The sequence below is a fragment of the Pseudomonas sp. MT92 genome, from assembly GCF_058792515.1.
Window position 1 is genome coordinate 236145 of sequence record NZ_JBXAFA010000007.1, and the last position, 55450, is coordinate 291594.

57 protein-coding genes and 2 pseudogenes (2 of these 59 only partly in view) are annotated in these 55450 nt (G+C 55.9%); 25 read left to right on the forward strand and 34 right to left on the reverse strand.

The features are described from left to right. The 4 genes from AC1Q6D_RS15510 to AC1Q6D_RS15525 form a co-directional block, all read left to right on the forward strand. Window positions 1-1377, forward strand: partial view of a tyrosine-type recombinase/integrase gene (locus AC1Q6D_RS15510; protein ID WP_256590392.1) — the 3' portion only. Its footprint begins 795 nt before the window's first position; the window shows 1377 of its 2172 coding nt (coding positions 796-2172); its start codon lies beyond the left edge, outside the window; the stop codon is at window positions 1375-1377. Next, the gene (locus tag AC1Q6D_RS15515) at window positions 1374-2363 is read left to right on the forward strand and encodes a hypothetical protein (RefSeq protein ID WP_103406425.1); all 990 of its coding nucleotides are present in this window, start codon (window positions 1374-1376) and stop codon (window positions 2361-2363) included. Before AC1Q6D_RS15510 ends, AC1Q6D_RS15515 begins: the two co-directional genes overlap by 4 nt. Window positions 2364-2371: 8 nt before the next feature. Then, the gene (locus AC1Q6D_RS15520) at window positions 2372-3646 is read left to right on the forward strand and encodes a tyrosine-type recombinase/integrase (protein WP_103406424.1); all 1275 of its coding nucleotides are present in this window, start codon (window positions 2372-2374) and stop codon (window positions 3644-3646) included. Window positions 3647-4582: 936 nt separating this feature from the next. Continuing rightward, window positions 4583-5032, forward strand: a complete 450-nt coding sequence (locus AC1Q6D_RS15525) for an Xre family toxin-antitoxin system antitoxin (RefSeq protein WP_103406423.1) — start codon at window positions 4583-4585, stop codon at window positions 5030-5032. A 49-nt stretch (window positions 5033-5081) separates the two neighbouring features. Here AC1Q6D_RS15525 and AC1Q6D_RS15530 read toward each other — a convergent pair whose 3' ends face one another. Further along, entirely contained in the window at window positions 5082-5348 is a 267-nt protein-coding gene (locus AC1Q6D_RS15530) for a hypothetical protein (RefSeq protein ID WP_146041534.1), read from the reverse strand. A gap of 130 nt (window positions 5349-5478) precedes the next feature. After that, the gene (locus AC1Q6D_RS15535) at window positions 5479-5799 is read right to left on the reverse strand and encodes a helix-turn-helix transcriptional regulator (protein ID WP_103406422.1); all 321 of its coding nucleotides are present in this window, start codon (window positions 5797-5799) and stop codon (window positions 5479-5481) included. A gap of 320 nt (window positions 5800-6119) precedes the next feature. On the opposite strand from AC1Q6D_RS15535, the gene AC1Q6D_RS15540 reads away from it, so the two are divergent. Then, window positions 6120-6494, forward strand: coding sequence for a hypothetical protein (locus tag AC1Q6D_RS15540; RefSeq protein ID WP_103406421.1), 375 nt, complete (start codon window positions 6120-6122; stop codon window positions 6492-6494). Window positions 6495-7027: 533 nt separating this feature from the next. Beyond that, the gene (locus AC1Q6D_RS15545; RefSeq protein WP_492618476.1) at window positions 7028-7249 is read left to right on the forward strand and encodes a hypothetical protein; all 222 of its coding nucleotides are present in this window, start codon (window positions 7028-7030) and stop codon (window positions 7247-7249) included. Window positions 7250-7456: 207 nt separating this feature from the next. On the opposite strand, the gene copD is transcribed toward AC1Q6D_RS15545, so the two are convergent. The 6 genes from copD to AC1Q6D_RS15575 all read right to left on the reverse strand — a co-directional run bounded on the left by copD (window position 7457) and on the right by AC1Q6D_RS15575 (window position 13642). Beyond that, window positions 7457-8395 (reverse strand): copper homeostasis membrane protein CopD, encoded by a 939-nt coding sequence (gene copD / locus AC1Q6D_RS15550; protein ID WP_103406420.1) that lies wholly within the window; start codon window positions 8393-8395, stop codon window positions 7457-7459. A gap of 3 nt (window positions 8396-8398) precedes the next feature. After that, window positions 8399-8782 (reverse strand): copper homeostasis periplasmic binding protein CopC, encoded by a 384-nt coding sequence (gene copC, locus AC1Q6D_RS15555; RefSeq protein WP_103406419.1) that lies wholly within the window; start codon window positions 8780-8782, stop codon window positions 8399-8401. Between the two features lie 573 nt (window positions 8783-9355). Beyond that, on the reverse strand, window positions 9356-10855 hold the full coding sequence (locus AC1Q6D_RS15560; RefSeq protein ID WP_207291604.1) for a multicopper oxidase family protein: 1500 nt from the start codon (window positions 10853-10855) through the stop codon (window positions 9356-9358). Beyond that, window positions 10852-11262: a hypothetical protein gene (locus AC1Q6D_RS15565; protein WP_103406418.1), complete on the reverse strand. Its 411-nt coding sequence runs from the start codon at window positions 11260-11262 to the stop codon at window positions 10852-10854. The genes AC1Q6D_RS15560 and AC1Q6D_RS15565 overlap by 4 nt, the downstream gene beginning before the upstream one ends. A 305-nt stretch (window positions 11263-11567) precedes the next feature. Further along, window positions 11568-12956, reverse strand: coding sequence for a heavy metal sensor histidine kinase (locus tag AC1Q6D_RS15570; RefSeq protein ID WP_103406417.1), 1389 nt, complete (start codon window positions 12954-12956; stop codon window positions 11568-11570). Then, window positions 12953-13642, reverse strand: a complete 690-nt coding sequence (locus AC1Q6D_RS15575; RefSeq protein ID WP_103406416.1) for a heavy metal response regulator transcription factor — start codon at window positions 13640-13642, stop codon at window positions 12953-12955. Before AC1Q6D_RS15575 ends, AC1Q6D_RS15570 begins: the two co-directional genes overlap by 4 nt. A gap of 376 nt (window positions 13643-14018) precedes the next feature. Here AC1Q6D_RS15575 and AC1Q6D_RS15580 point away from each other — a divergent pair, with 376 nt between their 5' ends. The 8 genes from AC1Q6D_RS15580 to AC1Q6D_RS15615 all read left to right on the forward strand — a co-directional run bounded on the left by AC1Q6D_RS15580 (window position 14019) and on the right by AC1Q6D_RS15615 (window position 21299). Then, window positions 14019-14273, forward strand: coding sequence for a DUF2933 domain-containing protein (locus AC1Q6D_RS15580; RefSeq protein WP_146041532.1), 255 nt, complete (start codon window positions 14019-14021; stop codon window positions 14271-14273). A 2-nt stretch (window positions 14274-14275) separates the two neighbouring features. Further along, window positions 14276-16630: a heavy metal translocating P-type ATPase gene (locus tag AC1Q6D_RS15585; protein ID WP_103406414.1), complete on the forward strand. Its 2355-nt coding sequence runs from the start codon at window positions 14276-14278 to the stop codon at window positions 16628-16630. 112 nt (window positions 16631-16742) lie between these two features. Continuing rightward, window positions 16743-16943, forward strand: coding sequence for a heavy-metal-associated domain-containing protein (locus tag AC1Q6D_RS15590; protein ID WP_103406413.1), 201 nt, complete (start codon window positions 16743-16745; stop codon window positions 16941-16943). A 334-nt stretch (window positions 16944-17277) separates the two neighbouring features. Beyond that, window positions 17278-17484, forward strand: a complete 207-nt coding sequence (locus AC1Q6D_RS15595) for a co-regulatory protein PtrA N-terminal domain-containing protein (protein WP_103406412.1) — start codon at window positions 17278-17280, stop codon at window positions 17482-17484. 220 nt (window positions 17485-17704) lie between these two features. Next, window positions 17705-19645, forward strand: coding sequence for a copper resistance system multicopper oxidase (locus AC1Q6D_RS15600; protein WP_103406411.1), 1941 nt, complete (start codon window positions 17705-17707; stop codon window positions 19643-19645). Window positions 19646-19657: 12 nt separating this feature from the next. Then, window positions 19658-19783, forward strand: a complete 126-nt coding sequence (locus AC1Q6D_RS15605; protein ID WP_256590391.1) for a hypothetical protein — start codon at window positions 19658-19660, stop codon at window positions 19781-19783. Next, window positions 19755-20735 (forward strand): copper resistance protein B, encoded by a 981-nt coding sequence (locus AC1Q6D_RS15610; protein WP_103406410.1) that lies wholly within the window; start codon window positions 19755-19757, stop codon window positions 20733-20735. The genes AC1Q6D_RS15605 and AC1Q6D_RS15610 overlap by 29 nt, the downstream gene beginning before the upstream one ends. A gap of 102 nt (window positions 20736-20837) precedes the next feature. Then, a complete protein-coding gene (locus AC1Q6D_RS15615; RefSeq protein WP_103406409.1) occupies window positions 20838-21299 on the forward strand; it encodes a DUF411 domain-containing protein in 462 nt (153 codons plus the stop codon). A gap of 301 nt (window positions 21300-21600) precedes the next feature. Here AC1Q6D_RS15615 and AC1Q6D_RS15620 read toward each other — a convergent pair whose 3' ends face one another. Beyond that, window positions 21601-21870, reverse strand: coding sequence for a heavy-metal-associated domain-containing protein (locus AC1Q6D_RS15620; protein WP_103406438.1), 270 nt, complete (start codon window positions 21868-21870; stop codon window positions 21601-21603). Between the two features lie 945 nt (window positions 21871-22815). Between AC1Q6D_RS15620 and AC1Q6D_RS15625 the strand changes: the two genes are divergently transcribed. The 8 genes from AC1Q6D_RS15625 to AC1Q6D_RS15660 all read left to right on the forward strand — a co-directional run bounded on the left by AC1Q6D_RS15625 (window position 22816) and on the right by AC1Q6D_RS15660 (window position 28516). Continuing rightward, window positions 22816-23502, forward strand: a complete 687-nt coding sequence (locus tag AC1Q6D_RS15625) for a methyltransferase family protein (RefSeq protein WP_103406406.1) — start codon at window positions 22816-22818, stop codon at window positions 23500-23502. Next, window positions 23499-23771 carry a DUF5676 family membrane protein gene (locus AC1Q6D_RS15630; RefSeq protein ID WP_103406405.1) on the forward strand — a complete coding sequence of 91 codons (273 nt, stop codon included), beginning with the start codon at window positions 23499-23501 and terminating at the stop codon, window positions 23769-23771. Before AC1Q6D_RS15625 ends, AC1Q6D_RS15630 begins: the two co-directional genes overlap by 4 nt. Before the next feature lie 22 nt (window positions 23772-23793). Next, entirely contained in the window at window positions 23794-25977 is a 2184-nt protein-coding gene (locus AC1Q6D_RS15635; RefSeq protein ID WP_103406404.1) for a heavy metal translocating P-type ATPase, read from the forward strand. Continuing rightward, entirely contained in the window at window positions 25974-26192 is a 219-nt protein-coding gene (locus tag AC1Q6D_RS15640; RefSeq protein ID WP_103406403.1) for a hypothetical protein, read from the forward strand. The genes AC1Q6D_RS15635 and AC1Q6D_RS15640 overlap by 4 nt, the downstream gene beginning before the upstream one ends. Before the next feature lie 243 nt (window positions 26193-26435). Then, complete coding sequence (locus AC1Q6D_RS15645) at window positions 26436-26519, forward strand: hypothetical protein (RefSeq protein WP_219739217.1); 84 nt, start codon at window positions 26436-26438, stop codon at window positions 26517-26519. A 25-nt stretch (window positions 26520-26544) separates the two neighbouring features. Continuing rightward, complete coding sequence (locus AC1Q6D_RS15650) at window positions 26545-27177, forward strand: LemA family protein (protein WP_103406402.1); 633 nt, start codon at window positions 26545-26547, stop codon at window positions 27175-27177. Continuing rightward, window positions 27177-28016 (forward strand): TPM domain-containing protein, encoded by an 840-nt coding sequence (locus AC1Q6D_RS15655; protein ID WP_492618479.1) that lies wholly within the window; start codon window positions 27177-27179, stop codon window positions 28014-28016. The genes AC1Q6D_RS15650 and AC1Q6D_RS15655 overlap by 1 nt, the downstream gene beginning before the upstream one ends. A gap of 2 nt (window positions 28017-28018) precedes the next feature. Continuing rightward, complete coding sequence (locus tag AC1Q6D_RS15660; RefSeq protein WP_103406467.1) at window positions 28019-28516, forward strand: TPM domain-containing protein; 498 nt, start codon at window positions 28019-28021, stop codon at window positions 28514-28516. 40 nt (window positions 28517-28556) lie between these two features. On the opposite strand, the gene AC1Q6D_RS15665 is transcribed toward AC1Q6D_RS15660, so the two are convergent. Both AC1Q6D_RS15665 and AC1Q6D_RS15670 read right to left on the reverse strand, forming a co-directional pair. Then, window positions 28557-29021 carry a hypothetical protein gene (locus AC1Q6D_RS15665; RefSeq protein ID WP_103406442.1) on the reverse strand — a complete coding sequence of 155 codons (465 nt, stop codon included), beginning with the start codon at window positions 29019-29021 and terminating at the stop codon, window positions 28557-28559. Between the two features lie 372 nt (window positions 29022-29393). Continuing rightward, complete coding sequence (locus AC1Q6D_RS15670) at window positions 29394-29879, reverse strand: glycine zipper domain-containing protein (protein WP_103406443.1); 486 nt, start codon at window positions 29877-29879, stop codon at window positions 29394-29396. A gap of 553 nt (window positions 29880-30432) precedes the next feature. Here AC1Q6D_RS15670 and AC1Q6D_RS15675 point away from each other — a divergent pair. Further along, window positions 30433-30804, forward strand: a pseudogene (locus AC1Q6D_RS15675) (transposase); the annotation flags it as partial. 173 nt (window positions 30805-30977) lie between these two features. On the opposite strand, the gene AC1Q6D_RS15680 reads toward AC1Q6D_RS15675, so the two are convergent. The 11 genes and pseudogenes from AC1Q6D_RS15680 to AC1Q6D_RS15730 form a co-directional block, all read right to left on the reverse strand. Continuing rightward, window positions 30978-31502: an ImmA/IrrE family metallo-endopeptidase gene (locus AC1Q6D_RS15680; RefSeq protein WP_146041535.1), complete on the reverse strand. Its 525-nt coding sequence runs from the start codon at window positions 31500-31502 to the stop codon at window positions 30978-30980. A gap of 926 nt (window positions 31503-32428) precedes the next feature. Continuing rightward, a pseudogene (tmk, locus tag AC1Q6D_RS15685) lies at window positions 32429-32725 on the reverse strand (dTMP kinase); the annotation flags it as partial. Between the two features lie 19 nt (window positions 32726-32744). Then, window positions 32745-33950: an endolytic transglycosylase MltG gene (gene mltG, locus AC1Q6D_RS15690; RefSeq protein ID WP_103406444.1), complete on the reverse strand. Its 1206-nt coding sequence runs from the start codon at window positions 33948-33950 to the stop codon at window positions 32745-32747. A 3-nt stretch (window positions 33951-33953) separates the two neighbouring features. After that, entirely contained in the window at window positions 33954-34769 is an 816-nt protein-coding gene (gene pabC / locus AC1Q6D_RS15695; RefSeq protein WP_103406445.1) for an aminodeoxychorismate lyase, read from the reverse strand. After that, complete coding sequence (gene fabF / locus AC1Q6D_RS15700; RefSeq protein ID WP_047526983.1) at window positions 34769-36013, reverse strand: beta-ketoacyl-ACP synthase II; 1245 nt, start codon at window positions 36011-36013, stop codon at window positions 34769-34771. The genes pabC and fabF overlap by 1 nt, the downstream gene beginning before the upstream one ends. A gap of 109 nt (window positions 36014-36122) precedes the next feature. Then, window positions 36123-36359: an acyl carrier protein gene (gene acpP, locus AC1Q6D_RS15705; RefSeq protein ID WP_024076962.1), complete on the reverse strand. Its 237-nt coding sequence runs from the start codon at window positions 36357-36359 to the stop codon at window positions 36123-36125. 191 nt (window positions 36360-36550) lie between these two features. Then, the gene (gene fabG, locus AC1Q6D_RS15710; protein WP_047526979.1) at window positions 36551-37294 is read right to left on the reverse strand and encodes a 3-oxoacyl-ACP reductase FabG; all 744 of its coding nucleotides are present in this window, start codon (window positions 37292-37294) and stop codon (window positions 36551-36553) included. A 16-nt stretch (window positions 37295-37310) separates the two neighbouring features. Then, a complete protein-coding gene (fabD, locus tag AC1Q6D_RS15715; RefSeq protein ID WP_047526978.1) occupies window positions 37311-38249 on the reverse strand; it encodes an ACP S-malonyltransferase in 939 nt (312 codons plus the stop codon). 125 nt (window positions 38250-38374) lie between these two features. Next, window positions 38375-39385, reverse strand: coding sequence for a phosphate acyltransferase PlsX (plsX, locus tag AC1Q6D_RS15720; protein WP_090467772.1), 1011 nt, complete (start codon window positions 39383-39385; stop codon window positions 38375-38377). 4 nt (window positions 39386-39389) lie between these two features. After that, complete coding sequence (gene rpmF / locus AC1Q6D_RS15725; RefSeq protein WP_003179396.1) at window positions 39390-39572, reverse strand: 50S ribosomal protein L32; 183 nt, start codon at window positions 39570-39572, stop codon at window positions 39390-39392. 13 nt (window positions 39573-39585) lie between these two features. Beyond that, complete coding sequence (locus tag AC1Q6D_RS15730; RefSeq protein ID WP_007942001.1) at window positions 39586-40113, reverse strand: YceD family protein; 528 nt, start codon at window positions 40111-40113, stop codon at window positions 39586-39588. 105 nt (window positions 40114-40218) lie between these two features. Between AC1Q6D_RS15730 and AC1Q6D_RS15735 the strand changes: the two genes are divergently transcribed. Then, window positions 40219-40797: a Maf family protein gene (locus AC1Q6D_RS15735; protein WP_103406446.1), complete on the forward strand. Its 579-nt coding sequence runs from the start codon at window positions 40219-40221 to the stop codon at window positions 40795-40797. 49 nt (window positions 40798-40846) lie between these two features. Here the strand turns inward: AC1Q6D_RS15735 and AC1Q6D_RS15740 are convergent, their stop codons facing one another. Genes AC1Q6D_RS15740 through rluC form a run of 3 tightly spaced genes read right to left on the reverse strand, consistent with a single transcriptional unit; the run spans window position 40847 to window position 43472 of the window. Continuing rightward, window positions 40847-41836, reverse strand: a complete 990-nt coding sequence (locus tag AC1Q6D_RS15740) for a S49 family peptidase (protein ID WP_047526972.1) — start codon at window positions 41834-41836, stop codon at window positions 40847-40849. 24 nt (window positions 41837-41860) lie between these two features. Beyond that, the gene (locus AC1Q6D_RS15745) at window positions 41861-42523 is read right to left on the reverse strand and encodes an HAD-IA family hydrolase (protein WP_103406447.1); all 663 of its coding nucleotides are present in this window, start codon (window positions 42521-42523) and stop codon (window positions 41861-41863) included. Continuing rightward, window positions 42510-43472 (reverse strand): 23S rRNA pseudouridine(955/2504/2580) synthase RluC, encoded by a 963-nt coding sequence (gene rluC, locus AC1Q6D_RS15750; RefSeq protein WP_103406448.1) that lies wholly within the window; start codon window positions 43470-43472, stop codon window positions 42510-42512. The genes AC1Q6D_RS15745 and rluC overlap by 14 nt, the downstream gene beginning before the upstream one ends. A 700-nt stretch (window positions 43473-44172) precedes the next feature. Here rluC and rne point away from each other — a divergent pair. Next, window positions 44173-47367, forward strand: a complete 3195-nt coding sequence (gene rne, locus AC1Q6D_RS15755; RefSeq protein WP_103406449.1) for a ribonuclease E — start codon at window positions 44173-44175, stop codon at window positions 47365-47367. 109 nt (window positions 47368-47476) lie between these two features. On the opposite strand, the gene AC1Q6D_RS15760 is transcribed toward rne, so the two are convergent. The 9 genes from AC1Q6D_RS15760 to lpxK all read right to left on the reverse strand — a co-directional run. Beyond that, complete coding sequence (locus AC1Q6D_RS15760) at window positions 47477-48067, reverse strand: nucleotidyltransferase family protein (protein WP_103406450.1); 591 nt, start codon at window positions 48065-48067, stop codon at window positions 47477-47479. Further along, window positions 48064-49047, reverse strand: coding sequence for an XdhC family protein (locus AC1Q6D_RS15765; protein WP_103406451.1), 984 nt, complete (start codon window positions 49045-49047; stop codon window positions 48064-48066). The genes AC1Q6D_RS15760 and AC1Q6D_RS15765 overlap by 4 nt, the downstream gene beginning before the upstream one ends. Continuing rightward, window positions 49047-51368: a xanthine dehydrogenase family protein molybdopterin-binding subunit gene (locus AC1Q6D_RS15770; protein ID WP_103406452.1), complete on the reverse strand. Its 2322-nt coding sequence runs from the start codon at window positions 51366-51368 to the stop codon at window positions 49047-49049. Before AC1Q6D_RS15770 ends, AC1Q6D_RS15765 begins: the two co-directional genes overlap by 1 nt. Further along, window positions 51365-51835 carry a (2Fe-2S)-binding protein gene (locus AC1Q6D_RS15775; RefSeq protein WP_103406468.1) on the reverse strand — a complete coding sequence of 157 codons (471 nt, stop codon included), beginning with the start codon at window positions 51833-51835 and terminating at the stop codon, window positions 51365-51367. The genes AC1Q6D_RS15770 and AC1Q6D_RS15775 overlap by 4 nt, the downstream gene beginning before the upstream one ends. Window positions 51836-52079: 244 nt before the next feature. Beyond that, window positions 52080-53099 carry a UDP-N-acetylmuramate dehydrogenase gene (gene murB / locus AC1Q6D_RS15780; protein WP_103406453.1) on the reverse strand — a complete coding sequence of 340 codons (1020 nt, stop codon included), beginning with the start codon at window positions 53097-53099 and terminating at the stop codon, window positions 52080-52082. Continuing rightward, complete coding sequence (locus AC1Q6D_RS15785; RefSeq protein WP_047526959.1) at window positions 53096-53560, reverse strand: low molecular weight protein-tyrosine-phosphatase; 465 nt, start codon at window positions 53558-53560, stop codon at window positions 53096-53098. Before AC1Q6D_RS15785 ends, murB begins: the two co-directional genes overlap by 4 nt. Further along, window positions 53560-54324, reverse strand: a complete 765-nt coding sequence (gene kdsB / locus AC1Q6D_RS15790) for a 3-deoxy-manno-octulosonate cytidylyltransferase (RefSeq protein WP_103406454.1) — start codon at window positions 54322-54324, stop codon at window positions 53560-53562. The genes AC1Q6D_RS15785 and kdsB overlap by 1 nt, the downstream gene beginning before the upstream one ends. Further along, entirely contained in the window at window positions 54321-54506 is a 186-nt protein-coding gene (locus tag AC1Q6D_RS15795; RefSeq protein WP_007945752.1) for a Trm112 family protein, read from the reverse strand. Before AC1Q6D_RS15795 ends, kdsB begins: the two co-directional genes overlap by 4 nt. 23 nt (window positions 54507-54529) lie before the next feature. Further along, a protein-coding gene (lpxK, locus tag AC1Q6D_RS15800) for a tetraacyldisaccharide 4'-kinase (protein ID WP_103406455.1) crosses the window boundary here: on the reverse strand, window positions 54530-55450 show its 3' portion. Its footprint extends 90 nt past the window's final position; 921 of the gene's 1011 nt are visible here — the last part of the coding sequence; its start codon lies beyond the right edge, outside the window — the gene reads right to left on this strand; its stop codon occupies window positions 54530-54532.

A 55450-nucleotide genomic window follows, 5' to 3' on the forward strand; every position in this document is an offset into this window, starting at 1 on the left:
AGCACCTGGCAACCGTACTCCGAAGAAAACCTCGGAGAGTTGGTGGACTACGCTCTTTTTTGGACAGAAAAAGCAGCACCACGGCTTTTAGAAGTCGTTTCCTACGTTAAAGAGCAACAGCTCGAACAGTCCACAAAACCTGGGATTACTCGATATTTTGTGGACGAAGATATTGAGGAAAATCTCAACGTCGAAGTCGATGGAAAAACGCTTGTTAAAGCTACCCGGATAGACCAAGGGTACGAGTATGCGACAGGAGAAAAGTATATCTATAGCTGGTTGCGTTCCTATACAGTCAGCGTCGACAAGGTGCGCAACAGCGTATATATCCTGCTTGCTCTGATCACTGGCTTACGTGTCAGCGAGCTTCTCAGCCTGAAATTCGACGATCTCATCAAGCAGCTTGATGGCGATTACGTTCTTCGCGTCATCCGCTATAAAACTGCCGACGATCCGAACGTCAATGGTGAAATTGACTATCTCCCGATACCAAAATTCATCGGTCAAAAAATTGAAGAGCTTAAACAGCTGCGGTCTATCTATAAGCTGGCCGCACAAGGTTTTATTTTTCAGGCTTCGAAGGGGCGCAAGGCACTAAACAAGCCTTCTACCGCAATCATCAGGAAAATCTGCGGGGAAATCTCAAAAGACACCAACGTCGATAGGATCCATTCGCACCGGTTTCGTAAAACGATCGCGGAGATCCTAATTAACCGTAACGAAAGGAACATCGATCTCATCAGACACCTGTTCGGGCATAAGAGCTACGACATGACGCTAAGGTACATCGGACGCAACCCTTACCTCGTGCGCAGCGTGGCCCAGGCCATCGAGCAGAATTACACGGCTGAATTCACGGAGCTGGTCAGCGCCGTTAAGAACGGTGCCTCGTCTGGCCCCAATGCCCAGAGGTTGCTGGACCGCATCAAAGCTCGTCCGGACGCGTTCAGCGGTAAGCAGCTGAAGGTGACGATCTTTGTTTACATCTCACACCTGCTGTCCTCTGGTGAGCCTCTGTTCATCCACCGCACTGCGATGGGCAGCTACTGCGTCAGCACCGAAACATACTCGTCACCGGACCTGCCACCGTGCCTGGAGCACATGACCGGCACCGTGACCAGCATGTTGCCGAACCCGACGCGCTGCGACATCAGTTGCAAACATGCCGTCGTGGTGGAGAAGGCAAAGCATGCGATCCAGGACAACGTAAAGTTCTACAACAACATGCTGGAAAAAGCAGCGGACACCCTGAGTGAGCGGGCAAAAAGGATGATCCTTAAGAAGATCACCAGCAACAACGAGCACCTGAACAACCTTGAGACCAACAAGCCCGAAAACATTGACCAACGAATCCCAGTCAAGCAGGTCTCTGTATGACGAAACAGGAAACACGCGACCACCTAATCAAGTTGATCAAGGAGCATCAACTCGAACACGGGCTTACCAAGCTTGCGATTGGCAAAATCTCCGAGATGGCGGGAATCTCTCGCCAGACTTTTTTCCGCTCCTACGCCGACCTGAAGCCCTACTGCCTCGGCCAGTCCATCACGAGTTTGCTTGGCGACGATGCCGAGTCGACTCGGGATTTCCTGGCTAAACGCGAGGAAGAAGTGGCGGCCTTGCAAAGCCAAATCGAGGCATTGAAGAAGAAGCACAAGAAGGAGTTAGAGCAGGCGATCACCAATCGCGTCACCTCGCTGATGAACAGCGACATTCTCGCGTTTGAAGCTAACGAGGTGAACTCATTATTGATTAACCAGAGTCAAAACAATGAAATGCTCAAACGTAAGCTCACGGAGATGGAGCTGAAACAAACACGTTCGCAGATGGCATCGGCGGCGGCGGACCTGTCATTTGGGAACGAAGATGCGCACATCAAAAAGAACGCCAAAAATTTCGTAGCCTTCGCGCTGGACATGACAAAGGCCAACCTGGCGTACAAGAAAGATCAAAACTTCGACAATTATGAAAACGCTAAGGATATGGCGATCCAATCGATAGTAGTCAATGTAAAAAAATTTCCTGACCCATCAAATATTGAAGTCCATCTATTTCAAGAACGCTATATTTCCGCCTTTGACGATTTCGTTGAAGACCTGCCCGCAAAGCCGAACAAAATTATCATAGCGATCCAACTGCCGGTATTTTCGCAAGAAGAGTTGGGGCAGCTACTTTCTCAATTGAAACTCATCAGCAAGGTAGCAATTCACATACCATTCAATGCCTCAGGAGCAATCGTTGCAGCCAACAAAGTATTTCTCTTCAGGGACGTCCCCGAGGAAGAATTCATTGACGCCGCCAAGGCCAAAATCCCGCAAATAACTTGGGGCTTCGATGAAATCAGACTATTTGGAACGAGGTAGGAGAAATTATGCTAAATATCGAACTAAAAAGCATCTCCTACGTATCAACTGCACTAGAATCGAAAGTAGAGCACTATTCACTAATTGCCAACTATAAACAAAAACATGTATTACTTTCGGTACCCAACCTATATCTCTACGAGCGCACTCGCTCGTCGCTGCAAACATCTAGAAGGTACGCGACAATCATTTCGATGTTCTACCGCTATATTGAAACTCAAACAAAATATAAAGATGTCGATCCAGGCGATTATCACGCGGTTGTAACGAACCGAGACATTCGGAGATGGCAGGTCACACGACAGGTAACCAGGGTAAAAGCCAATTCAATCAGCCCTACATCGGAAACGATTTTCCGTGATGCCAAAGTTCTTCAGATGTTCTTCGCTTGGCTTGCAAAATCCGGGTTCACCACTAATGTCAGAATTGACCTAGTGGATTGGGTCGCTGATTTCAAAAGCAACACTATGCTCAATTACATCAAAAAAGCAGCTGAAATTAGAGTTGACTCTGACCCTATCAGGGTATTAGACCGGGAAGCGAGCCAGAAAAGACCTCACCAATTGATCTTCAATCAGGAGATAAGGACACTTCTGAGCGTTTTCCCAGACAAGGTTTACTCCGTGATTTTTCTTTTTGCGCTGGCGACGGCTATGCGTCCGATGGAGCTTTGCAAGTTCCCACTGTACGGTGAAGGAAAGAACAGGCATATTTTCAACTACTCCTCCATGCCACAGGATCAGACGAAATTCACATATAACGTATTTGGAAAAGGCAACAAATTTCGCGACATCGTAATCCCTGCGTATGCACTGAAGGATCTGGAGGATAATTATACAAAAACGGAATACCCTGCACGAAAAAAGAAATACAAAGATAGATATGGAAAAGCCTGTCCTCCTTCGATTTTATTTTTAAACTCGGAAGGCGAGCCGGTTACGGAGAAAATGATTTCTAACGCTTGCGGTTATGCATGCAAGTTGGCGCATAAAAAAGATCCAGAATTCCGAGTCAACAACAACTTCTATCAGTCCCGTCATTGGTGGCCGACGATGATGATGATCCAGCACAGAGGGGCCCAGTTGCTATCGCCCGCAGCGGATGTTCTTGATGCGGCATTTGCGCAGGTACTCACGAATCAGCTCGGGCATTCAAGTATTACCACAACCTACAAGCATTACTTGGACTTGGCTCGAGTGCTCATCCTGGCGAAGGACGGGCGCGTGAATGATATTATTACCGAGGATTTCAACATTCACGCCCAGATTGCGGAGTATGGGTGAGTTTTCTGACGGGGCTGTGCTTTTCCCCTTGATCGGATGTGATTTCTTATGCCCTGCTTCTCAGCTTTCAAGGCTTGGTTGGTGGTGAAGGCTGGTACCGCGACATGGGTCGCGCATCTGACCATGGGTTGGTGGCGGGCATACACCTGTAATTGTTCGACGATGCTGAAGCGTGGTAGCGTAATTTCGACGGTAAATGCCGAAGGCGAAAATCTATGGGCAAGAATGATCAATCGCCACAAGAGCAAAGCTTCTTGCAAGCGCTTGAGGAAAAATCTCGCGCTCGTAACCAACAGATAGCAGCAGTTTATGCTGCATCAGCGGCAGACCTAGAGCGAGCGGCGGATGCTATAAAGTCGGCACTGCGCGGGACTCGCCCAATAGCCCGCCCCCGTAGATACAGCTCACTCCAAGATTGATGCGAAGAAGGCATGGTAGGTGTTCCCTTTGGAGTGTTGCTGTTGGTAAAAAGCTCCAGTCCAACAAGATTTATTGATGGTATGCACCCCCCATTCCAAGAATGGACTGACGATAAACGTTGGACATTACCAGCGCCAATGCACCCAGCTCTACTTACCAATCCGTTCCGTCACTGGGGCATTGCATCCGTCCTTTTGCCACTCGTCCGCGCCTTGGAAACGCTCACGCTGCTCTCCGAAGGTCCAACGCGATCTGCTTTCCTGCTTACACCATATAAGCGTCCGCCGCTGGGTTAGGGTTGGCGAAGGCGGCGCTGATATTGATGCATATACAGCCTTTCTTTCTGGGGTGCATATTGAGCCTCAGCACCAAATCTAATCACAATGCGCTGCCTTTGTGTGGGAATGGAAAATCGATACCGTTCTTGGGCTTTTTTGGGGGTTGAAGCATACGATCTAACCAAGTGGCCTACCCCTCTTGCGGCCTTCATGAGTTTTTTTTGGACGGGACATAGCCATGAACAAAGCCACTGAAACCGCTTCACCTGCCCACAGTCCCTCAACACGCTTTTTCGATGCCCTAGCACTACGGAAGGATCCGCATGCCTGCGCAGCACTTCTTCGTAACCAGCTTGACGTGAGTTTCTACCACGACCTGGCACTGCTCGTGGGCATGCCTATTAAAGAGCTTTTTTCAATGCTCGGCGTTTCCCCCGCGGTCCAACGTCGCTGGAAAAAAACTCAGAAGCTCACCATCAGCGAAAGCGATTACGCCTTTCACTATGCGCTGCTCATTCAAGATGCCCTGGGGTTGTTCGAGGGAAACAGAGAGTCAACGGTCGAATGGTTGAACCGCCCAACCATTGCACTGGGCAACGTCACGCCTGCGAGCTTGTTGTCCACATTCGTTGGAATCAAGCTCGTTGAATCGTTGATTTGGAGGATTGAGAATGGGGTGCTTGGGTAATCGATGATTCAAAACATTCCTGCGTGGCTCAGCGCCATTTTCGACGCGTTCATTTCACTCGTGAATCAGGTTCCATTGAATTTTCGGATATGGGCAAAGGACGCAATGTCTGACGCATCATATGACCGTCCTCAACGCCTCGCATGATATTCCTTAATTCGTCCTTGGATGTGTTGCAGGTAATCTCGATTTCTACATCGGGGAAGACTTTGTCAGCAAATGCCCGCACTACCATTTCAACTTCGGGGGTCTTTGCTGCCGCGATGAATGCATCAACATCATCCTGACACTCTGCTCGACACGAAAATACTGTCACTTAGTTCTCCAGCTGTGATGGTTCGTGGGCTACCGGTGCGGATTGAGCGCACCAGGATATTCATGACGGATCCTTGGTCATTCCACTTTTGCCCTAGAACCCACCCGACTCTTGAGGTGTCGACCTCTGCTTACTCAGACACCTGCTCGGAATCCGCGGCCGCGACAGGCTCAAAATATTCGAACGTCAGATCCAGTTTGATTTTCGCTAAAAGGCCGTCGAGATCCATTTCTGGATTTTTTTTCAGATAACACTCAACGACCATGCTTGCAGGGTGCACATCCATAACTGCGGCTAAATCCTCGATCTTCGCAAGCCCTGGGCATCGGCGACCTTGCTCCAGATGCGTCATGTAAGCCCGGCTCGTAGTGCCGAAAAATCTCTGCTGTGGCATATGGCGAACCAACCGCATACCCCTCAATGCCAGCGCGAAAGCATCGTTCAGCTCCATCGATCACCCCTTGCAAAGGGAATGATAAAGCCATAAAGTCAGCCTTTTAGCGCCCTACAATTGTAGGGTTTTGTAAAAAACATCGCAGATAATAATGCAAAAATTATCGCGGAATTCAACGAAGACAGATGGCCCGATATGCTTTCGTAGAAAGCTGAAAAAGTGGTCACGGAACAAACTTCGTCGTTGATAGGCAATGGACCAGTAACGCCAATCAACACCGAAGCCGGGCATTGGTCATCAATGAGCATTTACTTTATGAATGAAAGCCGAATGAAGGTACTGAGTAGTATCTCCAATCCAGGCGTTAGGAGGTTCCCATGAGTCCCGAGCGCGAAGAGATGCTTTGCAAGCCAAATCTCAACATATTCCCTGATGCGACGATTGTGAACGGAAGGTACTTCTGGGGATTCGAATGTCAGGATGGTTGGTATGACCTACTCAACAATGCTCTCTCCCTTGTTTCGGCTCGGTGTGACATCGCGCCAGATTGCGAGCGAGTCACAGTCCTCGAGGTGAAAGAAAAATTCGGTGGCTTGCGAATTTACTACCGTGGTGGCGACGAATACGTGAACGGTGTCTTCAATCTCGCAGAAGCAATGTCGGTGAATATCTGCTCGATCTGTGGCTCACCTGTTCGCTACAGGAGCATGCACTATCACTACCCCCGGTGCGATTTGCATTACGAGAATTGACCATGAAATTAGCCATGGTGAATTAACCTGGATTACTAGATGAGGCCGCAAATAGAGCGGGTGGACGACTACCCACACAACGACAAAGGCGTCATAAAACTCCAGGTTGGGCCTTCAATCCCGGCTCGCTTGACGAATACCAGACGAGACTTGCCGTGGCGCTTTTCTACACAAGATTGCAGCCCATATACAGCGCCCAGAATCGTTAGCGTGCTGAATGGCATTCTTGAAGACGTCGGCTTTTTTCGTGGACCGTGAACATTACTTAAGATCTCCTGCGTAGGGTAACGCGGGAATGGCCTGAAGCTCCGACCGTTAGAAGAATGACCCAGTAATTTACGCCGACAGGATGGCCCCCTTGGTGCCCTTCCTTCGATAGAAGGGAGATGACCGCTTACGCGAACACATCCATGGGGGTGGGGCGGTGGTTGGGAGCGCCGGTGCGATTCTCGACGATACGGGTGGCGCGCGGTAGAAAAAACACTACCCATTCCGATGCACCTGAAGAAGACCGATACGGCTGCGAGCAAATGATGAAAATCAAAGCGTTGGGAAGTGAGCGCCTGTCGTTGCATAGAGCGACATCACGAGCTGCGTATGAAGCATTGAGACCAGAGGAAAAAATCTCCTTGATGAGAAATTTCGAGACGCCGCCGGGAATTGCGCTCCAGCAACAACAGCGGTTCCAACAGCCATTCCACCGCCGCCAGCAGCGACAGCGCCGCCACCAATTGCCGCGAGCGAAGCGTTTGTGAAAGCGGCCCCGCACCATGTTCAGCTGAAATGCTTAAACATTTGCTCCCCGCCTGCCCACCACGGCATCGATAAAAGAATGACGCCGAAACGAAACCAGATACCGCCCTACCCTTCTCAACTAACAAACACAGGGAAGCTCGGCGTAGAGCTGGTGATAGATAAAAGAATTATGGAACACTTCGGCATGAACATTTAAACTACTAACTCTAGACAGCCCCCACATCCATCTCTGGACTCAAGGTTCCTAGCCAAGCGACTAGGCACACTATGATTATTGCCACTGAGAACTCCAGAGCCATACTGCGCCGCAAAGCATTAACGGCACCAGTGTATTCTCCACTCTGGATCGATCGCTCTAAAAGAGGACTCAAGTGAAAACGGTTCATCGTGGCTAATACGAGCATCGCTGCAAATAGTAAAATTTTCAAACAAAGCAGTGAACCATAAGTGCTAAACACCACACCATCTAGTGTTGGGCCTACCACGAACAGATAATTCACTACGCCGGTAATACCTAGGCTAACTACGATCAATGCACCTGCTGACTCAAACCCGGTAAGCACTCTGGAGAGAATTCGCACCTCTTGTTCGCCATTGAGTATCTTCGTACGCAGCAATAAAGCGAATGCCGCCAGAGCCCCCAGCCAGCCTCCTGCCGCCAACAGGTGGAAGATGTCGCTGGCGAAATGTATGTAACGCCGATCGCCTTCATCCATAGCGCCATGCCCAGTCCAGGCGAGGGTGGCTAGTGCGACGGCACCGCACAAGGTAACCACCCACAGGCTGAGAGTCGGAAAGCGTTTGTTCAACGTCAAGCCTATCCCCGCTAGAATCAGGGCAGCTATTCGGATCATCCACATGAGCCCGACGTCGGTCCCCGTAAGCACCATTTCGAAGATATGGCGATGAAGCTCCATAAACTCGGAAACGCCACTCATTGCCTTGGCAAGTAACAACATGGCCGCGAGAGACAGAAGTATACCAACAACGACCGTGCCGAAAATTAGCGACTCAAAGTTCAAGACAGCGCCGGACACTCGCTCTTTTCCCCTGAGGCTGTACAAACCAAAAACGGCTAATCCAAACAGCAGCATGAGGTCCATATAAAGAACGAAGCGAACAGCAATGTTGATTGAGTCGCTCATGGATCATTTCACTTTAAAAACAAGGTTACCAGTAACGGGATGAGTGTCGGAAGAGACTGCACGCCATTCAACCTTATAAGTACCAGTGGTCAGAGGAGCAGCAGGCGTGATAACCATCATTTTGGGATCGTCACCACCTGAGACGCTAGCCTTAACCCCCATGGGCGAATTCGGCATGCCCGGCATGTCGGTCATGATTAGTTTGGCACCAGAGAATTGAGTCGTCAGGTTCTCAGAGAAGTGCAGCTCAATTTTTGAAGGTGCTGCGGAAGTCGAACCTTCCGAAGGAGTAGAAGAAACCAGTTTTGGATGCGCTTGTGCGACAGCACTCAAGAGTAACCCTGCGGTAAGTGCAACCATCACGGTGGTAGTTTTAAAAATTGACATGCAAGACTCCTCACAACATAAGCTGTAGGTTCGAGATTTGGCGGGGAAGATCTAGTTTTATACTTATTGGTCCGGCTAAAACCACATGCGACAACCAAACGTATGCCGAGTTATGGAACCAAAGTAATTGATCAAAGATTTTTGTGTCTATGACCTGAGTCACGATGCCACATCACGGCCGACCGGTCGATTACAATTCAGTAAGCTTGGTACCTGCTCTCTACCTCAGCATTGTGGCTACAATCGACTCTGACAGCCCCAACCGGGACAAACGGCAATGCCTGAGATGAGATATTTCGCGTTATCTGCCACCTCATCGGTTGGCTACAGTGAAGCCAATGCCACTAGACAGGTATCCATCGAAAGGCTCGTGGTTTGTCTCCAAACCGATGGAACTGGGATCGCAGTTATGGTGAGTGCCATGATGACAGCTTGAAAGCTATTCATTTTTTTGGGATAGGTAGCGAACGCAGAAGTCGATCAGGACCGGCTCCCTCTCTCCCAACCCGAGCAACTCTTCAGCTTGTTCGAGTCAGGAGAGCATGCGGCCTAGGGCGACATTGCCGCTCTTGTTCAAACCACCTTGAGCTGCCCCATCATGCCCATCGCTTCGTGCTCAAGGATATGGCAGTGAAACATGCGCAGGCCGGGCCAGCGTTGTACCGTTTTAATTCGTACGATTTCACTTGAGCGCAGGTTGACCGTGTCTTGCCAGGCACGGAAAGATACTGGCGTGGCTACTCCGTCAAATTCCCGCTCAACCACTTGGAACTGAGTGCCGTGCAGGTGGAAGGGATGGTCCATGTCAGAATGATTGACGATTTCCCATATCTCCACCTCGTTGACTCGGCTAACCAGATCGATACGTTGCATGTCGTATTCCTGGTCGTTGACCAGAAACTGCACGCTATGGCGACCATTGGCCATGCTCATTTTTTCGCTGAACACCACCTGTTTGCGTACCGCAGCCGCACCAAGGTCGGGCACTGAGCCGAGCTTAAGCGGCAGTGCTGCCTGCTCTCTGGCTGTGACCGTCGTAAAGTCAACCGTCAGCAGAGGTATGACGTGATCAGGCGCCACATCGCCCATTTTGCCGCGCGCGTAAATATTGGCGCTCAGCTCTGTACGGTCGCGACGGCTGCCTGCGTCTATTATCAGTTCGACCCGCTGGCCCGGTGCCAACAGGTATTCGGACAGCCCGGCCTGTGGAACTTCGAGCAGACCACCGTCGGTGCCGACCAATGTCAATGTGCTACCGGGCAGCGTGAGTTGCAGGTAGCGGGCACTACAGGCGTTCCAAATGCGCCAACGTTCACGACCTCCAGAGGCGAATGGCAATACGGGTTGTCGCTGGGCGTTGACCAAGGCGAACTGGCCTTCGCGGCCGTTCATCCAGTCGTTGGCTTCGTTCGGTGCGATGGAGGCGTAACGGTCGAGTTTGAGATCTGAGACCACCAGCAATCGCTCTGGTAACCCGGCCAGGGGGTCATGCCGCGACCTTACCAGCAGTGGGCCAGCCAAACCTCGGAACGCTTGTTCCGCCGTGTTTTGGTGAGGATGTGGGTGATACCAGTAGGTGCCGGCACTTCCCTCGGGCAAGTTGAAACTGTAAGTACGGCGTCCGCCTGGTGGTACCGGGTCATGCGGATTGCCATCTTGCTCTGGCGGTATCGGTAGGCCGTGCCAGTGGATGGTAGACGGCTGTTTGAGATTGTTGACGAAGGTGATCACCACCGTGTCGCCCTCAAACAGTTCGATCAGGGGGCCGGGCAGGCCGCCGTTATACGCCCAGAATTCGGTTGTGGGTTGTCCGGGGATAAAAGGTACCGCCAGCGGAGCAGCGGTCAGGGTCGCCTGAAAATGGCCAGGGATGCTGCTAGCGTTGGCAAGCTTGGGGATTTCGCGAAGTGTACTGCCAGCTGGTAGCGCCTCTGATGCCAGCAATGGCAATCCAAGAGGTGTTGACGTAGAGGTCATGGTTTCTGCCGACCACGCTTGCAACCAGGGGCCTGCCAGACCTGTCAACGCCAACCCTCCAAGGAAGGTACGCCGTTGCATCAGGTAAGCCTTCATTTGGACATCTGCATGTTCATCATGCTCGACTGCTGATCCATCATCTTCATCATCATGTCCATCATTCCCGTGCCGCCATTTTCTGAGCCAGACATGCCCATGTCTTTACAGCCCTTGCCTGCATGCATATCACGCATCATCGCCATGGAGCCCTTCATGGTCTGCATGCCCTCCTGCATCGCCGCTTGGCGCTCGGCTGGGGTCTTGGCGGCGGCCATCTTGTCTCGGGCGGCTTGCATCTTTTGCATTTGCTGTGTCATGGCTTGATTGTCGGCAGGCTGGGCCCGACTGCTTGTCTCGGCGGAGGGTGGCGTGGCGTCATCCGGATGATGAGCATCAGTGGCATTCGCGAGTAAGGCAGTGCTCGTGAGTAGAGCGACTAAAACCAGCTTCAGTGGTGCTTGCATAACGATCTCCAGAGGATAAGGGGAAAGCTCACGCGGGTGCATTGCGCCGAATCGGTAAGCATCCGAGGAATTTGGTAATGGTGGACACCGCAACCACACTCCAAAGGCAAACCGCGACTGCGCTTGCAAGTGATTAGGGCACTAGAACCTGGGGGACTTCAGTTAATTAGCCACCCTGCTAGTTGTAATAGTAGCGCTCGCCTTAATGAGGTCGTTGACATAGGTCAATCCCCCCCTGTCACTACTATTGGTCTTGCTAGATTTGGCCCTTGGGCTCAGTGTGGATTCGAGAAACGTCTCCAAATTTAGGCGCGTTTCAGCCCGGCACTAGGGAGTTCAATATGAAAGCCAGTAATCCCATTAGATGAAGTGCACCAGATCCTACCCTCATGAGCTTCAATGATTGACCGAGCGATCGAGAGCCCGAGCCCTGCGTTACTAGGGCTTCCTTCGCGACGCGCAGGATCCACACGGTAGAAGCGGTCAAATAGTTTCTCAAGGTGTTCGGGCTCAATGGTCTTCCCGGGGTTTTGTACCGTCACCATCGTCGAGGTATTTTTCTGGCGGATATCCACACGGATGGTTTGCCCCTCTGGCGTGTACCGTAGCGCATTCGAAAGCAAGTTCGAGATGGCTCTGCGCAGCATCAATACGTCACCCCGGACACTTCCTGCTCCTGAAACGCTAAGCTCAATGCTGCGCTCATCAGCCAACAGACGGTAGTACTCAAGCAGCTTCCCCACCTCCTCCTGTAGGTCTATCTGATTGTTCTCGGGCTTAAGCAATCTGTTATCGGACTTGGCCAGGAAAAGCATGTCATCGATCATGCGAGACATTCGCTTTAAATCATCTAGGTTCGAGTAGAGATTGTCTTCGTAGTCCTCGATATTCCTTTTTCTTGAGAGCACCACTTCAGTGTGGGTCATCAGATTACTAACGGGGGTCCGCAGTTCGTGAGCAATGTCTGCGGAGAAATTCGACAACCGCACAAAAGCATCATCCAGACGTGACAACATCGCATTGAACGACGACACCATCTGTTGAAGCTCCTTTGGAACAGACGCCAATGGGATGCGTTCTTTAAGTGATTTGGCAGACATGGATGCTGCGACCATGGTCACCTGACGGATAGGACGCATGCCGCTACGGGCAACCATCCACCCCAGCCCCGCACTGATGAGCGCACTGATCACCAGCCCAATCCAGAACCATCGCTGAAGCGTTTCAAAGAAAAACATGTGCTGAGTAACATCAAAGATCAAGATCACAGTCAGTGGTTTCTCCTGCCCGAAAACAACTGCTTGGGCGGTGACACCTCGGTAAATGTGCTCTTGGTCCTGCCACTCCCACATAGTGTTGCTTACCCGTGTGCGGAACTGCTCTGGGATATCAACAGGTCCTGGGCCAGAGAAAAATAGCTTTCCGTCGCTGTTCTGAATGATCGCGGTCAAATCACGGTGTGCCCCCAGCAAAGCCTCCAACTGCGGCTTTAGCTCACTGAATTGATCGACGTTGTGCAGCTCTCCCAAGATCCTTTGGGTCGAGTAGAGTTTTTCGTCCAGAGTCTGCTGATCCAGCATCTTGAAATGACGCTGACTGAGGTGATTAAAACTAACTCCAGCCACGGTAAGGACTACCGTCACCGAAAGCATGAACATCAAACTCAGGCGTGTTGTGAGGGATAGGCGGTTCATTCTGATTCCGAGTCTGGTGAGTCAAGCATGTAGCCCATACCGCGAGCGGTTTGAATGAGCTTGACCTCAAAGTCGTCATCAATTTTCGCCCTGAGCCTCCTCACTGCAACCTCAATTACGTTGGTATCGCTGTCGAAATTCATGTCCCAGACTTGCGAGGCAATGAGCGATTTTGATAGCACTTCGCCCCGACGACGGAGCAGCAATTCCAGCAACGCAAACTCCTTGGCCGTAAGTTCTATGCGTTTTCCTCCTCGAATCGCCCGGCGCTTGAGCAGATCAACCTCAAGATTGGCCAGTTTCATATGGGTTTGCGCAGGAGCGGTATTACCGCGACGCAACAGCGTTCTGACCCGAGCCAGCAACTCAGAAAATGCGAAGGGTTTGATCAGATAGTCATCGGCTCCGAGTTCAAGTCCCTTGACCCGATCTTCGACGCTGTCTCGTGCCGTCAGGAAAAGCACGGGGACATCTTTACCCGACTTACGCACCTTCTGAAGGACTTCCCACCCATCCATGCCAGGCATCATCACGTCCAGAATCAGCAGGTCGTATGCCTCGCTCAAGGCGTGCTGAAGGGCCTCAGTACCATCGGTGAATCGGTCAACATTGAACCCAGCCTCAGTCAGACCCTGTTGTACATAGATACCTAGTGTCGGCTCGTCTTCAGCAACCAGAAGTCTCATGGGAGGGTAGATCTCAAAGTGATGACGGACTGAGTTTGCAACGAATCGGTCCAGCCAACCAGAAACTGACAGAAAAGTAATTTAGGCTTCAGGTAAATGTCAGCAAGCGCTGTCTAAAGTCGAACATGGGCACTTACAAGCATTCATCAGGATTTCTATGGATCCGAGCAGCGTTCTGATCCGGCATTGCAACGAGACCATCGAAATCGTATCCAAAAGAACTAACCTGCCGGGTACTCACCGGTCTGAATGGTTGCTCCGCTTGATGTGAAGTAAGCGTGACTTGATCAAGATCACAGCTTTAAAGATAGCGTTGACTACGCTCAGTCTCAGACGTCACGGAAACCCGTGCCACCAAGACAGTGGGAGCTGCATCATGAACCCTCATCAGCATTCAGTTGAAAGCGCGAACCCTCCATTTTGGAGGAGCAAAATGGGTGTCGTACTCATCATGCTGGTCGCGATTGGCGCCTTCTACCTGGTTCGGGAACACTTCGGCCATGTTTCGCCTTATCTGCCCTATCTGATCCTTTTAATCTGCCCCTTGATGCATTTTTTTGGACACGGCCATGGGGACCATAGTGGACATGCCCACTCGGCAAAAACCAACAAAGATGAGAAAGGAAACTAGTCATGCCCAACGCCACAAGTCACCTAGTCCACCCCCATCCTGCGAAGGTCCTGGATGAAGGTCTACGCGATCCGGTGTGTGGCATGGCCGTTACCCCACCAATCAAGTTCAGCGAGATTTACCTGAGGCAGACATATCAGTTTTGCAGCCTGAAATGCCTAGAGAAATTTCGAGCAGAACCGCAGCGCTTTACCGCTCCACCGTTGAATACCGATCACTCCAGTAATACCTCAACGGCAGCTGAAACTCAGGAAGCTACTGAATACACCTGCCCTATGCATCCAGAGATACGTCGGCCTGGCCCCGGTACCTGCCCTAAATGCGGCATGACATTGGAACCGGTCATGCCAGTGCTGGAAGAGGAAGAAAACCCCGAGTTCAAGGATTTCACCCGTCGCTTTTGGTGGTCGTTGCCATTAACTGTGATCGTGACGGTACTCGCCATGGCGGGACACTCGTTGCAACTCTTCCATGGGGCTATCCAGAACTGGATCGAGCTTATCCTCGCAACCCCTGTAACCTTATGGGCTGGTTGGCCGTTTTTTGTGAGGGGCATCGATTCGATTCGTCATCGCAGCCCCAATATGTGGACCTTGATTGGCCTGGGCACAGCAGCTGCGTACCTTTACAGCGTCGTAGCCACGCTGTTTCCCCAGAGTTTTCCCATCACCTTCATCCAAGAGGGCCGTATCGGCGTCTACTTCGAAGCCGCAGCCGTGATCATCTCACTGACCTTGTTCGGTCAGATGCTTGAACTCAAAGCTCGATCAAAAACGTCTTTGGCTATTAAGTCTCTACTTGGCCTGTCTCCGAAAACCGCACGCAGGATCAATGCCGATGGCAAAGAGGAGGACATCCCCCTCACGCATGTGCACAAAGGTGATCATCTCCGGGTCAGACCGGGTGAAAAGGTTCCTGTCGATGGCTCAGTGCTGGAGGGCGAAAGCGCGGTCGATGAGTCGATGCTGACCGGCGAGCCGGTGCCTGTGATGAAAAGAAGCGGAGATAGCCTAATCGGCGCCACGCTCAATACCCATGGCAGCCTGGTGATGGAAGCGCAGAAAATTGGTGCTGAAACCATGCTGTCGCAAATCGTTCAGATGGTTGCCCGTGCCCAACGCTCTAAAGCGCCCATGCAGCGCATGGCCGACGTCGTCGCTGGTTACTTTGTGATGGGCGTAATAGCGATTGCCATACTGACTCTTTTGGGATGGGGACTGTTTGGCCCAGAGCCTGGCTGGGTCTTCGGCCTAATCAACGCTGTCGCTGTGCTTATCATTGCTTGCCCTTGCGCACTTGGGCTTGCGACACCAATGTCAATCATGGTGTCCACCGGTAAAGCGGCCAGCATGGGGGTCCTGTTCAGAGATGCTGGCGCCATCGAGAACCTTTGCAAGATCAACACGCTGATCGTGGATAAGACTGGAACCCTGACAGAGGGTCGTCCGATGTTTCACAGTTTGGAGGCCACGCAGAAGTTCGTCCCCAGTGATGTACTTCAACTGGCCGCTAGCCTTGATCAAGGCAGTGAGCATCCGCTGGCTCACGCCATTGTTGATCATGCCCTGGCTGAGAACCTGGTCCTAACCAAACCTGAGTCGTTCGAGTCCGGTTCTGGAATCGGGGTCAGTGGTATGGTCGATGGCAAGAAAATCCAGCTGGGCAATACCGCCTTGATGGAAGAGGCTGGTGTAAACATTAGTCCCCTCAAGAACCGAGCCGAGCAATTGCGCCTTGAAGGAATCAGCATCATCTACCTGGCTGTCGATGGAATACTGGCGGGGCTACTAGCGGTGTCAGACCCGATCAAGCCGACATCCAAGGAGGCTGTCACCAAACTCAAAGCCGGCAATATAAAGATCATCATGGCCACCGGAGATGGCCTCACCACGGCACGGGCTGTCGCCAAGGAAATGGGCATTGAAGAAGTGCACGGTGAGGTGAAACCCCAAGACAAAGAGCGTCTTGTCGCAGAACTTCAGCAATACGGTCGACGGGTTGCGATGGCTGGCGACGGTATCAATGATGCACCGGCCTTGGCTCGGGCAGATGTGGGCATCGCGATGGGGACAGGAACAGACGTCGCTATGAACAGCGCGCAGCTCACCTTGGTAAAAGGCGACTTGATGGGGATTCTTCGAGCGCGTGCCCTTTCTGTCGCGACGGTAAAAAACATGCGGCAGAACTTGGGTTTCGCCTTTATCTACAACGCAATGGGTATCCCGCTCGCAGCAGGTCTCCTGTATCCGCTGACAGGACATCTCCTATCGCCGATGATCGCGGCCATTGCCATGAGCGTTAGCTCCGCATCCGTCGTGTTCAATGCATTGAGGCTGAGGAGCACCCGTATAGAGTGAGGCCTCGACACCATTCAAGCCCGGGTTCAGACAACCCTTGACCTTACTACCGTGTCAACGTTGATGCTGTGGTTGCGGCTAAATGGGGCTGCTCAACACGAGAGGAATACCTATGTTCGTCTTAGAAGTGTCAGGCATTGGTTGCGGAGGCTGCGTCAGTAAAATCACCAAAGCCATTCAATCGCTAGATAACCAGGCAACCGTTTCTGTGGATCGTGCCGCCGGGAAGGTCAACGTCGAAAGCAACGAAAGCCCAGAGCGCGTGCGTTCAATTATTGAAGCACTTGGCTTCCCTTCCAAAATCGGCATCTGAGATGCCCCAGTCTACCTGCGCGATCACGTTTCCTATGCACACTTTTTAGTGTTCATTCAGATACGAGCGCGTAGCGAAGATGGCTTGATCTAAGTTTGATCAACTAGTTTTTTGTGGAAAACTAAATATTACCAAGGCGGGATGCCTACTCCGAGTGCAAACAGGAAATTATTCCAGAAGGAAATCACAACACCTGACACAACTGTAATACTCACTTAAGGCTCCTGACAGGAAGAGAGTTTTAAGATTGCGTCGCGTCTTAAACTCTGCCCCACGAACTACGTCTTGATGTAGGTTCAACGGGGGTAACCAAATCTCATCCGAGGATACCCAAATGAAATCCATGAAAGCCCTGTTTGTCATCGCAGCCTTGACCGTTTCTTCTCTGGCGATGGCCGAAGGCGGCAGTGATCGCGTATTCGCACGCATGGAAGCGGCCAGACAGAACTCAATGGAAGCGTACCAGGTAGTCCAAAAGCAAGGCACTCAAACCCCGATCGCAGAGAGCAAAGCCAAAGGGGGCGATCACACCAATTGCTGAATAGCTTGGCGCCCTCTCAAGCTGACAGAAATGTAATCACTGCGATGGTCCAAATGTGGCAACTTCTGAGTTCGCTTGCCGTAAAAATTCGTCTCTAGCGACGGCGGGCGAAGCTCATCCGGGCCCACTTCGAACTCCCGAGAGAGTGCCTTCAACCTGTATGAGCAACTCACTGGTTGTTTCGCACAGCTTCCCTTTTGATTGATTGGACATAAACGGCATGCACTCCAAAACCTCTAGGCGGACATTCGTCAAAGGCCTGGCCGCTGGTGGCATTCTTGGCGGCCTTGGTCTGTGGCGCACCCCTGTATGGGCAGTGACCAGTCCTGGTCTGCCGAGCGTATTGACTGGCAACGAGTTTGATTTGTTTATTGGTGAAACCCCGGTAAACATCACCGGTTCGCCGCGCACAGCCATGACCATCAACGGTACTCTGCCGGGGCCTCTGCTGCGCTGGCGCGAAGGGGAAACGGTCACGCTGCGGGTAAAAAACCGCTTGGACCAAGACACCTCGATCCATTGGCACGGGATCATCCTGCCGGCCAACATGGACGGCGTACCTGGTTTGAGTTTCCATGGCATCGCCCCCGATGGCATGTACGAGTACACATTCAAGGTTCATCAGAACGGTACGTACTGGTACCACAGCCACTCGGGTTTTCAGGAACAGGTAGGCGTTTACGGTCCAATCGTGATCGACTCGAAAGAGCCTGAGCCTTTTCAATACAACCGCGATTACGTGGTGATGCTGACCGACTGGACCGATGAAGATCCTAGTCGCGTCATGGCCAAGCTCAAGAAACAATCGGACTACTACAACCACCACAAACGGACTGTTGGCGACTTCATCGACGATGTCAGCAAGCAAGGTTGGTCCGCAGCCGTGGCCGATCGGAAGATGTGGGCCGAAATGAAAATGAACCCCACCGATCTCGCAGACGTCAGTGGGGATACTTACACCTATCTCATGAATGGCCAGGCCCCTAACGGTAACTGGACCGGGATTTTCAAACCGGGTGAGAAGCTGCGCCTGCGCTTTATCAACGGCTCGGGCATGAGCTACTTCGACGTCCGTATCCCAGGCCTGAAAATGACTGTTGTGGCCGCTGACGGCCAGCACGTCAACCCGGTCAGCGTCGATGAATTCCGCATCGCCGTGGCAGAAACCTATGACGTGATCGTGGAGCCTACTAGCCAAGAGGCTTACACCATCTTCGCCCAATCCATGGATCGAACCGGTTATGCACGCGGAACCCTGGCAGTACGCGAAGGGTTGAAGGCGCCGGTACCGGCGATCGATCCCCGCCCTCTTTTGACCATGGATGACATGGGGATGGGCGGTATGGACCATGGCAGCATGGCAGGCATGGGCGGCGGCGATATAAAGCAAGGTGACATGTCCGGCATGGCCGGAATGGATCACAGCAAAATGACCGGCATGGATCAAGGTGATATGACCGGCATGACCGCTATGGGCCAAGGTGACACGTCCAACATGACCGGCATGGATCACAGCAAGATGACCGGCATGGACAAGGGCGACATGTCCAACATGGCCGGCATGGATCACAGCAAGATGGCTGGGATGGATCATGGCGATATGTCGGGAATGGCTGGCATGAGCGGCATGGGTGATATGCAGTCTCACCCAGCTTCCGAAACCAATAATCCCCTGGTCGATATGCAGGCCATGAGCACTGCTCCAAAACTCAACGACCCGGGTATTGGCTTACGCAACAATGGCCGTCGCGTGCTCACATATTCTGACCTGAAAAGTACTTTCCAGGATCCTGATGGCCGAGAACCCAATCGCACCATTGAGCTGCACCTGACCGGTCATATGGAGAAGTTCTCGTGGTCGTTCAACGGTATCAAATTCTCTGACGCCGAGCCGTTGCGCCTCAAATATGGCGAGCGTCTGCGCATCACGCTGGTGAACGACACCATGATGACCCACCCCATCCACCTCCATGGCATGTGGAGTGACCTTGAGGATGAGAACGGTAAATTCATGGTGCGCAAACACACGATCGACATGCCGCCCGGAACCAAACGCAGCTATAGAGTCACCGCCGATGCTTTGGGTCGCTGGGCCTATCACTGCCACCTGCTGTTCCATATGGAGATGGGCATGTTCCGTGAAGTACGGGTAGATGAGTAAAGGAGACGGGTTATGAGCACTTACCTAAATCGTAAACCGCTGATGGGCGAGTCCAAACCTGATCACGGGGTAATGGATCACAATAAGATGAGCCATGAGTCGATGGATCATGACCAAAAAACCAAAAAGGCAGCTTGAGATCATGACCAGTAAGCTTTTACGCCCAGCCTTGATTGCACTGGCAGTCTCCGTCAGTCCTGCTTTCGTTACCGTAGCCAACGCAGCTGAAGAGATAGATCACGGTTCGATGGAAACCATGGACCATAGCAAGATGGGAGTCATGGATCACAGCAAGATGAACATTGACCAAGGCCAAATGGACGGCATGGAGAGCATGGACCACAGCAATATGAGTATGGATTCAGGAGCGACCACCACGAGTCGTACCCCAATTCCGGTACTGACCGATGCTGATCGTGCAGCCGCCTTTCCCCCGGTGACTGGTCATGGAGTCCATGACAAAAAACTCAACTCCTTCGTCCTGCTCGATAAGTTCGAATACCAGGACGCCGATAACGGCAGCGCACTGAGCTGGGATGCAAAGGGATGGATCGGTGGGGACGTTGATCGTTTGTGGCTGCGTTCGGAAGGTGAACGTACCAACGGTGTAACCGAGAGCGCCGAACTCCAAGCGCTTTGGGGGCATTCGATCGGTCCGTGGTGGGATGTCGTCACCGGTATACGCCAAGACTTCAAACCCGGCTCACCACAGACTTGGGGGGCTCTTGGCATTCAGGGGATGGCCCTCTACAACTTCGAAACCGAAGCGACTGCTTACATCGGCGAGAACGGCCAGACCGCCGCTCGGTTCGAGGGTGACTACGACATCCTGCTCACCAATCGCCTGATCTTGCAGCCGACCGCTGAAGCGAATCTCTACGGGAAAAACGATCCTCAGCGCGGCATTGGCTCGGGCTTGGCGAATACCGAAGTGGGCTTGCGGTTGCGCTATGAAATTGTCCGCGAATTTGCCCCCTATATCGGGGTGACCTGGAATCGCTCCTATGGCAAGACCGCCGACCTGGCCGAAGACGAAGGACAAAAAACCAACGAGGCTCGATTTGTAGCCGGTATTCGGATGTGGTTCTGAGGCATTTGCCTGAACAACACCATCAACATCACGCACGCCCATACAGTAATTCTGTTGCTTCGCCGAAGGTTCACACCGCTGCCGAGGCCAAGGAAAATATCCATGCAAAGTAACTTCCGCCTGCGAACATTACGTATCGCGACATTCGCGGCACTGTTCATTGGTTCAACTGCTCACGCAGCTCAGACCATGACCATCGATGTTCATCGAGATGCAAACTGCGGGTGCTGCAAGAAGTGGATTCAGCACCTTGAGGCCAACGGTTTCACCGTCGTTGACCATGTAGAAACCAACATGAGCGCAGTCAAACAGGACCTTGGTGTCGTTCCACGACTCTCGTCCTGTCACACCGCTGTGATTAACGGGAGGTTTGTTGAGGGCCACGTACCTGCTGAGCAAATAATTGCGATGAGCAAACGCGATGACCTTCTCGGGATCGCTGCACCGGGCATGCCGGCAGGCTCGCCAGGGATGGAAGTCAATGGAAAGCACGACGCTTATCAGGTTATCGGTCTGACCAAAGCGGGCACCGATCAGGTCATCGCTGAGTACCCGAAAAACTAATTTTCAGCCCTTCCTGAATACTTGCATGGTCACCGCCCATGACCATGCAAGTAATGTGTACTTTCTTCCGTGTACAAAACCTAACCTACGCGCTCCGTTCACACCAGATGCACCACCTTGCAAGTGCGTAGATGGCTTAAGCCCCACCACTCAAGAGTAAGACTGCCAGCACGGAAATACGAAATTTTCCAGCATGGAACCATCCAGAAGTGACGGCTATTTCCCGAAACCTAAATTTCATCGTGTTGATGCTCAAGCACCAATAAACACTTCAGAGTTCGGCTGGAACATAGTCAGCGGGTTATTTGCAACAACATCCTCTCCCGTTACCGCAGCCATCAAATTTCGACTCAACCGGTGTGGCTGCTATTGCGAGTTGCGCTGGATAACCTGCGTTTTGTAGTGCCGTCAATAGTGCCAATGGATCTGGCGAACCGTTAACACGGACATAACCAGATTGCAGATCAACCTCAATCTCGCCTACACCCGCGACCGTCTGTAACGCATCGTTTACATGTTTTACGCAGGAGCCGCAGCTCATGCCTTGGACGTTCAGTTCGGTGGCTCTCATGGTGAACTCCTCACAAGTGACCAGACTTTCTGGCCTTGACGCCATCATCAACATTAACCTTATGTCAAGGTCAAGCAATTCATTCCACACCAGACGATATGCACCCGACGTAGCGGTAGAGTATCGATGCCAGTGCCGAACTCAGCCAACAACCTGGGACGATTCAAGGCGAGCCTCGATCATCGAGCCATCCATTAGTTTGATCTGGGTCAATCTCTCCACTGCTTTGCTAGCTAGACTGAAAATCAGTACGACGTAATAAGTCGAGGTTGTACTTTATGTACTGGTTCCGCCGTAACCGCCGAAGCCTATTGCACCTTACCCTCGTGGTGTGGGTGTTAGCTGTGGCCGTGATGGCATTCCAGGGTTGTTTGGTGCAACCGAATCACAATTTAGCCGCGCCACACACTGCCGAGCAGTATGTGGTGGATGGTCATGCTCTCCACACCAGTGGTTGCCTTCAAAACTGTGAGGACACCGCCACGGCGATAAAACCTGCGTCGCAGACCTCAGCATTAGATCCCATCCAGTGGGCCGTCCTTTTGCTGTTAACTGCGGCGGTAATAATGGTGCTTAATCCCGAGGAAAAATCCTCCTTCGCTGCTCTTGCACTGAAGCGCCCCGCACCGCCGAGGCTACCAGTCCGCCTGACTTTCGTTCGCTCTAACGATTAACCCCTACTCCTGAGTGGTCGGGCACTGGTTGCCCTGTCTTGCTGCGTCGCTTTTTCGCGACTCAATTAATCCTGCTTATCCCCTCAGATCTCAGGAGTTCTCATGCAAACGCACTCCAGATTCGTTCTAGCTAGCATCTTGGCTAGCAACGCACTCATGGCCTCTGCCGAGGACGCGCATCACCCAGCCGGCGCAAAAGGCGACCACGGCGACCACGGCGACCATCAGCAAAGGACGAACAGCAAACACCGGCAAGTGAGGAGCACCAACCATGAACCATACTGAATCGGCCTACGGTCTCTGGTCGCTGGTCATCTTCAACTCATTGGTGTTTATCTTGTTCGCTTTCAGCTTCACCCGGCCTAAGACCAGCCGCGATTGGCGCTCCTTTGGCATGTTCTCGGCATTCCTGCTGGCTCTGTTTACCGAGATGTACGGTTTCCCGCTGACTATCTACCTGTTGATGCCCTGGCTCACTCGTAACTTCCCTGGCATCGACTTCCTCTCGCACGACGCAGGGCATTTGCTCGAAACAGTTATGGGCTGGAAGGTCAATCCGCACTGGGGCCCATTCCACATTATCAGCAACCTGTTGATCGCCGGGGGGTTCTGGTTATTAGCGGCCGCCTGGCGTGTGCTCTACAAGGCCCAAAGTACTGGGCAACTAGCGCTAGATGGGCCCTATGCGCGGATCCGTCACCCGCAATACGTTGGCTTCGTGCTGATCATGTTCGGCTTTCTGTTGCAGTGGCCGACATTGATCACCTTGGTGATGTTCCCAATCCTCCTGTTGGTCTACGCCAAGCTGGCGAAGCGGGAAGAACAGGAGATGCTTGCGCACTTCGGCGATGCCTACCGCGCTTACTGCGAGCAGACTCCGGCGTTCCTGCCCTGGTCGGTCCCCCGCAGTCCCAGCACCCCTACTGGCGCCCCTCCTACCTCGGGAAAACAGTCATGAATGCGCCCTGGAAAACCGGCATTTCTCTGGCCCTGACCATGGCCATTTCCTACACCATCTGTGCGCTGCTCTATGCCCTATGGCCGGCGCAGGGTATCGCCTTTCTCAGCGCCTTGTTCCATGGACTCGACTTCGGTCGTCTTCAGGCTCCCCAAGACTACAGTGTGGCGACTTTCGTAGGGCCACTGCTGGTCTTGAGTGTATGGGGCGCGATGGTCGGCACCTTGTTTGCCTGGCTATCCGGCAAGCTCCATGGCAAGTCTTGGTAGCCGCTTCAAGCAGGAGGCAGCAATGAACGAATCACACATGCAGCACAGCCAGCACCAGCAGGCGTTTGCATCAGGGAAAATGGCGAAAGATCCGATCTGCGGAATGATGGTGGATAAGACCACAGCGTTGTCACGAGAGCGTGGCGGACGCACCTATTACTTTTGTAGTGATACCTGCCTACGCACCTTCGAGTCGCCAGAAAGTGAACTGAAGGCGATGAAAACCCGCGTGACCATCGCCCTGACCGGAGTACTGGCCTTGGCGCTACTGCGTGCGGGCGCCTTCATCGCGCTGGCCGCCGGTGCCACATTGCTGACTTGGGTGCCGATCCCAGCGCTCCCTTGGTTCACGTGGGGTATATGGCTTTTCCTGTTGGTAACTCCGGTGCAGTTCATCGGTGGTTGGAGTTTCTATAAGGGGGCGTGGAACGCCATTCGCACACGTAACATCAACATGGATTTTCTGATCGCCCTCGGCACGTCGGTCGCCTATTTCTACAGCGTCGCGGTGTTGTTCTTCCCAGACGTTTTACCGGTCAAGGTGGCCGAGCGCGACGTCTATTTCGAGGTGTCGGCGGTCATCATCGCCTTCGTCCTGCTGGGTAGGTACATGGAGGAGATCATCAAGAAGAAGTCCTCAGCCGCAGTACGGCGTTTGCTTGATCTCAAACCAGCGATCGCGCACGTGATTCGTGATGGACAAGAAGTCGACCTGCCCGCAGAAAGCGTCATGGCCGGCGAGTTCCTGGTCGTCAGACCAGGCGAAAAAATCCCCACCGATGGCGATGTCAGTGAAGGTCAGTCAACGGTAGATGAGTCCATGCTGACCGGTGAGTCGATGCCGGTGGACAAACACCCGGGCAGTCCGGTGATCGGAGGTACGCTCAATGGCAGTGGTGTGCTCACTTTCAAGGCGAGCAGGATCGGTGCCGACACCGCACTGGCGCAGATCATCAAGATGGTCGAAGAAGCACAGACCAGTACGGCACAGATCCAGCGATTGGCCGATCAGGTCACCGGCTACTTTGTGCCGGCGGTTGTGACGGTCGCACTGTTGGCCTTGGTCGGCTGGTCTCTTGCGGGGAATTTCCCACAGGGGTTATTGGCCTTTATCGCGGTTTTGATCATTTCATGCCCCTGTGCACTGGGCGTGGCGACGCCCGCCGCGTTAATGGTCGGTGTCGGCAAGGGGGCCGATAACGGCATCCTTATCCGCGGCGGCGAAGTATTGGAGCGGGCAGAAAAACTGAGTACGGTGGTGTTCGACAAAACCGGCACTATTACCCGAGGCGAACCAAACGTAACCGATGTGATCCCGCTTGGCATAGCGTTGGAAAATGAGGTTTTGATGCTCGCTGCCGCCGTGGAGTCTGGTTCAGAACATCCGCTCGGCGCAGCGATAGTGCGCGCCGCCCGGCATCGCGGCATCAGCCTGCCGAAAGCGACTGGAATCAATGGGATCGCCGGTCACGGCATCGAAGGCAGTGTAGACAGTCGCAAAATCTGGCTGGGCAACCGGCGTTTATTCGCCCGCCAAGGCATTTCGATCGAGGCTGCCGAGGAGCACCTCATCAGCCTGGAAGCTGATGGCAAGACCGCGATGCTGGTCGGTGTCAACGACCGTGTGCTCGGGGTGATTGCGGTGGCCGATACCATTAAACCTGAAGCGGCTGAAGCCGTTGCGGCATTGCAGGCAAGCGGCATCAAGGTCGTGCTACTTAGCGGCGACAACCACCGTACTGCCGAAGCGGTTGCGCGGCAGGTCGGCATCGAGCGAGTGATTGCCGAGGTCTTGCCGGACGACAAGGCCGCAGTGATCCGTCAATTGCAAAGCGAAGGGCAGATCGTGGCTATGGTTGGCGATGGTGTCAACGATGCACCTGCTCTGGCCACAGCTGACATTGGCATCGCAATCGGCTCGGGTTCTGATGTAGCCAAGGAAACCGGCAGCATCATCTTGCTCAAGAACGATGTACGCGACGTGGTCACCGCGATCAAGCTGTCGCGTGCAACCATGGTCAAGATTAAACAAAACCTGTTCTGGGCGTTCATCTACAACAGCATCGGCATTCCAATCGCGGCCTTTGGACTGCTTAACCCCATCATCGCTGCCGCTGCCATGGCACTCAGCTCCCTGTCGGTAATCGCCAACTCCGCGCTGCTGAAACGTGCCCGTATTGGCTTAAGTCAGGAGGCCAAATCATGAAGCGTGAAATTTTAATTATCTGCCTACTGGTAAGTGTTGTGGGCATCGCCACCGTGCTTTACCTGTTGGGGCTGACCGGCAAATCGTTTGTCATAGCAGCGATTTTCCTGCTGTGTCCGGTCTTGGTCGGGGTGCAACTTTTTCGCGGCGTCCGCCAATTTGATAAGGACATGGCCGAGGCTCATCGGCAACTGAAAAGGAAAAATCTGCCTTGATACTTTATGCGACTCACCTCTCTGAGTTTCCGACGCATTGGACACGTAAACCGATGCTCTGGCTCGCTATGCTCACACCTACGATAGCGCTTCAGCAGAATTGGAAGTGGTCTTGCGTTATAGCCGTTCCTCCCATTCCCTACTACAAGGAGTGCCATCATGAATCAACATAACTAGCCCCAGCACCGCGCAAGGGGTACCAATTGGTACTTTTTAGGCTTCCTAGCCATCGCCGGCTATTTCCTGTTCACCGAGAACAGGACCCAAATCGTTCCGTATCTGCCATTCCTGCTACTACTGGCAATGGTCACAATGTTGTTTGGTTGAAAAAACCTATTTTTGGGAAAATAAAATGCGCAAATTATGGGTAATCCTGGCAGCTTTGGTCGCGCTAAACCTAAATGGCTGCGGCTACAACACGTTTCAGAGCAACGACGAGCAAATTAAAGCGAGCTGGTCTGAGGTAGTAAATCAATACCAACGTCGCGCGGATCTGGTACCTAATCTGGTCAATACCGTCAAAGGCTATGCTTCGCATGAAAAAGAAGTATTGACCCAGGTGACGCAAGCGCGCGCTCAGGCGAGTTCCATACAAGTGACGCCAGAAGTACTCAATGACCCGGCCGCCTTTGCCAAATTTCAGGCTGCACAAGGCGAGCTGTCCGGTGCGTTGTCCCGATTGCTGGCAGTGAGCGAAAACTACCCGCAACTAAAAGCTGATGCCGGTTTTCGCGATTTGCAGGCGCAGCTGGAAGGCACCGAAAACCGCATCGCAGTGGCGCGTAACCGTTACATCAAGGCAGTGCAGGAATACAACGTCACGGTCCGCTCCTTCCCCTCCAATCTGACGGCGATGGTATTCGGATACAAAGAGAAGCCTAATTTCACCGTCGGAAACGAAAAGGAAATTGCTAAGCCACCCAGTGTAGATTTCGGGTCGACACCTGCGATCTCTCCAAACGAGCCTCAGGGAGCAGCCAAGTGATGACGGTACGCAGGACCAGCGCGGCGGCATTGTTTGCCCTTATGCTTTGCTGGTCTTTCCTCGCGGGCGCTCAAGTCGCAGTTCCACCACTAACTGGCCGGGTGACTGACCAGACCGCTACGCTCACCACAGACCAGATAGCAAGTCTTGAGCAAACTTTACGGGCATTTGAAGCCCAAAAAGGCACTCAGCTCGCTCTTCTCATTGTCCCCACCACCCAGCCGGAAACGATCGAACAATATGCTTTGCGCGTTGCGGAGCAATGGAAGTTAGGCCGAAAAAAAGTGGATGACGGCGCAATCCTGGTCATCGCTAAGACCGACCGTACGCTTCGCATCGAAGTTGGCTACGGGCTTGAGGGCGTACTCAATGACGCTACCAGCAAGCGCATCATCAGCGAGATCATTACGCCACGTTTCAAACAAGGCGACTTCTATGGTGGCATTGCTGCTGGGCTCAACCAGATGATCCAGGTAGTTGATGGCGAGCCGTTGCCAGCCCCCAACGGACAACCTGCCGGCGGTAGCCCAGATTTCCGGCAGTATGCTCCGCTCGTTTTTATTCTTGCCCTCGTGATCGGTAGAGTGCTGCGCCCCGCTCTGGGCAGACTTCCAGGCGCTCTCATCACTGGCGGGGTTGTGGCTGTTATCGCTTGGTTGGTTGCCGGCGCAGTGTTCATTGCGTTGGGCGCGGGCGTGATGGCGCTCTTGTTCACGTTGGTAGGCGGCGGTATGGGCGGATACGGAATGGGGGGACGCGGAGGATTCGGTCGAGGTGGTGGTGGCTTCGGGGGTGGTGGAGGCGGGTTTGGCGGCGGCGGCGCATCGGGGAGGTGGTGACCATGAATATCAAACGCATTATGAAACACCTCGCTATGACCCACTGGGAGGTCAACCGGGCATTCCCCCGCAAAACGTTGTTCGCGATTGAGCAAGCGATCAAAGCCGGCGAGACCGCACACGTCGGAGAAATCCGTTTCGTCGTGGAGGGCGCACTGGATAGCACGCCGCTTTTCAAAGGCCAATCCGCACAAGAACGCGCTGTCGATGTGTTTTCACAATTGCGTATATGGGACACCGCTCACAATAACGGCGTGCTGATTTATCTATTGCTGGCTGACCGGGACGTGGAGATTGTTGCCGATCGCGGGATTCACGCAAAGGCGGGCTCTCAAGAATGGCAAAGCATTTGCCGCCAGATGGAAGCCGCCTTTAAACAGACCAACTATGAAGGCGGCGTGGTCAGCGGTATTCAGGCAGTTACACAGCATCTGATGAAACACTATCCCGCTGTCGACGGTGACCGGAATGAATTGCCGGATACACCAGTGGTGCTCTGAACCCTCCTTAACGGAAACCAACCAAAAACCTCAAACACGCTCAATCGAGGAACAGAACATGACACTCCAACTGGATCAACATGACGCTGTAGTCGCTGTATTCGCTCACCATCAGGATGCGGAAGACGCTGTCCGCAAACTTGCAGGCAGCGATTTCGACATGACGCATTTCAGTATCGTCGGACAAGGCTTTCATTCCGAGGAGAAGGTTGTGGGCTTCTACAACGTCGGCGACCGAATTAAATTTTAGGGCAAGAAGGGCGCATTTTGGGGCAGCCTTTGGAGCCTGTTCTTCGGAGGAGTATTTCTGACCATTCCTGCCATCGGGCCTGTCATGGTGCTTGGTCACTTGGCTGCTATCGTCGTTGCTGCTGTCGAGGGCGCCGTTCTCGTTGGAGGATTGAGCGCCCTTGGTGCAGCTCTTTTCAGCATCGGCACTCCGAAGGACAGCGTTATACAGTACGAGCAAGCCGTCAAAGCTGATAGATTTCTGCCCAAACAGCATTTATGGGCGCCTATGTAGCTGACGAGGGCAATTCGCGCTTCAGTCTGCTGGTTTCACAGGCAACGCCCGTAGGCCTCAACTTTCGACGTATTCAGTGCGTTTTCAAACAGCCTGGACCCAAAGCAGACCTCCATGACACGCAACTATTGGCCGATTGTGTTGAAAAAGTCGGCCCTTCCAGGCTGACCACGTACCGGCTGCTGAAAATGCCTTTTTTGCGCGCAGCTACGCGAAATCCAGACCGCCGCTGTTATGCTTGGGAAAGCTCAGGCTTGCAGAAATGGTTCTGAAAGCCTAAGGGCGCTGGAGGTGTTGGTCTGGCTGGCCGCGACTGCTGTGGCCAGCCCTTCAAATGTGCTTGTAACGCGGGGATCAGTCGTCGTGGTGTTTGCGCCAACCATAGTGATGACCATGGTCGTGGTGGTGACGACGCCAGCCCTGATCGTCGTCATCGTCGTCATCGCCGCGACCACGGTAGTGATGACCACTTTCCTCATCATATTCCCGGCCCATGTGGTTGCCCAGGGCACCGCCCACGCCGCCACCGGCCGCCGCGCCGATCAGACTGCCAGTGGTACCGCCCATCTTGCGACCTACTACGTTACCGCCGGCTGCGCCCAGTGCGCCACCAATGGCCGCTTCGCCACGGCTGTGTTTGTTGGCGCCCACCGCACTACCGGCCGCGCCACCCACACCTGCGCCGATTGCCGAACCGGTGCTGCCACCGATCGACTGGCCGACCACCGAGCCCAATACTCCGCCCAATGCGCCGCCTACGCCTGCTTCGGTATTGCTGCCTGCCGACGCAACGCCGCTTAGCAGACCAAATGACAACAAGAGAATCGAGGAGTACTTCATTTATAAAAACCTCAAAGTGGTGCCGAGGCGATCCTGAGTCTCTCGACGATGGCTTACAATTGAAATCCGACGAGTAACACGACTTGGAAAAATTCACTAAGTCGCTGTTTTTTCGATGAAACTTTAGGAGGTTTCGGCGGTCCTAGGCTAATCGTGACAGGCCTTTTCAGAGATGAAAAAGCCTTTTTGGGGGGCGAAAATAACCGCTAACCAGGCTAGCGGTTAGTGGCACGTTGAGCAGAGGTTTTGGCCGGTCGTTAATGTTCACGATGTTTTGATTTTTTTTAGGTTTCTTGAGACCCGCTTACCAGGAATCTTCCGGTCAAAAGTCGATTGATAGCTAGGGCTAGCTTCAGGCGAAGGTTCCCATTCGCTCATCATGAGCAAGCACCATTTCACATACTTGGAAGGCGTGCATTCGCTCGACCAGCCCCGAAATGACGGCTTTTGGCCGTTTTCTACTCTCTGCGAAAGGCAGCTAAGGGTCCAGGCTGTGTGAAAACACCAGTGATTGTCCAACCTTCTGATCGTCGAGATCGTATCGGGGGCGATCATGAAGCGATTCATCGAAGGTGAGACTCGGACGCAAATGACGTTGATACCGGAGGGCCTGGACGATTACGTAGCCGAAGAAAATCCAGTCCGAGTGGTCGACGTTTTCGTCGATGAACTCGATCTGGGTGCACTTGGGTTTGAAGGTGTTGATCCAGCTGCAACGGGGCGTCCGGCCTACCATCCAGCGATCTTGCTGAAGATCTATATCTACGGCTATCTCAATCGCATTCAGTCCAGTCGCAGGGTTGAACGTGAGGCCGAGCGCAACGTCGAGTTGATGTGGCTGACGGGGCGCTTGGCTCCTGACTTCAAAACCATCGCCGACTTTCGCAAAAACAACAGCAAAGCCATTCGCAGCGTCTGCCGTCAAACGCACATGCCCAGGAAGCTCAATTTCCCTGGAGGGACCTCAACAGCATATTGCAAGCAGATCTCGCCGAGGCTCGTCAAAAGCTGCACTGACGCTTGGGACTTATGGCACAAGTCTCGATGCTTTGAGACTAATGATTATGGTCCGCAAAAGAGCACCGACTTCGCCGAACGTTACCAGCCAAGCCTTTCAGCCTCAGAGGGGCACCAAACCGAAGCTGAGCGCGGTAGGTAAAGTAGTGATAGGACATAATCAAACTGCTCAGAAGAGACTTTCATCTCACGAACAGAAGTTCCCATCTCAGCGTGAGGAAACCAAATTTTCGCGGGCAACTCAATGCCTCGGCGCTCGTGGTGTACTCCAGAAGCAACAGCAATTGAGCCGGCCGGAACGGGGACAGTCTGTTTTCGAGTACGAAAAAAAGCACCTGCGCGAGCTGCCGTACGACTGGAAAAAGCCCACTGCATATAACCATCACGGGACAAAACCAACACAGCACTATCTTCAGTGTACTGAATCCACTTCAACACTGCCGCGGTCAGGGAAACGCCGTATCGGTCAGCACAGTGCCCGAGCAATTCAAGATCTACAGTCGCCGTGACTTGCGCCCGGAAATCGTCCAGCGGCATCAGCAGAAAGGACGCAAACAAGTCTGCTTGCGCTTCAATTGTCTTGTTCTCCCAGTCGAGCAACCGCATCTTTCTTACTCATAAAACCAACACTCCTCCCCTATAAAACAATTGCTTTACTCCAATAATCAAAATAGCGCTACAAGCGGCACACCATTCACCGCGGAGGCCTCTTCCAGTCTTGTAACTAAGTTCTGCAACTTTACTTTCACTTCTGTCTCAGTAACCTGAAACGTCCCGCCCTGCCCCCCCTTCAGGACCGGCACGGCCTGACCACAAGTTGCAGGTCCTATTTCGGGCTTGGTTGATCTGGGCTGACCTAGGATCGAGCGGTGATCGTTATGACGCCACCGCTAATCGAACATGACAGGCTTTCGTCAATCACCCGGCATTGAATCTTGATTTCATCCGTGTTGCCGGCGTTTTTTGGCCTCGCGAAATCCCAAAAGCATACCGACCTTATTCAGGCCCCCGCCCCTCGTTCATCGCGCACTCGTACTGGACCATCGGGATGACGACAGAGTCGCAAGCGTGGACTCTGATCTGGCTGCCATCGTGCGAACTGTCCGAGTAGGTGGTTTCAAATTGGCCGCCATCCTACTGAAATTCTGGCCAATGGCCATAGATCTGCATGGAGAGCTGAGGGCGCGCTGAAGGACACACAAATGCTGAGGCATACCCTTATCGCGATTTCGCTCAAAATTCAACAGAGCGCTTCTGAGGCGCCTTCTCGGGGCAATGGAGGGTAGCGTTACATTCGGCTTGAAAAGCGGGGTAGGATTTTTGAGAAGAATCCGGGGAAAACGTTACATATGGGGAACATCGAGGCAAAAACGAGCGAACGTTACATTTTTTGATATTTTGCGAGGATTTTGACGGAGAGTGTAATTTTAAGCAGCGATAAATTCTTGTAAATACTGGCATTTTTTGTTGAAACGCGAGTTTTTCCTGTAGCCCTCTATAGTGTTACATATATAGATCTTAAGGATTAATCTGTTGGTAAAACGATCACACAGCACCACAGCACCCCGAGCCAGCGCAGGGCGGATCACCTCGGCAAGATGCTGGGCCCGCGCGGCGAAGACCAGCAGCAATTCGGTGTCCGGGTTCATCAGCTCTTCAACCGGTGCCAACAGCACTTCGCGGATACGCTCGGCCAGTGGCGTACCGCCCGGTTCGCGAGTCAGCACAACCTCAATACCCGCGGCGCGCAGGCGCTCGGCCAGGTATTCGCGATTGGTGCTCTTGCCGGCGCCTTCCGGGCCTTCCAGCGTAATAAACAAGCCAGTCACAGGCAGTCCTTAGTCAGAGTCATTGCGGGCTTTGCGGGGCGGCTGGGTCCGGCTCGGGAGCAGTCGCTGGCGCAGGTGCGGGATCTTGCGCCGGCACTGGCGACAGGGCTTCCGGGGCCGGATCGGGTGAAGCAGCCGGAATCGGTGCCTGGCCTTCCGCGGCCGGGTTCTCCTGCGTGTCGGGTACAGTGGCGGGCGCCGGGCTGGAGCGGTAATCGGCACGACGCTTGAGCTGGAACTCGCGCACGGCGTTGTTGTGGGCATCCAGGTCATCGGAGAACACGTGGCTGCCATCGCCACGAGCGACAAAATACAGGCTGTTGCCAGCCACCGGATTCAACGCCGCATGAATCGCTTCACGACCGACCATGGCGATCGGGGTCGGTGGCAGGCCGGCAATCACATAAGTGTTGTAAGGCGTCGGTTCCTTGAGATGGGCGCGGGTCAATTTGCCGCTGTACCGCTCACCGAGGCCATAGATCACCGTCGGGTCGGTCTGCAGCAACATGCCCATCGCCATCCGCCGGACAAACACACCGGCAATCTGCCCACGTTCCTGTGGCACGCCGGTTTCCTTTTCCACCAGCGAGGCCATGATCAACGCCTGATAGGGTTCGGTGTAGGGCGCATCAGGGGCGCGCCGCTCCCATTCCTTGGCGAGTACTTCATTAAGACGGTCATAGGCTGTTTTCAGCAGTTCTGCGTCGGACATTCCACGAACGAAGCGATAGGTGTCAGGGAAGAATCGTCCCTCAGGGAAAATTCCGCCATGGCCGAGCTTATCCATGACCTGGGTGTCGCTCAGGCCGTCCAGGGTGTGATCGAGTTTCTCTTCCTTGGCCAAGGCGGCGCGAACCTGATGGAAGTTCCAGCCTTCGACCAGGGTTACGCTGTACTGCACCATTTCTCCGCGCTTCCACAGATCGATCAGACCTTCTACGGTCATGCCGGGAAGCATGCGGTATTCGCCGCTGTGCAAGGGTTGTTTCGGTAGATTGAAACGCCAGTACAGGCGCAGCCAGAAAGCGTCCTTGATGACGCCATCGGCTTCGAGTCGGTAGAAGGTGCGGGTCGGCGTGGTGCCCTTGGGCACCTCCAGCAGTTCTTCCTGAGCGATATTCAGCGGCTGAACCAGCGCCGAATGAACTTTCCAGGCAGAAGCGCCCAACATCAGCCCTGCCAGAACCAGTCCGGTTTCCAGCAGCAGCAAGAATTTACGTCTCACGTATCAAGCATCCAGTAGCGCACGGGCAATGGTTTGGAGTTTACGGGTGAGCGGCCCAACCGGCCAGCTCAGTGCGGCATAGGCATGCACGGGCCAAATACCATACACGCTGTTGCAGACAAAGACTTCGTCAGCCCATTGCAGCTGTTCGAGGGTGATATCGGTGATTTGCGTGGGAATGCCCAATGACTCGGCTTGAAACAATATCTCGGCACGCATCACACCTTCCACGCCGCAACGTTTCAGATCGGCCGTGATCAACTCGCCATTGCGTACGAGGAACAGGTTACTGAACACACCTTCGATCACGCGCCCAGCCTGATCGAGCATCAGGCCTTCGGCATGTTCGGTGTCTTGCCATTCGGCGCGGGCGATCACCTGTTCGAGGCGGTTCAGGTGCTTGAGACCGGCGAGCAGTGGCTGAATGGAAAGTCGTGTCGTGCAGGGAAACAGTCGAACACCCTGCTCAGCATGGGCGGCTGGATAAACGGCTGGAGGATTACCAGACAGGATACGTCGGGCCTGGGCTGAAGGATCGAAAGCGTAGCCACGCAAGCCATCGCCGCGAGTCACGATCAGCTTGAGCACACCTTCGTCCAGCTCCCTGGCGTAAGCCAGCAGCTCCGCGGCCATCGCATCACGATCAAGGTTGATCGCCAACCGCTGGCACCCCTTCGCCAAACGCTGCAGATGGCGGTCCAGCAACACTGGAAGGCCACGCCGCACGGCAATGGTCTCGAACAGACCATCACCGTAAGCCAGGCCGCGATCCTTCAGCGACACTGCGTCAGCCGGCTGACCGTCGACCCGGCTTTCCATCAGCCTGCAAACCGGCGGAACACCAGCGAGCCGTTGGTACCGCCAAAACCGAAGGAGTTGGAGAGGACGACATCGATATCCATATTGCGCGCGGTGTGCGGCACAAAATCGAGATCGCAACCTTCGTCCGGTTCATCGAGGTTGATGGTCGGTGGCGCCACCTGACTGTTGATCGCCAGCACGCTGAAGATCGCCTCGACCGCGCCCGCCGCACCCAGCAGGTGACCGGTCATGGATTTGGTCGAACTGACGGCCAGCTTGTAGGCGTGATCGCCGAACACCGAACGGATCGCATTGGCTTCCGCCAGGTCGCCAGCAGGCGTCGAGGTGCCATGGGCGTTGATGTACTGCACTTGATCGCCATTGATCCTGGCGTCGCGCAAGGCATTGGTGATGCAGCGCGCAGCACCGGCGCCATCAGCCGGAGGCGAAGTCATGTGATAGGCATCGCCACTGGTGCCGAAACCGATCAGTTCGGCATAGATGGTCGCGCCGCGTGCCTTGGCGTGTTCCAGCTCTTCAAGAACCAGCGCACCGGCACCATCGGAAAGCACGAAGCCATCACGGCCCTTGTCCCATGGGCGGCTGGCGCGGGCCGGTTCGTCATTGCGGGTCGACAAGGCGCGAGAGGCGCCAAAGCCGCCCATGCCCAGGCCACAGGCCGCCATTTCGGAGCCGCCGGCAATCATCACGTCAGCTTCGTCGTACATGATGTTGCGTGCAGCCATGCCAATGCAGTGCGTACCCGTGGTACAAGCGGTGGCGATGGCGTAGTTAGGTCCCTGTGCACCCAAGTGGATCGACAGGAAACCGGAAATCATATTGATGATCGAGCCAGGCACGAAAAACGGCGAAATCCGTCGTGGGCCGGAATCATGCAGGGTACGGCTGGTTTCTTCGATATTGGTCAGTCCGCCAATGCCCGAGCCCATGGCGACACCAATGCGCTCACGGTTGGCATCGGTGACTTCCAGGCCGGCATTGCGTACCGCCTGAAAACCTGCCGCCAGGCCGTACTGAATGAACAAGTCGAGCTTGCGGGCTTCCTTGACCGACAGGTATTCCTCGACATTGAAACCCTTTACCGAGCCGCCAAAACGGGTGGAATAGGCAGAAAGGTCGGTGTGTTCGATCAGACCAATGCCACTGCGGCCAGCCAGAATGCCCTGCCAGCTGCTTGGCACATCCGTGCCCAGTGGCGACAACATACCCATACCGGTGACTACGACGCGTCTACGCGACACAGCACTCTCCTTTTTTGAAATGACGACTTTGCATCAGGCCTAAAGAAAAAACCGCACGCCGTGATAGCAGTGCGGTTTTTCCATGACAGCAAGCAACGATTACAAACTATTACGCCTGGTGGCTAGTAACGTAGTCGATTGCAGCTTGTACAGTAGTGATCTTCTCAGCTTCTTCGTCAGGGATTTCGGTCTCGAATTCCTCTTCCAGAGCCATCACCAGCTCAACGGTGTCAAGGGAGTCAGCACCCAGGTCTTCAACGAAGGAGGCAGTGTTGATCACTTCTTCTTCTTTAACGCCCAGTTGCTCGGCAACGATTTTCTTGACGCGCTCTTCGATGGTGCTCATACCTTGTTTTCACTCCTAATGGACAAATTCAGGCAGCTGGCCAGTGGGTAAGTGTATAGAAAGACTTTTCAGCTTTTCAACTGAAAGCTTCACTCCTCAAACCCTGCAGCCCTCTGCCTATAAATAGATTGCAGCTTTATAACGGATTTTAGACAGCTCGTATGACATTTTTTTGAAGCAATCCGTCACATTTAACTCATGTACATCCCGCCGTTCACCGGGATTGTAGCCCCAGTAACGTATGCCGCACCGTCGGACGCAAGAAAAGCGACCACAGACGCGATCTCTTGTGCTTGCCCCAGACGACCCAGCGGAATCTGCGCCTGCAAGGCTTCACGCTGCGCCTCGGGCAGTTCGCGGGTCATATCGGTATCGATGAACCCTGGGGCCACCGAGTTTACCGTAATCGAACGCGAACCGACTTCACGCGCCAGTGCACGACTGAAACCTTCCAGACCGGCCTTGGCGGCAGCGTAGTTTACTTGGCCTGCGTTGCCCATGGCACCCACAACCGAGCCAATACTGATAATTCGTCCCCAGCGGGCCTTGGTCATACCACGCAAAACGCCCTTGGACAGGCGGAACAGACTGTTCAGGTTGGTATCGACAACGTCATGCCACTCGTCGTCTTTCATGCGCATCATCAGGTTATCGCGGGTGATGCCGGCATTATTGACCAGAATCGCCGGCGCACCGAACTGCTCCTGAATGCTCGCCAGGACAGCCGCCACGGACTCGTCGCTGGTGACATTGAGTTCCAGGCCAGTGCCCTGAATGCCATTTTCCTTCAGGGTGGCGGCAATGCGCTCGGCACCCGAAGCCGAGGTCGCGGTGCCCACAACGATGGCGCCCTGACGACCCAGTTCCAGGGCGATAGCCTGGCCGATACCGCGGCTTGCACCAGTGACCAGTGCAACTTTACCTTGCAGACTCATGCAAGCTTCTCCTGATTCAGGCCAGCGCTGCACGAGCGGCAGCGAAAGCGTCTGGGGTATTGAGGTTGGAAGTCGATACGCCTTCGGCGCAGCGTTTGTTCAGACCGGCCAGCACTTTGCCCGGGCCGCATTCGACCAATTGAGTTGCCCCCTTGGCCGCCAGCGCCTGGACCGATTCGACCCAGCGCACAGGCTTGTAGAGCTGTTCAAGCAGATCGCGCTTGAGGGTTTGCAGATCGGCCGGCACCTCGGCACTGACGTTCTGCACCACCGGAATCTGCGGCGCCTGCCAGTCGATCGCAGCGATCGACTCAGCGAAACGCTCGGCGGCCGGGCGCATCAGCTCGCAATGGGACGGCACACTGACCGGCAGTGGCATGGCGCGCTTGGCACCACGAGCCTTGCAGCCTTCGATGGCGCGTTCGACCGCCGCCTTGGCACCAGCGATAACCACTTGGCCCGGGGAGTTGAAGTTGACCGCGCTGACCACTTCGCCTTGTGCCGCTTCAGCACAGGCCGCCACTACGTCAGCATCGTCCAGTCCGAGGATGGCGGCCATGCCACCCTGCCCGGCCGGAACGGCTTCCTGCATCAGTTGGCCACGACGCTCGACCAGCTTCACTGCATCGCCCAGGCTCAGGCTGCCCGCCGCGACCAGCGCGCTGTATTCACCCAGGCTGTGACCGGCCACGTAGGCCGGACGCGCACCACCTTCAGCCAGCCACAGACGCCACAGGGCGATCGAGGCGGTCAGAATGGCCGGCTGAGTCTTATCGGTTTGATTGAGTTGCTCTTCCGGCCCTTGCTGGGTCAGTGCCCACAGGTCGTAACCCAGAGCATCGGAAGCTTCTTTGAATGTTTCGAGGACAACCGGATGTTGCGCGCCCAACTCGGCCAGCATGCCGAGGGACTGCGAACCCTGTCCCGGAAAGACGAATGCGAGGGAAGCAGACATGTAACAAGCCCCTAATGATCTTGTCGTCGGAGAATTGACGTCCCTCTAGGGGGACGCAAGAAACTGACAGTTGGATGGCCAATTGAACTGAGCGGTCACATTTAAGCATTGTCCGACGAAAACGCCTAAAGCAACAAATCCGCAAGACGACCGTGAAGCCGTTCAGGCAGGTTTTCCTGAATCTCGATCAAGGCACGCTGAATGGCACTCTGAAAGCCCTGCACTCCGGCAGAACCGTGACTTTTCACCACAATCCCCTGCAACCCCAAAAAGCTTGCGCCATTATGCCGCGCCGGAGCCAGATCCGCCTGCAGACGCTTCATCAACGGCAGCGCCAATGCACCGACCATTCGCGACATCAGGGTTTTCTTGAACAATGCCTCGATGCGTCCGGCAATCATGGTGGCCAGGCCTTCGCTGGATTTGAGCAGGATATTGCCGACAAAGCCATCACACACCACGACATCCGCCTCACCACGGTACAAGCCGTCACCCTCTATGAAACCGATGTAATTGATACCACGGGCATTCTGCAACAACGTTGCCGCCAGCTTGACCTGCTGGTTGCCCTTGATGTCTTCAGTGCCGATGTTCAGCAGCGCTACACGCGGACGAACAATACCGAGGGTTTCTGCCGCGACAGACCCCATCACCGCGAACTGCAACAAGTGCTCGGCACTGCAATCGACATTCGCACCCAGGTCGAGTAACTGGCAGTACCCTTTCTGCGTCGGAATCGCCGCGATCATGGCGGGCCGATCAATGCCAGGCAAGGTCTTGAGCACAAACCGCGACAACGCCATCAGCGCACCGGTGTTGCCGGCACTGACACAGGCCTGGACCTTGCCGTCACGCAGCAACTCAAGCGCCACGCGCATCGAGGAATCAGGTTTGCCGCGCAGGGCCTGGGCCGGTTTTTCGTCCATGGTGATGAATTCGGACGCAGGTGTAATCGACAGGCGAGCGCGATCCACAGCCGAATGGCCGGCGATCAATTCTTCAAGGAGGGAGGCTTGACCGACGAGGGTCAGGTGCAGCGAGGGTGTAGCAGACAGGCAAGCAAGGCTGGCCTGGACAATGCTGCGGGGACCGAAGTCCCCGCCCATTGCGTCAATCGCGATGACTTGAGCGGACAAGTGATTACTCGTCAGCGCCCTTGTCGATCACTTTACGGCCACGGTATACGCCTTCTGGCGATACGTGGTGACGCAGGTGAACTTCACCAGTGGTTTTTTCTACAGACAGAGTGCTAGCCTCAAGAGCGTCGTGCGAACGGCGCATGTCACGGGCAGAGCGGGATTTTTTGTTCTGCTGAACAGCCATAATTGATTAACTCCTAAACGTTTGGGTCACGCTTTAACTGCGCCAATACACTGAACGGGTTGGACCGCGTTACCTCGTCCTCGCTCGGTTCGGGCTCATCTGCTCCCGCCGGCTGCTGGCATTCTTCCGGATGATGAGCAGGCACAATGGGCAAGGCGAGCAGAAGCTCCTCCTCGATCAGTGACTGCAGATCCAATGGATCTTCGCCCAGTTCCAGCACGTCATAACCTTTCGGCAACGACTGGGTATTCGCACCCTCCTTCACCACAGCATAACTGCATTCGCTATGGATCGGCAGGGTGACCAGCTCAAGACAACGCTGGCAAACCATTTTGACTTCAGTGTCGATAAAGCTGTGGATGACCACAGATTTACGTTCATCTCGTTCAAAAACGAATTTAGCCTGCACCGTACCGACATTGTCGGAAAGCGGGTCGCAGAGTCTCTCCAAATCGGCCAGCAGCATTTCACCTTGAAGGGTGGTGCCACGGTCAGCCAATTTGCGCGGGTCAACGTGAGGTGGAATCGGGTCATTCAACATAGGCGCAGCATTATAGGGATGCCCCCGCCCATGTCAAAGGAAATTCAGCCCTGTCCGTCACTTGGAAGGCTCGCTAGAATTCCCGCCTGCCTTTTGGAGTTGCCCATGCTGCCTTTATTACTCGCTTCCAGCTCGGTCTATCGCCGGGAATTGTTGGCCCGCCTGCTACTGCCGTTTACCTGTAGCTCGCCGGATATCGACGAAAGCCATCGCCCGGGCGAGACCGCCGTTGATCTGGTCAAGCGCCTCGCCGAGGAAAAAGCCCGCGCACTGACCGGCCGTCACAGCGCTCACTTGATCATTGGCTCCGACCAGGTTGCCGTGCTCGGGGACAACATCATCGGCAAGCCCCACACCTTCGAAAAGGCCCGCGAACAACTGCTGGCCGCCAGCGGTGCCAGCGTGACCTTCCTGACGGGCCTGGCACTGCTCAATAGCCAGACCGGTCACTGCCAGGTCGATTGCATACCGTTCACCGTGCACATGCGCACCCTCGACAGCGCGCGCATCGAGCGCTACCTGCGCGCCGAACAACCCTACGACTGCGCTGGCAGCTTCAAAGCCGAAGGCCTGGGCGTGAGCCTGTTCCAAAGCACCGAAGGCCCGGACGCCACCAGCCTGATCGGATTACCGCTGATCCGCCTTGTCGACATGCTGCTGACTGAAGGCGTGCAAATTCCCTGAGCCACAAAAAACCGGCCAAACGGGCCGGTTCTTTTAAGCATCCAAAAGATCAACGCAGCGATGGACCATTGAAACCCATCCACATCGCCAAATGCTCAGCGACGCTGGCGCCGAGCTTTTTCGAGAAGCGATCGAACGGCGACTCCTGAACCGTGAAGTCCACCAGCTCTTTTTCGCCGATCACATCCCGGGCAACCGAACTGGCATTACCCAGGCCGTCGATCAGCCCCAGTGGCAATGCTTGCTCGCCAGACCAGACCAGACCGGAGAACAGCTCAGGATGCTCTTTGTCCTTCAGGCGATCGCCCCGCCCCTGCTTGACGCTGTTGATGAACTGATTGTGCGTGGTATCGAGCACACCCTGCCAAAACGCCGTCTCTTCCGGCTTTTGCGGCTGGAACGGATCGAGGAACGACTTATGCTCGCCAGAGGTGTAGGTACGACGCTCAACCCCCAGCTTCTCCATGGTACCGACAAAGCCGTAACCGGCCGCCGTGACGCCGATGGAACCCACCAGGCTCGCTTTGTCGGCGTAGATCTGATCGGCCGCACTGGCAATGTAATACGCGCCGGAAGCCCCAAGATCCGAAATCACCGCATAGAGCTTGGTATCCGGATGCAGACCACGCAGACGGCGAATCTCGTCATACACGTAACCTGACTGCACCGGACTGCCACCCGGACTGTTGATTCGCAGGATCACGCCCTTGACCTTATCGTCCTCGAAGGCCGCTCGCAGGCTTCCAACGATATTGTCGGCGCTGGCCGGCTCCTTGTCGGCGATCATCCCCGTCACGTCGATCAATGCGGTGTAATGGGCGCTGCGGGTGGCGGCTTTTTCCATGTCCATCAGCGGCGTGAACAGGGCCAGCGCACCAAACAGGTACACAAACGTCAGCAACTTGAAGAAAATCCCCCAGCGACGGGACCGACGCTGTTCCTGCACACTGGCCAGCAGCGTCTTTTCCAGCAGCTTCCAGCTTTTCTCGTCACCGCTCTCTGCGCTCGACTTGGCGGGCGCTTTCCATTCGTCGGTCATGCCATCTACCCCAGCAACAACGTATTAAGCCCGCTGACTCAGCCAGGCATGCAATTCTGAAAAGCGATCGACCGCCAGCCGCGGGCCGAACAGCTTCAGCGCCTCGATCGATTGAGCACCGTAGCTGACCGCCACCGAATCCATCCCGGCATTGCGCGCCATCTGCAGATCGAACGACGAGTCGCCAACCATCAGCGCCTGCGCGGGAGCCACCTTACAATGAGCCAGGATCTGCTCAAGCATCAGCGGATGCGGCTTGCTGGCGGTCTCGTCAGCCGCACGGGTGATGTCGAAATAATCTTCCCAGCCATGGGATTTCAATACCCGGTCCAGCCCGCGACGGGCCTTGCCGGTCGCCACAGCCAGATGATAGCCCTCGGCACGAAACGCTTCGAGCGACTCGACCACACCTTCGAACAACGGCGAAGGCACAGCTTCCGATGCGATGTAGTGATCCGCATAATGCTGACGAAAGGCTATCAGCTCGGCATCGCCGATTTCGGGGTACAAGGTGCGGATCGCTTCCGGCAGGCCAAGGCCGATGATGCCTTTGACGGCGAAATCATCACGCAACGGAAAACCGGTTCGCTCCGATGCCACATGCATCGCTTCGACAATCCGACCAATGGAATCGGCGAGCGTGCCATCCCAATCGAAAATCAGCAGCTTGTAATCAGATGGGCGCACTCAATCGCTCCACGGTCTTGGCCCACATCTCATCGACCGGCGCCTGCAACTTGAGTTCACCGCCATCGGGCAGCGGCACGGTCAGCATGTAGGCGTGCAGAAACAGGCGCTTGCCGCCCAGGTCGCGAATTTCCTTACTGAAATCGTCATCGCCGTACTTGGTATCGCCGGCAATGCAGTGCCCGGCGTGCAACGTGTGGACGCGGATCTGGTGAGTGCGGCCGGTGATCGGCTTGGCTTCGATCAGGGTGGCAAAGTCGCCAAAGCGACGCAGGACCTTGAACACGGTCACAGACTCCTTGCCCTCCTCCTCGTCGACCTCGACCATGCGCTCGCCGGAGCGCAGATTGCTCTTGCCGAGCGCCGCACGGACTTGCTTGATCGAGCTCGCCCAGTTGCCACGAACCAGCGCCATGTAGCGCTTATCGACACCATCACCGCGCAATGCGGTGTGCAAGTGACGCAACATGCTGCGCTTCTTGGCGATCATCAGCAGCCCGGAAGTGTCACGGTCAAGACGGTGAACCAGCTCCAGCTCCTTGCAATCGGGGCGCAACTGACGGAAGGCTTCGATGACGCCGTAATTCAAGCCACTACCGCCGTGAACAGCGATGCCAGCAGGCTTGTTGATCACGATCAGCGCCTTGTCTTCATAGACAATCGAGGCTTCGAGTCGCTGCAGCAGGCCTTGGGCCAGCGGCACCGGTTCGTCGCGTTCAGGCACGCGAACCGGCGGCACGCGCACGATATCGCCCGCTTGCAGCTTGTATTCGGGCTTGATCCGCCCCTTGTTCACCCGCACTTCGCCCTTGCGTAAAATGCGGTAAATCAGGGTCTTGGGCACGCCTTTGAGCCGAGCGAGAAGGAAGTTATCAATACGTTGGCCGGCATATTCCGGCGAGACCTCAAGCAGTTGTACGCCTGGGGTCGAGGGGGCTGTAGTCGTCATGCGGCGGATGATAACAATTTTTTATGGAATTGAAGCACTTAATCATTGCTGCTATAGTCGCGAACGCCGCCAAAAGCGGCCTGGACAGCGGACCAACGGTCAAAAACCGACCCTGACCAACGCAATTCACCAGGACGCGAGGCCGTCCTACGGGGCTTTCGCTACGTAACGGTGGAGTTTGCAGTTGTAACAAGCGCAGGTGACATGAGGCCTGAATCAAACCGCAAAGCAGAGTTTTCACTCGTCTTGCGAGCCAATATTCATGGCCAGTTCACAAAGTGCAGTCAGCTGCGAATGACCCCGAGCGAACGCTTCGGAAACAACGCCTAAATTAGCCATGATGCGTGACCTCCCCTATCGGAGCTCACGGTAAATGCCAACCCGCTGCGGATTCTGCGCGCGGCAGCACCCGAATTATCAGGGATACGTGTAGGGTGGAGATGCACAACCGCTGGACTGTGTAGCAATAGGCTTTATCAAGACGCTTCATCTCGTCCACAGCCGCTGGTTGATTCCTCCTCCTGACTGAGTGCTTAAGTAGCCACAGCAAGCAGGACGCGTACGTCGCGACGCCGGCCCAATTGGTCGGGGTTCGCTAGACACTGGAGTGTCCAACCACTCCTGACGCACCTGACACCGACCGTGAGAAGTCGTGTGTGCCGAACGCCGTTTCCGGCAGCCCGGAAACCGACGGTACTACATGAAAAGAATGCTGATTAACGCAACTCAACCCGAAGAGTTGCGTGTTGCACTGGTAGATGGCCAGCGCCTCTACGACCTGGACATCGAATCCGGTGCACGCGAGCAGAAGAAGGCCAACATCTATAAAGGCCGGATTACTCGCATCGAACCAAGCCTTGAGGCTGCCTTTGTCGATTTCGGCTCCGAGCGCCACGGCTTCCTGCCACTCAAAGAAATCTCCCGCGAATACTTCAAGAAAGCCCCTGAAGGCCGCGTCAACATCAAAGACGTCCTGAGCGAAGGCCAGGAAGTCATCGTTCAGGTCGAAAAAGAAGAACGTGGCAACAAGGGCGCCGCCCTGACCACGTTCATCAGCCTGGCCGGTCGTTACCTGGTACTGATGCCGAACAACCCGCGTGCCGGCGGTATCTCCCGTCGCATCGAAGGCGAAGAGCGCAACGAACTGCGTGAAGCCCTGAACGGCCTGGTTGCCCCGGCCGACATGGGTCTGATCGTGCGCACTGCCGGCCTGGGCCGCAGCAGTGAAGAAATGCAGTGGGACCTCGACTACCTGCTGCAACTCTGGACCGCCATCAAAGAAGCCTCGCTGGATCGCTCCGCGCCATTCCTGATCTATCAGGAAAGCAACGTGATCATCCGCGCCATCCGCGATTACCTGCGCCAGGACATCGGCGAAGTGCTGATCGACAGCGTCGAAGCCCAGGACGAAGCCCTGACCTTCATCCGCCAGGTGATGCCGCAGTACGCCAGCAAGATCAAGCTGTACGAAGACAGCGTTCCGCTGTTCAACCGCTTCCAGATCGAAAGCCAGATCGAAACCGCATTCCAGCGCGTCGTCGAACTGCCTTCCGGCGGCTCCATCGTTATCGATCCGACCGAAGCCCTGGTGTCCATCGACATCAACTCGGCGCGCGCCACCAAAGGCAGCGACATCGAAGAAACCGCCCTGCAGACCAACCTCGAAGCCGCCGAAGAAATCGCCCGTCAGTTGCGCCTGCGTGACATTGGCGGCCTGATCGTCATCGACTTCATCGACATGACCCCTGCCAAGAACCAGCGCGCCGTGGAAGAAAAAGTCCGCGAATGCCTGGAAGCCGACCGCGCCCGCGTGCAAGTCGGTCGCATCTCACGCTTCGGCCTGCTGGAAATGTCCCGTCAGCGCCTGCGTCCTTCCCTGGGCGAAAGCAGTGGCATCGTCTGCCCGCGTTGCAACGGCACCGGCATCATCCGTGATGTTGAATCGCTGTCGCTGGCGATCCTGCGCCTGATCGAAGAAGAAGCACTGAAAGACCGCACCGCCGAAGTTCGCGCCCAGGTGCCGATCCCGGTCGCCGCGTTCCTGCTCAACGAAAAACGCAACTCGATCACCAAGATCGAACTGCGCACCCGTGCCCGCATCGTTATTCTGCCGAACGATCACCTCGAAACGCCGCACTTCGAAGTTCAGCGTCTGCGTGATGACAGCCCTGAAGCCGCGATCAACCAGTCCAGCTACGAAATCGCTGCTGCCGCTGCCGAAGTGGAAGAAGTCCAGCCGGCCGCAGCGACCCGCACCCTGGTTCGCCAGGAAGCCGCGGTCAAGACTGCGCCAGCCCGTGCCAACGCTCCGGTTCCGACCGAAGTCGTTGCCGCTCCGGTTGCCGCTCCCGTCGCCGCTCCAGAGCCAAGCCTGTTCAAGGGCCTGGTGAAGTCGCTGGTCAGCCTGTTCGCCTCCAAGGAAGAGCCTGCTGCCCCGGCCGTGGTCGAGAAACCGGCTGCCACCGAGCGTCCGGCTCGCAGCAATGAAGAACAACGTCGCAACGGTCGCCAGCAGAGCCGCAACCGTAACGGTCGCCGCGATGAAGAACGCAAGCCGCGCGAAGAACGTGCACCGCGTGAAGAGCGCGCACCACGTGAGCCACGCGAAGAGCGTCAACCACGCGAAGCCCGTGAAGAGACACCAGCCGTAGCACGTGAAGAACGCGCACCGCGTGCTCCACGAGAAGAACGTGCACCTCGCGCACCGCGTGAAGACCGCAAGCCACGTGGCGAACGCGAAGAGCGCGTTCGTGAACTGCGTGAGCCTCTGGATGCTGCTCCGGCTGCTGCTCCGGCTGCGGCGGCGACCGCTGAAGAGCGCCCGGCCCGCCCGCCACGCGAAGAACGTGCTCCACGCCCACCGCGTGAAGAACGTCAACCCCGTGCCGAGCAAGCCGCTGCCGTCGCTGAAGAAGAGCTGACCACCAACGAAGAGCAACTGCAGGAAGAAGGTCAGGACGGCGCCGAAGGCGATCGCCCACGCCGCCGTTCCCGTGGCCAGCGTCGTCGCAGCAACCGTCGCGAGCGTCAACGCGATGCCAACGGCAATGTGATCGAAGGTTCGGAAGAATCCGAATCCGGCGAAAGCAATGAAGCACCAAGCACCGCCGACCTCGCCGCCGGCCTGGCTGTTACCGCAGCCGTTGCCAGCACCGTGATCAGCGCCCCGGCCGAAGCACAGGCCAACGAGCAAGCCGAACGCGCCACTGCCGCCACCCTGGAAATCGCTCCAGTCGAAGCGCCAGTCGTTGAAGCGACTACCCCGGTCGAAGCCAGCGCATCGCCGGAAGTCGAAGTGGCACAAGCACCACACGTAGAGCCTGTGGTTGAAGCGCCTGTCGTGGTTGCAGAGCCGGTTGTCGAAACCGCCACTGAAACCGTGACCGAAGCCGTTCGTGAAGCTCGCGAAGAGCAAACCGCGTTCAACTGGGTTGCCGAGCCAGCCGTAACCGAAACTCCAGCGCCAGTCGTTGAAGCTCCGGCGATTGAAGCTCCGGTTGCCGATGCAGTGACCTCCGAGCCGGTCGTCGCAGCAGCCGAGCCTGCTCCTGTCGTGGAAACGCCGGTAGTTGCCGAAGTGCCTGCATCAGTGGTTGCTGCCGCTCCGGCCAATGCCCTGACACCAAGTGGCCGCGCACCGAACGACCCGCGTGAAGTGCGTCGTCGCAAGCGTGAAGAAGAGCGCCTGCAGAAGGAAGCCGAATTGGCTGCCGCTGCTGCTCAGGCTGAAGCAGTCGTTGCTGAAGTGGCCGAGGCAGCACCTGCCCCGACTGCAGAAGTTGATGCCGAGCCAGCTCAATCCGCAATCCACGAAGCACCACGCTCCGTTCAGGAAGCGATTGAGCAACACGAACAAGCCCTGGAAAAAAAACACGAGCCTAAACCTCTCGTCTGATTCCATCGGCTAATGAAAAGCCCCGCCTGGTAACCCAGGCGGGGCTTTTTCATATCCAGGACAATCACACCGATTCCCTGTGGGCGTGAGCTCCCACAGGGATCAGCGATTATTTGAAGACCAACTTCTGCGGCACATCCACATCCCACAACACCCCGGGATCCCCCACAGCCACCTCAACCACGCGCCCCTTGGCAAATAGAGGCTTCGCGCCACGATCTCCCGATAGCGCCATCAATCCCGCCGCGAAATCACGTCCGAACCCGACCGGATGCCCATACTCTCCGTTTTGCACCGGCACGCTGACGCTGTCGTGACTGATACCCGCCAGGACTTTTTCAATGCTGGACGGGAGGATGAACGGCATGTCACCCAACACTATCAACCAGCCATCGAGTTGGGCACAGGCAGAAACTCCCGCAGCAATGCTGTCGCCCATGCCGATGGACTCGACCAACACAATTTCGCAGCCATAGGCCTGGGCCATGCGAATCACTTGGGGTCGATCAGCGGTGGTCACCAGGACGCGCTTGCCGCCATTGGCCGGAAGATTCACCAGCACGTGCTCGATCACCGAACGAACCGCGCCATCGCGGCCGGTGCAATCGGCCAGCAACTTGTCCTTGTCGGCACCGGTGAGCTGGCGAAACCGACTGCCCTGCCCCGCTGCCAGCACAATGACGCCGATGGACTCGCTCATACGCGCTCCCGTACCGGCTTCTTCTGTTTCAGCTCCACGCCATTTTTAATGGCCACGATTTCAGCCATCAGCGACAAGGCGATTTCCGCCGGGCTATGACTGCCGATATGCAAACCGATCGGACCGTGCAGCCGCTCAATGGACTGTTGCGACAAGCCCAACTGCGCCAGATTGTCCCGGCGCTTCTGACTGTTGACCCGTGAGCCCAGCGCGCCGACATAAAACGCCCTGGAGTCGAGGGCCGTGAGCAGGGCCATGTCATCCAGGCGTGGATCGTGAGTCAAGGCCACGATGGCCGTGCGCTCGTCGGTCTGGATACTCAGCACCGCCTCGTCGGGCATGCCGGAGACGAAACGACCATGCTGCTTTTCCCAGCCATGGACGAACTCGGTCCGCGGATCGCAAATCAGCACTTCGAAATCCAGCAGCCGCGCCATTTCGGCAACGTAGCGCGACAATTGCCCCGCGCCGATCAACAACAAGCGCCAGCGGGGGCCATAGATCGCGCGCAAAGTCTGCTCGTCAAACACCAGAACATCCGTTTTACCGGCCGGCTGCAAAACCACTTCACCGGTTGCGATATCAAGGCAACGCGCCACGATTTCGTGGGCTTCGCAACGCGCCAGCAGTTCAGCGACCCACGCCGGATCACCGACACGCTCCTCGGTTAATCGCAACGTGCCGCCGCAGGGCAAGCCAAAACGTGCCGCCTCTTCGCGGGTCACGCCGTAGGTGATCAATTGCACCGGCGGCCCGTCTGCCGGAATCCGACCATCGTGCAACCGGGCGATCAGGTCGTCCTCGACACAACCACCCGACACCGAACCGATCACCACGCCGTCTTCACGCAAGGCCAGCATGGCCCCGGGTGCCCGGGGCGCGGTGCCCCAGGTCTGGACCACGCTGTACAACACCACCCGCTGACCGGCGCGGCGCCACTCCAGGACACTGCGCAGGACATTCAGATCAGCGCTGTCCATCAGGCTTCAGCCTTTTGCCAGCCCTGCAACTGATAGCGAACCGGCAGGCTGCGGATGCGCTTGCCGGTGGCAGCGAAGATCGCGTTACACAGCGCCGGCGCAATCGGCGGCACGCCGGGTTCGCCGACGCCGCCCAACGGGACATTGCCCGGCGGCGTGACCAGATGCACCGCGACCTCCTTCGGCGCCAGGGACATGCGCGCCACTTCGTACATATGGAAGTTGTCCTGCTGGACCTTGCCATCCTTGAAGCTGATCTCACCCAGCACCGCATTGCCAAGGCCCATCACGCAGGCGCCTTCAAACTGTGAGCGAATCCGCTCGGGGTTGATCTGCGGCCCGCAATCCACGGCAATGTCAGCCTTGTGCACAATCAACGTGCCATCATCTTTGACCTCGACTTCGATCACCGCCGCCACGTATGTGACGAAGCTGTAATTTACCGCCAGGCCCAGGCCGCGCCCCTTCGGCAGCTCGCGCCCCCAACCGGCGGCTTTGGCGGCAGTTTCCAGCACCGTGCGCAAACGTCCGGTGTCGATCGGGTAACGTTCCGGTGATTCACCGTAGTTCCACTCTTCACTCAAGGTGCGCGGATCGATCCGACGGTCCGGACCGAGCAATTTGATCTGATACTTCAGCGGGTCCTGTCCGGCCTTGTGCGCCAGTTCATCGACGAAACTCTGGATCGCAAAGCCGTGGGGAATGTTCGACACCGAGCGATACCAGCCCACCCGGGTGTGTACCGCCGCTTCGGGGTTTTCCAGGCGTACGTTGGGGATCGCGTAAGCCATGTTGGTAAAGCCCATGCCCAACTCGAATGCCGCCTCGTGGTTCATGCCCGGCGCGAATAATGCGGTGATGCTCGGTGCTACCGTGCGATGCAACCAGCCGGATGGCAGGCCATCCTTGTTCAGGCTGGCCTTCAGGTATTCGGCGGACACGGTATGGAAATAGGAGCAGTGGATGTCGTCTTCGCGGGTCCATTGCACGCGCACGGCTTTGCCAGGGAACTCCTTGGCAAGAATCGCCGCCTCGATAATGAAATCGGGCTTCGACTTGCGGCCGAAACCGCCACCCAACAAGGTGACATTGAAGGTGACATTGTCGAACGGCAGGCCGAGACGTTCGCTGATCCGCTCACGGGTGACCTGTGGCGCCTGACTCGGGCCCCAGGCTTCGCACACACCGTCCTTGTAGCGGGCGATGGCGACCATTGGCTCCATCGGTGACTGCGATAGATGCGGCAAGTAGTAGGAGGCTTCCAGCGTGCTGTTGGCGCCGCTCATGGCTTCATCGATGTTGCCCGTGTTGCGCACCACTTTGCCGGGTTTGAGCGAAGCGGCTTCCAGCTCCTTGCGGTAGGCGATCGAGTCGTAACTGGCATTGGCGCCGTCATCCCATTCGATTTTCAGCGCTTCACGTCCCTTGATCGCCGCCCAGGTGTTACTGGCCACCACCGCCACCCCACCCAGCGGTTGGAACTCTGATGGCAGTGGACGGCTTTCGATCTGTACGACCTTGAGCACACCGGGGACTTTCATCGCGGCGCTGGCATCGAACGTTTTGACCTTGCCACCGTACACCGCTGGACGGGCGATGGTGGCGAACAGCATGCCGTCGACATGCACGTCGGCACCATACACCGCGCGACCTTTGACGATGTCGTCGCCGTCGATGGCCCTGGTGCCTTCCTTGCCGATGTAACGGAACTCCGAAGGTTGCTTGAGTCGCAGACTGTCACGCGCCGGCACGGCCAAGGCACCGGCAGCGGCGGCCAGGGCGCCATAATCCAGCTCGCGACCGGAAGGTTTGTGGATGACTTTATGCAATTGCGCATGACATTCACCGACCGGCACTTTCCACTGTTCGGCAGCCGCCTGCTCCAGCATGGTCCGCGCGGCGGCACCGCAGCGGCGCATTGGCTCGTACCAGTGGCGCATGCTGCGCGAACCGTCGGTGTCCTGGTTGCCGAAACGCACTTCGTCGCCCGGTGCCTGCTTGACTTTGACCCGCGCCCAATCGGCTTCGAGTTCGTCGGCCACGACCATGGTCAGGCTGGTGCGCACACCCTGCCCCATTTCCGAACGGTTGCAGATAACCGTCACCGTGCCGTCGGTGGCGATGCTGAGATAAACCTTGGGATCGTCGACCCAGCCATGGGGCATGCCATCGGCGCCGAACTTCTTCTGCGCCTCCTCGGCGAACGCGTCTTGCCAGCCCCAACTGGCGGCCACCACCAGCGCACCCGCAGCGCCGACGCCTTTGAGGAAACCACGCCGACTGAGGTTGCTCAGGGCGAAATCATTCGGTAACTGGCTCATGCCTTGGCCCCCTTCAGTTGAGTGGATGCCTGGTGGATGGCGGTCTTGATGCGGTTGTAGGTGCCGCAGCGGCAAATGTTGCCGACCATTGCCTCTTCGATCTGTTCGTCGCTGGGGTTCGGATTGGTTTTAAGCAATGCGGTAGCCGACATGATTTGCCCGCCCTGACAGTAACCGCACTGGGCTACGGCCGTATCGAGCCAGGCTTGCTGCACGACTTGGCCGACCGGGTCGGCATGCAGATTGTCGATCGTGGTGACATTCTGCCCCACGACCGAGCCGATTGGCGTGATGCAGCTGCGTGCAGGGGCGCCTTCGATGTGAATGGTGCAGGCACCGCACAAGCCCATGCCGCAGCCGAATTTGGTGCCGTTGTAGCCGGCCACGTCGCGGATCGCCCAGAGCAGCGGCATGTCCTCGGTGACGTCGAGTTGATGGTCTTGACCATTGAGTTTCAGGGTAATCATGGGCACGCCCGCATAGTATTGGGTTATGGGGTCGAGCAATCTGCCGCTTTCACCAAGCGGTTCGGTCATCGCAGATCGACTCAGGCTAATGGGCTCTCTTGTGCGAACGAACACGTCTGCACCGGGCCTTTGGATGGAGCAAATGCTGGTATCGTTAGGTGGCTAAGTTAACCCAGCATTAACAAAAAAGCCCTGCACAATGGAAGTTGTGCAGGGCTTTGAGATCAGTCTGGAAAGCTTAGCCTCAATACTGATTGGGCTCCATTTCCAGATTGACATGAAAACGCTCTGAAATGTCTTTCTGGATACGCTGTGCCAGGTCGAGCAATTGCAGTCCGGTAGCACTGCCATAGTTGACCAGCACCAGTGCCTGCAATTTATGCACGCCGGCATCGTTCTCGCGAAACCCTTTCCACCCTGCCCGTTCGATCAGCCAGCCTGCGGCCAGCTTCATCTGACCGTCCGGTTGCGCGTAGGCCACCAAATCCGGGTATTCGCCCTTGAGCTGCGCGACCAGCGCGGCCGGCACCAGCGGATTCTTGAAGAAACTGCCAGCATTGCCGAGCACCGCCGGGTCCGGAAGCTTCTCGTTGCGGATACTGCAAATGGCCTGGCTGACGTCAGTGGCGGTCGGCTGATCGATGCCCTGCTCGGTCAGGCGCTGACGCACCGGGCCGTAATCCAGGTGCAGATGTGCGGTGCGGTCGAGCGTAAAACGTACCCGAAGGATCAACCAGCGCCCCGGTTGCTGCTTGAAGACGCTGTCGCGGTAAGCGAAGTCGCACTCTTCCAGGCTGAAGTCGCGCAGCTCTCCGCTGTGGCGATCGAGCGCCGTCAGGCCGGCAAACACGTCCTTGATCTCGACGCCATAAGCACCGATGTTCTGCATCGGTGCCGCGCCGACGGTGCCGGGAATCAGGCTCAGGTTTTCCAGACCGGACAACCCCTGCGCCAGCGTGTGCTGCACGAACGGATGCCAGGGCTCGCCAGCCTCGGCTTCAAGCACGACTTTGCTGCCATCGTCGCTTAGCACACGAACCCCGCGAGTGGCCATGCGCAGCACCAGCGACGACACGTCTGCCGTCAACAACAAGTTGCTGCCACCACCGATGACCAGCAGGGGCACATCATGGTCCCGGGCATAAGCCAGAGCGTCACGCACGTCGGCGTCGCTATGGGCCTCGGCAAACAGACGGGCCTGAACATCCACGCCAAAGCTGTTGTACGGTTTGAGCGAAACCTGTTGCCGCACCTGCAGACTCATAACCGTCCCTTCAATTCGATCACCAGCAGATCACTGGCGCGCTCGATCAAATCCAGTACTCGCTCGAAGCCCTGATCACTGTCGTGATAGGGATCCGGCACCTCATCGATGCCCGACTGATAGCGACGCAGAAACAGATCCAGCTCTGCTTTACCCTTGACCGGTTGCATGGACTCGAGATCGCGCAGATTGCTTTTATCCATCGCCAGGATCAGGTCGTAGGTGGCGAAATCGGCACGGGTCACTTGTTGGGCGCGCTGGGCGGACAAATCATAACCTCGCAGCTTGGCAGCCGCCTGGCTACGCTTGTCCGGTGCCTGGCCGACGTGCCATTCACCGGTGCCGGCGGAGGCGACTTCTATCTGGTCGGCCAGCCCCGCCTCACGCAATTTATGCCGCAGCACGCCTTCGGCCGTGGGTGAACGACAGATGTTGCCCAGGCATACAAACAAAACACGCATCAGGCCTCCAGCAGGCGACGAACGCGCTCAAGGTCTTCAATGGTATCGACGCCGGCCGGCGGTGCGATCAGCGCATCGGCAACGTGAATCCGCACGCCGTGCCACAGCGCACGCAGTTGTTCCAGGCTCTCGGTGTTTTCCAGCCAGCATGGCCCCCAGCTGACAAAGTCGTGCAGGAAACCGGCGCGGTACGCATAAATACCGATGTGGCGGCGGTAAGGCACGCCTTGCGGCAATTGCTCGCGGCTCTTGGCGAAAGCATCCCGTGCCCACGGTAGCGTGGCGCGACTGAAGGTCAGGGCCAGGCCATTGAGATCACTGACAACCTTGACCACGTTGGGATTGAACAGGGTTTCAACATCGTCGATCGGCTCGGCCAGGGTGGCCATGCGCGCTTCGGTGTGGATAGCCAGATTGGCGGCGACCTGATCGATCACGCTCGGCGGGATCAACGGCTCATCGCCCTGGACGTTGACAACAATGGCATCGGGCGCCAGGCCCAGTTTCGCCGCGACTTCTGCCAGGCGATCGGTACCGGAGTTGTGGTCTTCGCGAGTCAGCACCACCTCAGCGCCAAAACCCTGGCAAGCCTCGACAATACGGGCGTCATCAGTGGCAACCACCACACGCTGGGCGCTGCTTTTGCTGGCCTGCTCCCAAACGTGTTGAATCATCGGCTTGCCGGCGATCAACAGCAGTGGCTTGCCCGGCAGGCGCGTAGAGGCGTATCGCGAAGGAATGACAACGGTAAAGGCTGCGGTCATTTGTCCAGACGCTCATCGGTCGTGAGGGTGCGAGCTTCGGTTTCGAGCATCACCGGAATACCGTCCCGGATCGGATAAGCCAGGCCGGCGCCCTTGCTGATCAGCTCGGTCTTGTCGGCGCTGAGCTTGAGCGGGCCTTTGCAGACCGGGCAGGCGAGGATGTCGAGCAATTTGGTGTCCATGAGCATTCCCTGGATAAAACGGTTTAAGGCAAAAGTCGAGCCGGCAACAGGCGCATCAACTGCGTATCGAACCATGCCACGAAGGCCGGCGACGGCACAGCATCGACCGCCAGGTACCACCAATCGGCAGCGGCGAAGGCACGGCACTTCACCGCGTCCTTTTCGGTCATCACCAATGGCAATGACGGAGTGAAATTCAAGGCCTGCACGCTATATTCGGCATGGTCGGCGAAGGCATGTGGCACGAGTTGCCAGTGTAGCGTTTCGAGGGTCTTGAAGAAACGCTGCGGATTGCCGATCCCGGCCACCGCGTGCAGCGCCTGGCCTTTTGGAAAGTGATCGAGGGGACGACGCTCACCGCTTTGCAGATTGACCAGCGCGGTGGGTTGCAACTGGAAAGCGAACCCCCCGTCTGGATCAGCCATGGCGCCGTTATAGAGCACCGCATCGACGCTTTGCAGGCGTTCGACCGGTTCACGCAGCGGCCCGGCCGGCAGGCAACGCTGGTTGCCCAGGCCACGGGCAGCGTCGATAAGCACCAGCTCCAGATCCCGCGCCAGCCGGTAATGCTGCATGCCGTCATCGGACAAAATCAGATCCAGCGGCTCGCTCGCCAGCAAGGATTTGACGGCATTGCTGCGATTGGGGTCGATCATTAACGGCACACCGGTGCGCTGGACGATCAACAATGGCTCGTCACCTGCAATGTCTGCGGCTTGATCCGCCTCGACCCGCCATGGCCATTGCGCCGGCCTGGCGCCGTAACCACGACTGACCACACCCACCCGCAAACCACTGCGCTGGCAATGCTGGATCATCCACAGAATCAGCGGTGTCTTGCCGGTGCCGCCCACGGTGATGTTGCCGACCACGATCAACGGCACGGGTGGCTGATAGATTTCACCCTCGCCCGCCAGAAAGCGCTTGCGCTTGTTGTTGACCAC

What these genes read in the sequence shown, in the direction of transcription:
- pabC (WP_103406445.1), bottom strand. Translation starts at nt 34,769, where the DNA reads ATGGAAAGCCGGGTCGACGGTCAGCCGGCTGACGCAGTGTCGCTGAAG.
- AC1Q6D_RS15525 (WP_103406423.1), top strand. Translation starts at nt 4,583, where the DNA reads ATGAACAAAGCCACTGAAACCGCTTCACCTGCCCACAGTCCCTCAACA.
- AC1Q6D_RS15735 (WP_103406446.1), top strand. Translation starts at nt 40,219, where the DNA reads ATGCTGCCTTTATTACTCGCTTCCAGCTCGGTCTATCGCCGGGAATTG.
- AC1Q6D_RS15760 (WP_103406450.1), bottom strand. Translation starts at nt 48,067, where the DNA reads ATGAGCGAGTCCATCGGCGTCATTGTGCTGGCAGCGGGGCAGGGCAGT.
- AC1Q6D_RS15605 (WP_256590391.1), top strand. Translation starts at nt 19,658, where the DNA reads ATGAGCACTTACCTAAATCGTAAACCGCTGATGGGCGAGTCCAAACCT.
- AC1Q6D_RS15775 (WP_103406468.1), bottom strand. Translation starts at nt 51,835, where the DNA reads ATGATTACCCTGAAACTCAATGGTCAAGACCATCAACTCGACGTCACC.
- AC1Q6D_RS15610 (WP_103406410.1), top strand. Translation starts at nt 19,755, where the DNA reads ATGACCAAAAAACCAAAAAGGCAGCTTGAGATCATGACCAGTAAGCTT.
- AC1Q6D_RS15655 (WP_492618479.1), top strand. Translation starts at nt 27,177, where the DNA reads ATGACGGTACGCAGGACCAGCGCGGCGGCATTGTTTGCCCTTATGCTT.
- kdsB (WP_103406454.1), bottom strand. Translation starts at nt 54,324, where the DNA reads ATGACCGCAGCCTTTACCGTTGTCATTCCTTCGCGATACGCCTCTACG.
- copC (WP_103406419.1), bottom strand. Translation starts at nt 8,782, where the DNA reads ATGTCAATTTTTAAAACTACCACCGTGATGGTTGCACTTACCGCAGGG.
- AC1Q6D_RS15765 (WP_103406451.1), bottom strand. Translation starts at nt 49,047, where the DNA reads ATGGACAGCGCTGATCTGAATGTCCTGCGCAGTGTCCTGGAGTGGCGC.
- AC1Q6D_RS15575 (WP_103406416.1), bottom strand. Translation starts at nt 13,642, where the DNA reads ATGAGACTTCTGGTTGCTGAAGACGAGCCGACACTAGGTATCTATGTA.
- rpmF (WP_003179396.1), bottom strand. Translation starts at nt 39,572, where the DNA reads ATGGCTGTTCAGCAGAACAAAAAATCCCGCTCTGCCCGTGACATGCGC.
- AC1Q6D_RS15660 (WP_103406467.1), top strand. Translation starts at nt 28,019, where the DNA reads ATGAATATCAAACGCATTATGAAACACCTCGCTATGACCCACTGGGAG.
- AC1Q6D_RS15580 (WP_146041532.1), top strand. Translation starts at nt 14,019, where the DNA reads ATGAACCCTCATCAGCATTCAGTTGAAAGCGCGAACCCTCCATTTTGG.
- AC1Q6D_RS15565 (WP_103406418.1), bottom strand. Translation starts at nt 11,262, where the DNA reads ATGCAAGCACCACTGAAGCTGGTTTTAGTCGCTCTACTCACGAGCACT.
- AC1Q6D_RS15600 (WP_103406411.1), top strand. Translation starts at nt 17,705, where the DNA reads ATGCACTCCAAAACCTCTAGGCGGACATTCGTCAAAGGCCTGGCCGCT.
- AC1Q6D_RS15625 (WP_103406406.1), top strand. Translation starts at nt 22,816, where the DNA reads ATGAACCATACTGAATCGGCCTACGGTCTCTGGTCGCTGGTCATCTTC.
- AC1Q6D_RS15570 (WP_103406417.1), bottom strand. Translation starts at nt 12,956, where the DNA reads ATGAACCGCCTATCCCTCACAACACGCCTGAGTTTGATGTTCATGCTT.
- rne (WP_103406449.1), top strand. Translation starts at nt 44,173, where the DNA reads ATGAAAAGAATGCTGATTAACGCAACTCAACCCGAAGAGTTGCGTGTT.
- AC1Q6D_RS15630 (WP_103406405.1), top strand. Translation starts at nt 23,499, where the DNA reads ATGAATGCGCCCTGGAAAACCGGCATTTCTCTGGCCCTGACCATGGCC.
- AC1Q6D_RS15785 (WP_047526959.1), bottom strand. Translation starts at nt 53,560, where the DNA reads ATGCGTGTTTTGTTTGTATGCCTGGGCAACATCTGTCGTTCACCCACG.
- AC1Q6D_RS15540 (WP_103406421.1), top strand. Translation starts at nt 6,120, where the DNA reads ATGAGTCCCGAGCGCGAAGAGATGCTTTGCAAGCCAAATCTCAACATA.
- AC1Q6D_RS15545 (WP_492618476.1), top strand. Translation starts at nt 7,028, where the DNA reads ATGAAAATCAAAGCGTTGGGAAGTGAGCGCCTGTCGTTGCATAGAGCG.
- AC1Q6D_RS15770 (WP_103406452.1), bottom strand. Translation starts at nt 51,368, where the DNA reads ATGAGCCAGTTACCGAATGATTTCGCCCTGAGCAACCTCAGTCGGCGT.
- murB (WP_103406453.1), bottom strand. Translation starts at nt 53,099, where the DNA reads ATGAGTCTGCAGGTGCGGCAACAGGTTTCGCTCAAACCGTACAACAGC.
- AC1Q6D_RS15620 (WP_103406438.1), bottom strand. Translation starts at nt 21,870, where the DNA reads ATGAGAGCCACCGAACTGAACGTCCAAGGCATGAGCTGCGGCTCCTGC.
- AC1Q6D_RS15635 (WP_103406404.1), top strand. Translation starts at nt 23,794, where the DNA reads ATGAACGAATCACACATGCAGCACAGCCAGCACCAGCAGGCGTTTGCA.
- acpP (WP_024076962.1), bottom strand. Translation starts at nt 36,359, where the DNA reads ATGAGCACCATCGAAGAGCGCGTCAAGAAAATCGTTGCCGAGCAACTG.
- AC1Q6D_RS15515 (WP_103406425.1), top strand. Translation starts at nt 1,374, where the DNA reads ATGACGAAACAGGAAACACGCGACCACCTAATCAAGTTGATCAAGGAG.
- AC1Q6D_RS15590 (WP_103406413.1), top strand. Translation starts at nt 16,743, where the DNA reads ATGTTCGTCTTAGAAGTGTCAGGCATTGGTTGCGGAGGCTGCGTCAGT.
- AC1Q6D_RS15680 (WP_146041535.1), bottom strand. Translation starts at nt 31,502, where the DNA reads ATGCGGTTGCTCGACTGGGAGAACAAGACAATTGAAGCGCAAGCAGAC.
- AC1Q6D_RS15670 (WP_103406443.1), bottom strand. Translation starts at nt 29,879, where the DNA reads ATGAAGTACTCCTCGATTCTCTTGTTGTCATTTGGTCTGCTAAGCGGC.
- AC1Q6D_RS15640 (WP_103406403.1), top strand. Translation starts at nt 25,974, where the DNA reads ATGAAGCGTGAAATTTTAATTATCTGCCTACTGGTAAGTGTTGTGGGC.
- AC1Q6D_RS15795 (WP_007945752.1), bottom strand. Translation starts at nt 54,506, where the DNA reads ATGGACACCAAATTGCTCGACATCCTCGCCTGCCCGGTCTGCAAAGGC.
- copD (WP_103406420.1), bottom strand. Translation starts at nt 8,395, where the DNA reads ATGAGCGACTCAATCAACATTGCTGTTCGCTTCGTTCTTTATATGGAC.
- AC1Q6D_RS15740 (WP_047526972.1), bottom strand. Translation starts at nt 41,836, where the DNA reads ATGACCGACGAATGGAAAGCGCCCGCCAAGTCGAGCGCAGAGAGCGGT.
- AC1Q6D_RS15665 (WP_103406442.1), bottom strand. Translation starts at nt 29,021, where the DNA reads ATGCTGTTTGGGCAGAAATCTATCAGCTTTGACGGCTTGCTCGTACTG.
- AC1Q6D_RS15560 (WP_207291604.1), bottom strand. Translation starts at nt 10,855, where the DNA reads ATGAAGGCTTACCTGATGCAACGGCGTACCTTCCTTGGAGGGTTGGCG.
- AC1Q6D_RS15615 (WP_103406409.1), top strand. Translation starts at nt 20,838, where the DNA reads ATGCAAAGTAACTTCCGCCTGCGAACATTACGTATCGCGACATTCGCG.
- AC1Q6D_RS15650 (WP_103406402.1), top strand. Translation starts at nt 26,545, where the DNA reads ATGCGCAAATTATGGGTAATCCTGGCAGCTTTGGTCGCGCTAAACCTA.
- fabD (WP_047526978.1), bottom strand. Translation starts at nt 38,249, where the DNA reads ATGTCTGCTTCCCTCGCATTCGTCTTTCCGGGACAGGGTTCGCAGTCC.
- AC1Q6D_RS15535 (WP_103406422.1), bottom strand. Translation starts at nt 5,799, where the DNA reads ATGGAGCTGAACGATGCTTTCGCGCTGGCATTGAGGGGTATGCGGTTG.
- rluC (WP_103406448.1), bottom strand. Translation starts at nt 43,472, where the DNA reads ATGACGACTACAGCCCCCTCGACCCCAGGCGTACAACTGCTTGAGGTC.
- AC1Q6D_RS15730 (WP_007942001.1), bottom strand. Translation starts at nt 40,113, where the DNA reads ATGTTGAATGACCCGATTCCACCTCACGTTGACCCGCGCAAATTGGCT.
- fabG (WP_047526979.1), bottom strand. Translation starts at nt 37,294, where the DNA reads ATGAGTCTGCAAGGTAAAGTTGCACTGGTCACTGGTGCAAGCCGCGGT.
- AC1Q6D_RS15595 (WP_103406412.1), top strand. Translation starts at nt 17,278, where the DNA reads ATGAAATCCATGAAAGCCCTGTTTGTCATCGCAGCCTTGACCGTTTCT.
- AC1Q6D_RS15585 (WP_103406414.1), top strand. Translation starts at nt 14,276, where the DNA reads ATGCCCAACGCCACAAGTCACCTAGTCCACCCCCATCCTGCGAAGGTC.
- AC1Q6D_RS15520 (WP_103406424.1), top strand. Translation starts at nt 2,372, where the DNA reads ATGCTAAATATCGAACTAAAAAGCATCTCCTACGTATCAACTGCACTA.